At 71.5% G+C, this 46261-nt stretch carries 47 protein-coding genes; 29 read left to right on the top strand and 18 right to left on the bottom strand.

The features are described from left to right. On the top strand, nt 1-754 hold a 754-nt coding region (locus VH969_RS09855; protein ID WP_331973361.1), incomplete at its 5' end, for a M4 family metallopeptidase. Nucleotides 755-937: 183 nt separating this feature from the next. After that, nucleotides 938-1195 (top strand): hypothetical protein, encoded by a 258-nt coding sequence (locus VH969_RS09850; protein WP_331973360.1) that lies wholly within the window; start codon nt 938-940, stop codon nt 1193-1195. Nucleotides 1196-1272: 77 nt separating this feature from the next. On the opposite strand, the gene VH969_RS09845 is transcribed toward VH969_RS09850, so the two are convergent. Both VH969_RS09845 and VH969_RS09840 read right to left on the bottom strand, forming a co-directional pair. After that, a complete protein-coding gene (locus VH969_RS09845) occupies nt 1273-2049 on the bottom strand; it encodes a GH25 family lysozyme (protein WP_331973359.1) in 777 nt (258 codons plus the stop codon). Nucleotides 2050-2311: 262 nt separating this feature from the next. After that, nucleotides 2312-2752 (bottom strand): MerR family transcriptional regulator, encoded by a 441-nt coding sequence (locus VH969_RS09840; protein ID WP_331973358.1) that lies wholly within the window; start codon nt 2750-2752, stop codon nt 2312-2314. 37 nt (nt 2753-2789) lie between these two features. Between VH969_RS09840 and VH969_RS09835 the strand changes: the two genes are divergently transcribed. Continuing rightward, nucleotides 2790-3452, top strand: a complete 663-nt coding sequence (locus tag VH969_RS09835) for a class I SAM-dependent methyltransferase (protein ID WP_331973357.1) — start codon at nt 2790-2792, stop codon at nt 3450-3452. A 77-nt stretch (nt 3453-3529) separates the two neighbouring features. On the opposite strand, the gene VH969_RS09830 is transcribed toward VH969_RS09835, so the two are convergent. Beyond that, nucleotides 3530-5794: a M4 family metallopeptidase gene (locus VH969_RS09830; protein ID WP_331973356.1), complete on the bottom strand. Its 2265-nt coding sequence runs from the start codon at nt 5792-5794 to the stop codon at nt 3530-3532. 347 nt (nt 5795-6141) lie between these two features. On the opposite strand from VH969_RS09830, the gene VH969_RS09825 reads away from it, so the two are divergent. Further along, nucleotides 6142-7341 carry an AI-2E family transporter gene (locus VH969_RS09825; RefSeq protein ID WP_331973355.1) on the top strand — a complete coding sequence of 400 codons (1200 nt, stop codon included), beginning with the start codon at nt 6142-6144 and terminating at the stop codon, nt 7339-7341. A gap of 44 nt (nt 7342-7385) precedes the next feature. Here VH969_RS09825 and VH969_RS09820 read toward each other — a convergent pair whose 3' ends face one another. Next, on the bottom strand, nt 7386-8477 hold the full coding sequence (locus VH969_RS09820; protein WP_331973354.1) for a S1C family serine protease: 1092 nt from the start codon (nt 8475-8477) through the stop codon (nt 7386-7388). Between the two features lie 192 nt (nt 8478-8669). Between VH969_RS09820 and VH969_RS09815 the strand changes: the two genes are divergently transcribed. Next, nucleotides 8670-9782, top strand: a complete 1113-nt coding sequence (locus tag VH969_RS09815) for an ANTAR domain-containing protein (RefSeq protein ID WP_331973353.1) — start codon at nt 8670-8672, stop codon at nt 9780-9782. Nucleotides 9783-9809: 27 nt separating this feature from the next. On the opposite strand, the gene VH969_RS09810 is transcribed toward VH969_RS09815, so the two are convergent. Further along, the gene (locus VH969_RS09810) at nt 9810-10550 is read right to left on the bottom strand and encodes an ATP-binding protein (RefSeq protein WP_331973352.1); all 741 of its coding nucleotides are present in this window, start codon (nt 10548-10550) and stop codon (nt 9810-9812) included. Nucleotides 10551-10775: 225 nt separating this feature from the next. On the opposite strand from VH969_RS09810, the gene VH969_RS09805 reads away from it, so the two are divergent. Both VH969_RS09805 and VH969_RS09800 read left to right on the top strand, forming a co-directional pair. Then, entirely contained in the window at nt 10776-11786 is a 1011-nt protein-coding gene (locus tag VH969_RS09805; protein WP_331973351.1) for a chemotaxis protein CheB, read from the top strand. 59 nt (nt 11787-11845) lie between these two features. Then, nucleotides 11846-13750 carry a CheR family methyltransferase gene (locus VH969_RS09800; RefSeq protein ID WP_331973350.1) on the top strand — a complete coding sequence of 635 codons (1905 nt, stop codon included), beginning with the start codon at nt 11846-11848 and terminating at the stop codon, nt 13748-13750. 48 nt (nt 13751-13798) lie between these two features. On the opposite strand, the gene VH969_RS09795 is transcribed toward VH969_RS09800, so the two are convergent. Both VH969_RS09795 and VH969_RS09790 read right to left on the bottom strand, forming a co-directional pair. Then, entirely contained in the window at nt 13799-14083 is a 285-nt protein-coding gene (locus VH969_RS09795; RefSeq protein ID WP_331973349.1) for a DUF3040 domain-containing protein, read from the bottom strand. 67 nt (nt 14084-14150) lie between these two features. Continuing rightward, complete coding sequence (locus VH969_RS09790) at nt 14151-15398, bottom strand: ANTAR domain-containing protein (RefSeq protein ID WP_331973348.1); 1248 nt, start codon at nt 15396-15398, stop codon at nt 14151-14153. A 223-nt stretch (nt 15399-15621) separates the two neighbouring features. Here VH969_RS09790 and VH969_RS09785 point away from each other — a divergent pair, with 223 nt between their 5' ends. Then, nucleotides 15622-16056, top strand: a complete 435-nt coding sequence (locus tag VH969_RS09785) for an STAS domain-containing protein (RefSeq protein WP_331973347.1) — start codon at nt 15622-15624, stop codon at nt 16054-16056. A gap of 48 nt (nt 16057-16104) precedes the next feature. Next, the gene (locus tag VH969_RS09780) at nt 16105-16905 is read left to right on the top strand and encodes an alpha/beta hydrolase (protein ID WP_414638457.1); all 801 of its coding nucleotides are present in this window, start codon (nt 16105-16107) and stop codon (nt 16903-16905) included. Nucleotides 16906-16925: 20 nt separating this feature from the next. Here the strand turns inward: VH969_RS09780 and VH969_RS09775 are convergent, their stop codons facing one another. After that, nucleotides 16926-17660, bottom strand: coding sequence for an ATP-binding protein (locus VH969_RS09775; protein ID WP_331973346.1), 735 nt, complete (start codon nt 17658-17660; stop codon nt 16926-16928). Between the two features lie 200 nt (nt 17661-17860). Between VH969_RS09775 and VH969_RS09770 the strand changes: the two genes are divergently transcribed. Continuing rightward, nucleotides 17861-19033 (top strand): ANTAR domain-containing protein, encoded by a 1173-nt coding sequence (locus VH969_RS09770; RefSeq protein ID WP_331973345.1) that lies wholly within the window; start codon nt 17861-17863, stop codon nt 19031-19033. 14 nt (nt 19034-19047) lie between these two features. Here the strand turns inward: VH969_RS09770 and VH969_RS09765 are convergent, their stop codons facing one another. The 3 genes from VH969_RS09765 to VH969_RS09755 all read right to left on the bottom strand — a co-directional run bounded on the left by VH969_RS09765 (nt 19048) and on the right by VH969_RS09755 (nt 21485). Next, nucleotides 19048-20277, bottom strand: a complete 1230-nt coding sequence (locus tag VH969_RS09765; RefSeq protein ID WP_331973344.1) for a cytochrome P450 — start codon at nt 20275-20277, stop codon at nt 19048-19050. Between the two features lie 65 nt (nt 20278-20342). Beyond that, a complete protein-coding gene (locus VH969_RS09760) occupies nt 20343-20798 on the bottom strand; it encodes a DUF4383 domain-containing protein (RefSeq protein WP_331973343.1) in 456 nt (151 codons plus the stop codon). A 72-nt stretch (nt 20799-20870) separates the two neighbouring features. Next, on the bottom strand, nt 20871-21485 hold the full coding sequence (locus VH969_RS09755) for a TetR/AcrR family transcriptional regulator (RefSeq protein ID WP_331973342.1): 615 nt from the start codon (nt 21483-21485) through the stop codon (nt 20871-20873). A gap of 94 nt (nt 21486-21579) precedes the next feature. On the opposite strand from VH969_RS09755, the gene VH969_RS09750 reads away from it, so the two are divergent. Together VH969_RS09750 and VH969_RS09745 are read left to right on the top strand one after the other, a co-directional pair. Beyond that, nucleotides 21580-22587, top strand: a complete 1008-nt coding sequence (locus VH969_RS09750; RefSeq protein ID WP_331973341.1) for an aldo/keto reductase — start codon at nt 21580-21582, stop codon at nt 22585-22587. Continuing rightward, on the top strand, nt 22584-23465 hold the full coding sequence (locus VH969_RS09745; protein WP_331973340.1) for an NAD-dependent epimerase/dehydratase family protein: 882 nt from the start codon (nt 22584-22586) through the stop codon (nt 23463-23465). Before VH969_RS09750 ends, VH969_RS09745 begins: the two co-directional genes overlap by 4 nt. A gap of 19 nt (nt 23466-23484) precedes the next feature. Here the strand turns inward: VH969_RS09745 and VH969_RS09740 are convergent, their stop codons facing one another. After that, a complete protein-coding gene (locus VH969_RS09740) occupies nt 23485-24189 on the bottom strand; it encodes a hemerythrin domain-containing protein (protein WP_331973339.1) in 705 nt (234 codons plus the stop codon). Nucleotides 24190-24471: 282 nt separating this feature from the next. Here VH969_RS09740 and VH969_RS09735 point away from each other — a divergent pair, with 282 nt between their 5' ends. The 4 genes from VH969_RS09735 (at nt 24472) to VH969_RS09720 (ending at nt 27731) form a co-directional block, all read left to right on the top strand. Beyond that, a complete protein-coding gene (locus tag VH969_RS09735) occupies nt 24472-24993 on the top strand; it encodes a hypothetical protein (protein ID WP_331973338.1) in 522 nt (173 codons plus the stop codon). Nucleotides 24994-25086: 93 nt separating this feature from the next. Then, nucleotides 25087-25932 (top strand): DUF4097 family beta strand repeat-containing protein, encoded by an 846-nt coding sequence (locus VH969_RS09730; protein WP_331973337.1) that lies wholly within the window; start codon nt 25087-25089, stop codon nt 25930-25932. Nucleotides 25933-25959: 27 nt separating this feature from the next. Then, the gene (locus VH969_RS09725; protein ID WP_331973336.1) at nt 25960-26934 is read left to right on the top strand and encodes an efflux ABC transporter ATPase subunit, DrrA-related; all 975 of its coding nucleotides are present in this window, start codon (nt 25960-25962) and stop codon (nt 26932-26934) included. Continuing rightward, nucleotides 26931-27731, top strand: coding sequence for an ABC transporter permease (locus VH969_RS09720; RefSeq protein ID WP_331973335.1), 801 nt, complete (start codon nt 26931-26933; stop codon nt 27729-27731). Before VH969_RS09725 ends, VH969_RS09720 begins: the two co-directional genes overlap by 4 nt. Nucleotides 27732-27762: 31 nt before the next feature. On the opposite strand, the gene VH969_RS09715 is transcribed toward VH969_RS09720, so the two are convergent. Beyond that, nucleotides 27763-28134, bottom strand: coding sequence for a hypothetical protein (locus VH969_RS09715; protein ID WP_331973334.1), 372 nt, complete (start codon nt 28132-28134; stop codon nt 27763-27765). Between the two features lie 207 nt (nt 28135-28341). On the opposite strand from VH969_RS09715, the gene VH969_RS09710 reads away from it, so the two are divergent. Together VH969_RS09710 and VH969_RS09705 are read left to right on the top strand one after the other, a co-directional pair. Then, nucleotides 28342-29856 (top strand): FAD-dependent oxidoreductase, encoded by a 1515-nt coding sequence (locus tag VH969_RS09710; protein ID WP_331973333.1) that lies wholly within the window; start codon nt 28342-28344, stop codon nt 29854-29856. 83 nt (nt 29857-29939) lie between these two features. Beyond that, the gene (locus tag VH969_RS09705) at nt 29940-30392 is read left to right on the top strand and encodes a hypothetical protein (protein WP_331973332.1); all 453 of its coding nucleotides are present in this window, start codon (nt 29940-29942) and stop codon (nt 30390-30392) included. A 65-nt stretch (nt 30393-30457) separates the two neighbouring features. Here the strand turns inward: VH969_RS09705 and VH969_RS09700 are convergent, their stop codons facing one another. Further along, on the bottom strand, nt 30458-32260 hold the full coding sequence (locus VH969_RS09700) for a sensor histidine kinase (RefSeq protein WP_331973331.1): 1803 nt from the start codon (nt 32258-32260) through the stop codon (nt 30458-30460). A gap of 163 nt (nt 32261-32423) precedes the next feature. On the opposite strand from VH969_RS09700, the gene VH969_RS09695 reads away from it, so the two are divergent. Further along, nucleotides 32424-32783: a response regulator gene (locus VH969_RS09695; protein WP_331973330.1), complete on the top strand. Its 360-nt coding sequence runs from the start codon at nt 32424-32426 to the stop codon at nt 32781-32783. Between the two features lie 83 nt (nt 32784-32866). After that, nucleotides 32867-33511, top strand: a complete 645-nt coding sequence (locus VH969_RS09690; RefSeq protein ID WP_331973362.1) for a response regulator transcription factor — start codon at nt 32867-32869, stop codon at nt 33509-33511. A gap of 53 nt (nt 33512-33564) precedes the next feature. Here the strand turns inward: VH969_RS09690 and VH969_RS09685 are convergent, their stop codons facing one another. Both VH969_RS09685 and VH969_RS09680 read right to left on the bottom strand, forming a co-directional pair. Next, nucleotides 33565-34299 carry a hypothetical protein gene (locus VH969_RS09685; RefSeq protein ID WP_331973329.1) on the bottom strand — a complete coding sequence of 245 codons (735 nt, stop codon included), beginning with the start codon at nt 34297-34299 and terminating at the stop codon, nt 33565-33567. A 5-nt stretch (nt 34300-34304) separates the two neighbouring features. Next, nucleotides 34305-35282 (bottom strand): ATP-binding cassette domain-containing protein, encoded by a 978-nt coding sequence (locus VH969_RS09680; RefSeq protein ID WP_331973328.1) that lies wholly within the window; start codon nt 35280-35282, stop codon nt 34305-34307. Nucleotides 35283-35476: 194 nt separating this feature from the next. Here VH969_RS09680 and VH969_RS09675 point away from each other — a divergent pair, with 194 nt between their 5' ends. Continuing rightward, entirely contained in the window at nt 35477-36292 is an 816-nt protein-coding gene (locus tag VH969_RS09675; protein WP_331973327.1) for a CPBP family intramembrane glutamic endopeptidase, read from the top strand. Nucleotides 36293-36314: 22 nt separating this feature from the next. On the opposite strand, the gene VH969_RS09670 is transcribed toward VH969_RS09675, so the two are convergent. Further along, nucleotides 36315-37151, bottom strand: a complete 837-nt coding sequence (locus VH969_RS09670; protein WP_331973326.1) for a phytanoyl-CoA dioxygenase family protein — start codon at nt 37149-37151, stop codon at nt 36315-36317. Nucleotides 37152-37233: 82 nt separating this feature from the next. Then, the gene (locus VH969_RS09665; RefSeq protein WP_331973325.1) at nt 37234-38034 is read right to left on the bottom strand and encodes a DinB family protein; all 801 of its coding nucleotides are present in this window, start codon (nt 38032-38034) and stop codon (nt 37234-37236) included. A 66-nt stretch (nt 38035-38100) separates the two neighbouring features. On the opposite strand from VH969_RS09665, the gene VH969_RS09660 reads away from it, so the two are divergent. The 8 genes from VH969_RS09660 to VH969_RS09625 all read left to right on the top strand — a co-directional run. After that, the gene (locus tag VH969_RS09660) at nt 38101-38970 is read left to right on the top strand and encodes a GNAT family N-acetyltransferase (protein ID WP_331973324.1); all 870 of its coding nucleotides are present in this window, start codon (nt 38101-38103) and stop codon (nt 38968-38970) included. Nucleotides 38971-39171: 201 nt separating this feature from the next. Beyond that, a complete protein-coding gene (locus VH969_RS09655; RefSeq protein WP_331973323.1) occupies nt 39172-40074 on the top strand; it encodes a beta-keto acid cleavage family enzyme in 903 nt (300 codons plus the stop codon). A 28-nt stretch (nt 40075-40102) separates the two neighbouring features. Further along, nucleotides 40103-41356 carry a nucleotide sugar dehydrogenase gene (locus VH969_RS09650; RefSeq protein WP_331973322.1) on the top strand — a complete coding sequence of 418 codons (1254 nt, stop codon included), beginning with the start codon at nt 40103-40105 and terminating at the stop codon, nt 41354-41356. Between the two features lie 20 nt (nt 41357-41376). Next, a complete protein-coding gene (locus VH969_RS09645; protein ID WP_331973321.1) occupies nt 41377-42096 on the top strand; it encodes a hypothetical protein in 720 nt (239 codons plus the stop codon). Continuing rightward, nucleotides 42093-43334, top strand: coding sequence for a M20 family metallopeptidase (locus VH969_RS09640; protein ID WP_331973320.1), 1242 nt, complete (start codon nt 42093-42095; stop codon nt 43332-43334). Before VH969_RS09645 ends, VH969_RS09640 begins: the two co-directional genes overlap by 4 nt. Further along, nucleotides 43331-44053 (top strand): SDR family oxidoreductase, encoded by a 723-nt coding sequence (locus tag VH969_RS09635; protein WP_331973319.1) that lies wholly within the window; start codon nt 43331-43333, stop codon nt 44051-44053. The genes VH969_RS09640 and VH969_RS09635 overlap by 4 nt, the downstream gene beginning before the upstream one ends. Then, nucleotides 44050-45102, top strand: a complete 1053-nt coding sequence (locus tag VH969_RS09630) for a Gfo/Idh/MocA family protein (protein ID WP_331973318.1) — start codon at nt 44050-44052, stop codon at nt 45100-45102. Before VH969_RS09635 ends, VH969_RS09630 begins: the two co-directional genes overlap by 4 nt. Beyond that, nucleotides 45099-46261, top strand: a 1163-nt coding sequence (locus VH969_RS09625) for an AMP-binding protein (protein ID WP_331973317.1), incomplete at its 3' end; no start/stop codon positions are given. The genes VH969_RS09630 and VH969_RS09625, both read left to right, overlap by 4 nt.

Below are 46261 nucleotides of genomic sequence, written 5' to 3'. Positions count from 1 at the left end.
GAGCACGTGGGACTACTACAAGAACGTCCACGGCCGCAACGGAATCCGTAACGACGGCGTCGGTGCGGAGAGCTTCGTGCACTACGGCGACGCCTACGTCAACGCCTTCTGGGACGACTCGTGCTTCTGCATGACCTACGGCGACGGCATCGGTGACGCGCACCCGCTGACCTCGCTCGACGTGGCCGGCCACGAGATGTCGCACGGCGTCACGTCGAACACCGCGGGCCTGGTCTACGAGGGCGAGTCCGGCGGCCTGAACGAGGCCACGAGCGACATCTTCGGCACCGCGGTGGAGTTCTCCACCAACAACGCCGCCGACCCGGGCGACTACCTGATCGGCGAGAAGATCGACATCAACGGTGACGGCTCGCCGCTGCGCTACATGGACGACCCGACGAAGGACGGCGCCTCGCTCGGCTGCTGGACCCCCGACGCGGGCAACGTGGACGTGCACTACTCGTCCGGCATCGCGAACCACTTCTTCTACATGCTGTCCGAGGGCAGCGGCGCGAAGAACGTCAACGGCGTGGACTACAACAGCCCCACCTGTGACGGCTCGACCGTGACCGGCATCGGCCGGGACAAGGCCGAGGCCATCTGGTACAACGCGCTGTCGACGAAGTTCACGTCGACGACCGACTACCACGCGGCACGCACGCAGACCATCGCCGCGGCCGACGAGCTGTACGGCGCCGGGAGTGCGGAGTCGACCGCGGTCGCCGCGACCTGGGCGGCCGTCGGCGTCAGCTGACCCAACCGGCACACGGCCCCTGGCGTCCCGGACGCCAGGGGCCGTTGTCACGTCCGGAACATGCGCGATCGCCGAGCGCCGCCGGCCGCGCCGGATGGACACGGCGGATGGACACGGCAGATGGACACGGCGAACGGCCGGCGATGGCCGGCACGGATCCGGGCTCGATGGACAATGGCGGCCATGACGGAGAACGCCGGCTACGAGCACATGCGCGAGGCCATCGGCGTGATGACCGCGTGGGCCGGCTCGGGCGACGCGGAGTTCATGAGCACGTACTACAACAGGCTGCTCGACGACTACGGGACGGAGAAGGCCCGCGAGGTCGTCTCCGGACTCATCAACCTGTGCGGCGAGCTGCTCGCCATGCGCGCCGAGGAGCTGGGCGTCAGCGAGGAGGACACGCTCCAGCAGATCGCGCGGCAGATCGCCGACCGATAGGCGACCGGTCACCGCCCGCAAGACCAGCGGCCGGTCCCGCGACGGAGCCGGCCACTGGTCTTTCGTGGTGGCGCGGGTCAGCCGAGCGCCAGCGCCTGCACGCGGCTGTAGTCGCCGTTGAACCGGTCCTGGTCACCCGGGAAGGTGCCGGAGTCGGCGTACTGCCAGATCGTCTGGTAGCTCCAGTTGTACGGCAGCGCGCCGACCGTGGACGAGTAGCGGGCCACCCACAGCGGGTTGGTGCTGGAGAAGTCGCCGCGGTTGCCGGTGCACTCGGTCCACCAGCTCGTCGCCGTGTAGATCACCGGCCAGCGCGTCGTCCTCGCGTGGTACTCGTTGCTGAACGCGAGGATCCACGACACCATCGCCGACTGGCTCAGGCCGTAGCAGTCCCCGCCCTGGCTGGCGGTGCCCCACTCGATGTCCAGCGTGCCCGGCAAGGTGAGACCGTCGGCCGACCACGCGCCGCCGTGCGTGGCGAAGTAGTCGGCCTGGGCAGCGCCGCCGGAGGAGTCCGGCCGCGCGTAGTGGTACGCGCCGCGGATGATGCCCTGGTTGTATGCCTGCAGGTAGTTGTAACTGAAGTTCGGGTCGCGATAGCTGGTGCCCTCGGTCGCCTTGATGTAGGCGAACTTCGCGCCCTGCGACTTGACCGTCGCCCAGTTGATCGTGCCCTGCCAGTGGCTCACGTCGAGCCCGGGCGTCTGGGTGGCCGCGGCCACGACACCGGAGACGTGCTCGACTCCTTCATGGGCGCGAATACTCGCGCCCATCTCGTGGTCGACCGTGCCGACCCGGTCGCCGGCCATCGGCTCGGCCGCCGCCGTCACCGACCCGGCCAGCACGGCCGACATCGCGATGCCGATTCCGACGACCGATCTCCAGCTACGAATCGAATTCTTCATAATTCGCCCCTTTTGCCCTCGCGCAATTCACGGGCGCAGGATGCCCGCACGGACCAGTTTAGGGAAGAATCACCTGAAGTCACGATGCTGAGTTAATTGCCAACTAACCAGTTTTCCCACCGTTGCCCGCGTGACGACGACAAGGGCGGGCAGGCCCGTTTGTGCGACGGCGACTTGTGCGGGGACTTGTGCGGGGACTTGTGCGGCGACGTCAGTGACCGTGTGCCTGTTCGAGCGTGGCCCCGGCGAGGAGCGCGGCGATCCCGCGGGCGAACGTGGGGCAGTCGTGGATGTCGTCGTGTGGGCACGCCAGGCCGTGCGCGATGGCCGTGCGTGCCGCCCGCATGTGGGCGATCCGCTCGTCCAGCTCGGCGAGCTTGCGCTCGTGCAGCTCCCGCCACCCCACGGCGGCCGAGGTGCGGAGCGTTCGCAGCTCGGTGATCTCGCGCAGGGTGAAGCCGACGTCGCGCAGGAGCACGATCTCGCCGACGAGCACGACGGCCGACGACGGGTAGCGCCGCTGGCCGGAGACCCGGTCCGGCGCCGGCAGCAGGCCCAGCTGCTCCCAGTAGCGCAGGGCGGAGGTGGCGACGCCGGTGCGGCTCGCCAGCTCACCGATCGTCAACCGCGTGCCGGCCGTTTCTTCTGCCATTGACTTCAAGTGTACTTGAAGTCGTTGACTGGCGATCATGACGAGTGTTCTCCCCCGCGTGCTCCCCGCCCGCGCGATCCGCAGCATGGTGCGCCAGTTCGGTCATCCTCGCGGACTTCCCGGACGGCTGGTCGGCTGGATCATGGCCCACCGGCGGTCGAACGTGGCACGCAACCGCTGGGTGGTCGCCGTGCTGGACGTGCGACCCACCGAGCGGGTGCTCGAGATCGGCTTCGGTCCCGGGATCGCCCTCGCCGAGCTCGCCCGCCGGGTCACCCGCGGGCAGGTCTACGGCGTCGACCACTCCGCGGTCATGGTCGCGCAGGCATCCCGGCGCAACGCCGCGGCCATCGCCGCACACCGCGTGCGGCTCACCCAGGCGCCGGTCGACCGGCTACCGAGCTTCACCGAACCGCTCGACACCGTCTTCGCCGTCAACAACATGGCGTTCTGGCCGGATCCGCAGGCGCGGTTGCGCGAGCTGCGCGGCCTGCTGCGCCCGGGCGGGCGGATCGCGCTCGTCAGCCAGCCCCGCAGTCCGGGCGCGAACCGGGAGACCACGAAGCGGGTGGCCCAGGAGCTGCAGGACGCGCTCACCCGCGCCGGCTTCACCTGGCAGCGGACCGAAACGCTGGCCCTCGACCCGCCGGTCGCCTGCGTCATAGCCACCAACACAGCCACCAACCCCGCACCGCAGTAAGTGACCGGCAACCGGTGTCCGAACAGGCCGGTGGCCGGGCGCGAAGCACCCGGCCACCGGACCCTTTCACCCTCCGATCAGCTGGTCGACACGTCGTCGATCAAGAAGTTGGTCGCCAGGAACGCGTCTTCCGTGCCGGTCCACTTCAGCGTGACCGACTGGCCCGCGAAAGCGGCCAGGCTGGACGACCGCTGGACGTACCCGGACCCGGCGTTCAGGTTCGAGAAGGTCGCCAGCGTCTGGCCGTTGGCGGTCAGCGTCAGCTTGTCGTAGGCCGCCGACGGCTCGTCCTCGGTGTCGATCCACAGGTAGTAGCTCAGCGTCGCGTTGCAGCCGGCCGGAACCGAGATGGTCTGCTGCAGCGTGTCGGTGTGGGTTCGGCCGTAGCCGTCGAGCCACGCGAAGCCGTTGCCCGCGTGGGCGTTGGCGCCGGTGTTGATCACACCGGTGGTCGCGGTCCACCCGGTACCGCCGCTCTCGAACCCGCCGTTGCTGATCAGGTTCTGGCCGCAGCCACCGCCACCGCCGCTGATCGTGAACGTGAACTGCGTCGACCCGCTCTTCACCGGGTTCGAGCTGTCGGTCACGTTCACCGTCACGTTGAACGTGCCACCCGCGGACGGGGTGCCCGACACCTGGCCGCTCGTCGAGTTGATCGAGATGCCCGGGGGCAGCCCGGTCGCCGAGAAGTGGTACGGCGAGGTGCCGCCGCTCGCGGTGATCGTGAACGGCGTGATCGCGGTGCCCACCGTGCCGGTCTTGTTGCCCGGGTTGCCGACGGTGACGCCACCGCTCGCCGAACAGGTCGGGTCAGCGGACTGGGCGGGCACGCTCACCGCGTCCCACGCCTTCTTCGTGGCGTTGAACAGGCCGCAGGTCGCGTCGAGGTTCTTCGCCGAGGTCAGCGTCCAGGTGCGGTACTTCAGGTACGAGCTGCTGGAGGTCTTCATCAGCATGGCGCCGTACATGATCTTCATGGCGTTCTGGACACCGACGCCCGTGAAGGTGGTGCTGTTGCAGGTCGGGCTCGTGGGCTGGCCGTTGGTCGGGTTGGTGCCCTCGGCCAGCAGGTAGAACCAGTGGTTGCCGGGGCCCGCTGCCGCGTGCACCTCGGTGTTGGGGATCGAGCTCGAGTAGCAGTTCGGGTCGCCGATCTGCGACGGGTTGTACATGATGCGGATCGGGCCCTGGCCGACCAGGTTCACCTGCTCGCCTACGGTGAAGTCGGGAACGTCCCTTGTGGACTCGTTGGCGAACCACTCGCTGCCCGCGCCGAAGGTGTCGGCGACGAACTCCTGGGTGCCACCGTTTGAGATACCGCCCGGGGTGTGGTCGTCGATGCCGTGACCCTGCTCGTGCGCGATCACGTCGATGGCGCCGATCCAGCCGCCGGCCTGGTTGTGGCCGATCTGGATCTGCGATCCGTCGTAGAAGGCGTTGAGGTCGTTCAGGCCCACGCGGATCGGCCACGCGCCGCCCGCACCGTCCGGGCCGTTGCGGCCGAGCCAGGAGGCGAGCATCGCGTTCTCGGTCTGCGAACCGAAGAACGCGTCGACGCAGCCGGTCTCCCGGTTGCTCGCGGTGCCGTTGCCCCAGTTGTCGTCCGGACCGGAGAAGACCTGGTTGTTGGCCGCGTCCTGGCAGCTGAGGTTGCTGATGCTCGGGTCGCGCATGGAGAAGGTGGACCCGGAGTGCGTGGTGTTGATGGTGACCGGGTTGGCGTTCCACGCGCTGGTGCCGGTGCCGTGCATAACGTGCTCGCGGCTCTCGAGCACCTTGCCGGACTGCGCGTCGACGACGACGGAGAGCTTGCTGTAGCCCTCGCTGCCGGTGCCGGTGACCATGGTCTGGTACGCGAGCCGGGGCGAGCCGTGCGCGAAGACGACGAGCTGGGGGGCGCTCGCCGAGGTGACGGACTTCAGCTCCGTGCGGGCGGTCGCCGCGGCCTGCGCGGCGGTGAGCTTCGGTGTGGTCGAGGCGAGGTTGATCGCCTGGTTCTGGGCGACCGAGGTGTCCATGACCTGACCCGCGGAGTTGGTGATGACGACGAAGTCGCCACCCACCACGGGAAGACCCTTGTAGGTGCGGTCGAAGGGCACGTACTGCGTGCCCTTGAAGCTGATCGCGGAGTGCTGCGTGAACTTGTCGCTCGCGCTCGCGTGCAGCGCGGCGGGCTTGGCCGCCACGAAGGCGGACGCGGCGTTCGTGGCGAGCGCCTGCGCGCTCGGCGCGGCGCTCGGGGCGGGTTGTGCTTGTGCCGCGGACGTCGTGACGGCCGCGAATGCCGCGACCAGCGCGCCGGCCGAGGCCAGGACGACGACACGTCTCAATCTCGATGACATGAACCGAACTCCTCTGAGCAGGGCGCAGCGCCCCCGAGCCCTCTACCGGGGGTCACGTGCGTGAAAGAGGTGAGCCGGTTCGCGCGAACCGGCTCAAGAATCGAGCGCGGCGAAGTCCCGCACAAGAGCCGCTGACCATCAACGTATAAACAGTTAACAATATGTCCACATTGTCCCGAACCCGTCACGCGGCCACTACGCCAACTGGGGCGGGCACTACCCCGATGGCCGATAGCGTGCTGGTCTCGTCGGCAGCGCCGGCGAGCCGGGTGCGGGGACCGCCCGGGGGAGCTTCTCGCTCGTCGTGGGTGACGCAGCGACGGGGTGCGTGCGCCTAGAGTCCGCGAATGACAACTGTCGCTGAGGAAAATGCCTTCCGGTCCGGCGGTGGACCTGCCTTCGGTCTGCCGCGAGCGCTCGTCGTCCTGTTGTGTGCCGCCGCCGCTGTCGTCGTGTTCGCCGGCGTGCGGGCCGCTTCCTGGATCATCGCGCCGACCTTCCTGGCGCTCGTGATCGTGATCGCGGTGTCGCCGGTCGCCTCGTGGCTGCGGCGGCGTGGCTGGCCGGGCTGGCTGACCATCGTGGTGCTGGTCCTGTGCGTGTTCAGCGTGCTGGGCTTCGTCGCCGTGGGCATCATCGTGTCGGTGGCCGCGCTGGCGACGAAGCTGCCGGAGTACGCGCGCGACGCCGGCGACCTGGCCCGCTCCGTGACGTCCTGGCTCGCCGATTTCGGGGTCGGCCAGGAGCAGCTTCGGCAGGCCGCGAACTCACTCGACCTGAACCATGTCGGCCGCGTGCTCTCCGTGCTGCTGAGCGGCGTCGCCGGGCTGGCCACGAGTCTCGTGTTCCTGCTGGCGCTGCTGCTGTTCCTCAGCATCGAGTCCTCCGGGATCGGCGACCGGCTCCACACGATCACCGCGGAGCGGCCGGGCATCGGTGTGGCGCTGGCGCGCTTCGCCAGCGGCACGCGGCGGTACCTGATGGTGACCACGGTGTTCGGGCTCATCGTCGCGATCTTCGACACGATCGCCCTGTGGATCATGAACGTGCCGTTGGCGCTCACCTGGGGGCTGCTGGCGTTCGTGACCAACTACATCCCGAACATCGGGTTCATCATGGGCCTGGTACCGCCCGCGCTGCTCGCGTTGCTCGCCGGCGGGCCGGGCCTGATGATCGCCGTGATCATCGTGTACGGCGCGCTGAACTTCGTGATCCAGTCGTTGATACAGCCCCGGTTCGTCGGGGACTCGGTCGGCCTGTCGACCACCGTCACCTTCCTGTCGCTGGCGTTCTGGGCATGGCTGCTCGGCCCGCTGGGTGCGATTCTCGCGATCCCGTTGACGGTGTTGGTCAAGGTGCTGCTGGTGGACGTCGATCCACGTGCGCGGTGGGCGGACGCGTTGCTTCGCTCCTCGGCGAAGGAGCTGGACGAGGCGGCAGTCGCCGCGCTCGCCGAACGGCGCAAGCACCGGCGCAGGTGGCATCTGCGCCAGCGCAAACCCGCGTCGCCCGAACCCGTGCCGGACCCGGAGGAGTCCGAAACGTGAACGACCTGTCCGTCGCCCCTCCCGGACGAGAGCCGGCCGGCCGCCTAACTTCCGCTCACCGCGACGCTGGCGCTGGTCGGATTGCCGTTGCGGACGTACGCGACCTCGACGGTGTCGCCCGGCTCGTGCTCGCGCAGGGCGACGAGCATCTGGTCGACGCTGTTCACCGGTGTGCCCCCGAGCTTGGTGATCACGTCGCCGGGGCGGATCCCGGCGCGGGCGGCGCCGAGCGACGGCACGACCTGCTCCACCAGCGCGCCCCGGACCAGCCCGGTGGCGTCGGCGATCTCGGCGGTGACGGTGACGGCGAGTACGCCGATGCTCGGGTGGGTGGCCCGGCCGGTGCGGATCAGCTCGTCGGCCACGGAGCGGGCGAAGTCCATGGGAATGGCGAAGTTCAGCCCGATGCTGCCGCCCTCGCTGCCGGGCACCTGGGCGCCGGCCGAGTTGACCCCGACCTGGCGGCCGGCGCAGTCGGTCAGCGGGCCACCGCTGTTGCCGGGGTTGATGGCCGCGTCGGTCTGGATGGAGTTGACGAGCGTCGCCGGCGCGTCGCCCTGCCCCACATTGATGTAGCGGTTGAGGGCGCTCACCGTGCCCGACGTGATCGTGCCGGTCAGGCCGAGCGGGGAGCCCGCGGCGACCACCGGCTGCCCCACCACCAGGGCGGCGGACTCGCCGGCCGCGATGGGGGTGAGCCGGACCGAGTCCGGCGGCACCCGGATCACCGCGAGGTCGGTCGCCGGGTCGCGCCCCACGATGCGCGCCGGCACCTGGGCCTGCCCCCGGGCGAAGTCCACGGTGATGGTGCCCGTGACCGCGGCCGCCTCGATGACGTGGTCGTTGGTCAGCACGTCGCCCTCGCGGTCCAGCACCGAGCCGGACCCGGACCCGGCTCCCCCACCGCCCCGCACGTTGACCGTGACCAGGGACGGGAACACCCGCGCGGCCACCTCGGTGACGTCACACGGCGTCCCGGCCGGCGCCGCCCCACCCGAGCCGCCGGAACCGCGGGACCCGCCGGACCCGTTCGACGCATCCGAGCCGGACCGCAGCCAGGCCCCGACCACCCCGCCGAGCACGGCCGACACCACGATCAGGACCACCGCCGCGACGACGAGGCGCCCGCGGGTCACGTGTGGTCACCAGGGGTCCACGGCACAGGTGACAGCCTGGCCAGACTGCCCGTCCGGGTCCTCACCTCTCCGGGGTGAGGTGAACACACACGGGTCAAGTTGACCACCTCGGGGTACCCGTAATACCAGTAACGGAACGGGCGATCGCGACACGACGGTCGCCGGCGCGCATGCCGACGGGAGGCCGCAGTCATGTCCGTGCCCGACGACGCCCGGGCGCGTACGCCCGAGATGACCTCGAGGCCGTCTCTCGCGGCCGAGCGGCCGGACGAGGAGAACGAGCGGGCCGTCGTGCTCGTGCGGTTGGACGGGCTCGTCGACCTCGCGTCCAGCGGGCATCTGGGGTCGCGGCTGCTCTCCCGGCTGGACACGCCGGACGTGAGCGGCATGGACGTGGTACTCGACGTGCACGAGGCCACCGTGGTGTCCGCCGCCGGGACGCGGGCGCTCACCGAGCTCGCCGAGCGGCTCAGCGCTTCGGGCCGGCGCCTGCTCGTGGTCGCCGGTGCGCACCGGCGGACGATCGAGCTCTCCCAGGCCGGCGCGGCGCTGACGACGTTCACCACCGTCGACGCCGCCATGAGCTCGCCGCGCGCCGGGGCGCAAATACGTCCGGCGCCGGACAGCGGCGGCACCTCGTCGCTCGCCGGCGTGCTGAGCTCCGTGGCGCGGTCGCTGGAGGCCGAACCGGATCTCGAAGCGACGCTGCGCGCGATCATCGACACGGCATTGACACACATCCCAGGGGTCGAACACGCCGGCATCTCGCTCGTGGAGGGCGGCCGGCCGCGGACGAAGACGCCGAGCGCCGACGTGGTGGCCGAAATAGACGAGGTGCAGTACCGCCTCAAGGAAGGGCCGTGCGTCGACGCCATCACCGACCACTGCACGTACCGCACCGGGGACCTCGCGAAGGAGTCGCGCTGGCCCGCGTTCGGCCCGGCGGCCGTGGCGCACGGGGTCCGGTCGATGCTGAGCTACCGCCTGTTCACCAGCGAGACCACCATGGGGGCGCTGAACCTCTACTCGAGTCAGGCCGACGCGTTCAGCGAGCGCACCGAACAGGAGGGCCGGCTTTTCGCCACCCACGCGGCGATCGCGCTCGTCGGCGCCCAGAAGGAAGCGCAGCTCATCGCGGCGATCGAGCACCGGGACATCATCGCCACCGCGAAGGGGATCCTGATGGAGCGCAACGGCGTCGACTCCGCGACCGCGTTCCGCATGCTCGCCGAGGCCTCCCAGCACACCAACATGAAGCTCTACACCGTCGCGGAATGGCTGGTGGAGAACCGCCACGAGGGATAGCCGCCGACGCCGGCTGGTCAATGCCGGTCAGTTTCGGTCGCGGATCCGCATCACGGCCCACACGACCTTCCCACCGAACGTGGTGGACGCGCAGCCCCAGGTACGGGCCAGCGTGGCGACGAGTGCCAGGCCACCTCGGGTACCCCGGGCCCCGGCCGGTTCGACGAGCTCGGCCGGGGCCGGGTCGTCGTCGTACACGGCGACGGTGAGCAACCCGCGGCGCAGCTCCATCCGCAGCGACGGTGCGCAGTAGGTGTGCAGCAGGGTGTTCTCCACCAGCTCGCAGGCGATCATCATCGCGTCCGACGTGGCTGCCACCACGTCCCAGTCGGCACAGACGTCCCGGACGAACTGCTGGGCCTGCCTGGTGCCGGCGAAGCTGTTCGGCAGTACCAGCCGGGCGATCCGCCGCGGCGGTGGGTCATCGATGCGGGCCACCGCCTCGGCCACGGACGGGCACACCGGAAGGAACCGGCGCACGTGAGGCGGCGGTTTCGCATCTCCCCCGCCCGGCCCGGTGGCCAGCAGCAGCGGGAGCCCCGGCCACTCGGCCAGCTGTGAGGACACCGAGGCGAACAACGCGTACGCCGAGGCATCGGACACGGCCAGCTCGGTGAGATCGGCGACCACCGCACGTGGCTCGTCGGTGGCCGCCTTGACAAGCGCGGTGCGCAGCCTCCCGTGCGTGGCGCGGTCGAGCACGCCGCGAGGCGACACGATCGCAGCGCCGGCCATCTCCTGGAGGTCGATACGCAACTGCGACGACATGGTCCACGAAGTCCTCGTGTTCGATCGGCGCGACGGTCCGCGGGCTGCGTCGGACCGGGTACCAGTTCGCCTACCCGCCCTCACACGAACCAAACCCACCATAGGCGGAACGAATCGTGGCGGGTTTGCCGCCGTGATCACCGGGTATTCGACCCCTCTTGCCGGAATGCAGGTCAGGCGTACCGTTGGCTGGTCGGGGTTCACGCCGACGTGAGGAACCATGTGATGACGCGGTACACGCGCGACCTCGTCGTTGTCGGGGCGTCCGCCGGCGGTGTCGAGGCGTTGCGCGAGTTCGCCGCGGGGCTGCCCGGGGACCTCGCCGCCAGCGTGCTGGTCGTGCTGCACCTGCCGGCCGGCGGAACCAGTGCCCTGCCGGCTATCCTGTCCCGGTCCGGGCCGCTGCCGGCGCGCAGCGCGCGGACCGGCATGCCGATGGAGCACGGGGTCATCTACGTCGCACCGCCCAACCACCATCTGATCGTCCTCGACGGGCAGGTGGCGCTATCCCACGGGCCGACCGAGAACGGCCGCCGGCCGGCGATCAACGCGCTGTTCCGCTCCGCGGCGGTCACGGCCGGACCGCGCGTCACCGGAGTGCTGCTGTCGGGGGTGCTCGACGACGGCGTCGCGGGACTGGTCTCGATCGCGAGCCGGGGCGGCCGGACGATCGCGCAGGATCCCGCCGAAGCCCTCTACCCGGGCATGCCGCGGCACGCCATGCAGTCCCTCGCGGTCGACCACGTGCTGCCGGCCGGGGCGGTCGGCGCGGCCCTCGACAAGCTCAGCAGGGAGGAAGTGGAAGTGCACGACGCTCCGGCACCGTCCAGGCTGATGCGCTTGGAGAACGAGATCGCCACCTCGGACACGTCCGCACAGATCGGTCACGACCCGGAGGCGTTGGGGCACATGTCCGGCTTCACCTGTCCAGACTGTGACGGCGCCCTGATCGAGATGGCGCCGGGCAACAGGTATCGCTGCCGCATCGGCCACGCGTGGACCGCCGAGGCACTGCTGGACGCCCAGGGCCTCGCCTGGGAGCGGGCGTTGTGGATGGCGGTCCGCACCCTCGACGAGAAGGCGGCGCTCAGCCGCCGGATGGCCGAGCACGCGCGGGAGCGTGGCAGCACCGGCGTCGCGACCCGGTACGACCAGCTCGCGGAGGAGGCGATGGAGGCGGCGAAGCTGCTGCGGGAACCGCTGCGGGCGGCCGGCCGGCACGACCCGGAGGCGTAGCCGAACACGCGGACGCCGACACCCCGACGTGCGGGAACGAGACCGAGTAGCGTGTGTGGGTGCCTTCCAGCATCGAACCCAGCGGCGACTTCGAAGCCGTGCTGACCTACCTGAAGGAGGCTCGCGGGTTCGACTTCACCGGCTACAAACGAACGAGCCTCTCCCGGCGCGTTCACCGCCGGATGGATCAGGTCGACATTTACGACTACGCCGAGTACATCGACCACCTCCAGGTCAACGCCGAAGAGTTCAACGCACTGTTCAACACCATCCTGATCAACGTCACGAGCTTCTTCCGCGACCCGGACGCGTGGGACTACCTGCGCACCGAGATCGTGCCTACGCTGCTCGCCGAGCGCTCGCCGGAGGACTCGATCCGGATCTGGAGCGCGGGCTGCGCCTCCGGCGAGGAGGCCTACTCGCTGGCCATGGTGTTCGCCGAGATCCTTGGCGTGGACCGGTTCCGGCAACGCGTGAAGATCTATGCCACGGACGTCGACGAGGAAGCCCTCGCCCACGCCCGGCACGCGGCGTACGCCGAGGCGGCCGTGGACAACGTGCCCGCCGACCTGCTGACCAAGTACTTCGACCGGCAGGGCGGCCAGTACGTCTTCCGCAAGGACCTGCGCCGGTCGGTCATCTTCGGACGCAACGACCTGGTGCAGGACGCGCCGATCTCCCGCATCGACCTGCTGGTGTGCCGCAACACCCTGATGTACTTCAACGCCGAGACACAGACGCGGATCCTCTCCCGCCTGCACTTCGCGCTCGCCATGCGTGGGCTGCTGTTCCTCGGCAAGGCCGAGATGCTCCTGTCGCACAGCAGGATCTTCGACCCGGTCGACCTCAAGCGCCGGGTGTTCCGCAAGACCACGTCGGGCCCGGTGAGCCTGGGCACCTTCCCGACCCAGCAGGTCATGTACGACCGGCACGGTGAGATCAGCAAGTTCGACCAGCTGCGCGAGTCCGCGTTCTCGGCGAGCCCCGTCGCGCAGGTCGTGGTCACCGCGGAGGACATCGTCGCGCTGATCAACCAGCAGGCGGAGATCGTCTTCGGGCTGTCGACGCGCGACGTCGGCCGGCCGCTGCGTGATCTCGAGGTGTCCTACCGGCCGGTGGAGCTGCGCGGCTACATCGAACAGGCCAAGGTCGAACGCCGCGCGATCCGTATCAAGGACGTCGAGTGGCAGCGCGGTGCCGGTGAGGTCGTCTGGCTCGAGATCCACCTGAACCCGTTGGTGGACGGCGAAAGCGGGCTGCTCGGTGTGTCGATCGTGTTCCACGACGTCACCTCGGCGCGGGCGCTGCTCGACGAGCTGGCGCACGCCCACCGGCAGCTCGAATCGGCCTACGAGGAGCTGCAGTCGACCAACGAGGAGCTCGAGACCACCAACGAGGAACTCCAGTCCACAGTGGAAGAGCTGGAGACCACGAACGAGGAGCTCCAGTCCACCAACGAGGAGCTCGAGACGATGAACGAGGAGCTCCAGTCCACCAACGACGAGCTCCAGGCGATCAACGACACGCTCCGGGAGCGCAGCCTCGAGCTCGACGAGGTGAACGACTTCCTCGAATCGATCCTGACGTCCTTCCGGGCCGGGCTCGTGGTCGTGGACACCGAGATGCGGATCCTGGCGTGGAACCGCGGCGCGGAGGACCTGTGGGGCCTGCGCCACGACGAGGCCGCCGGGCAGCACCTGCTCAACCTCGACATCGGCCTGCCGGTGGCCGAGATCCAGCCGGCCGTGCGCAGCGCGCTGCAGGACGACAAGTTCGACACGACCGTACAGCTGGCGGCGGTGAACCGGCGGGGCAGGCGGATCGCACTGCGGGTGCGGTGCGGCGCGTTGCGCAGCCCGTCGGGCGCGGTGCAGGGCTGCATCCTGATCATGGAGTCGGAAGAGCAGGACGACCACGCCGGCCTGGCCGCCGACTCCGCCGTCGGGCGGCAGTCGGCGGAGTAGCCGACACCACCGCAGGCCCCAAGGTGCCCGCTGCGGTCGCGGCGTCGGTCAACTCGTCGGCGGGCGCCGCCGTTCCGTCCGGCGCCGCCAGTGGCCCACGCCGAGCAGGGCGCCTGCCGCGAGCGCGCCCAGCCAGAACATGACGACGGAGGCCAGCACGAGGCCGCCGAGCATCAGCGCGACCGCGAGCCAGGTCGCGGCGACGGGCGGCCAGCGGCGGGTTCCCGGTGGTTTCACCCGCCACGCGTCGAAGGACGCCGCCAGTTCCGGTGCCTCGGCACTGAGTGCGCTCTCCATCCCTCTCAGCACAGCCCGGTCGTGCCTGCTCGGCATCGTGGCCTCCCTTCCCCGGCAAGGCCGCCAGTCGATATATCCCGTTCGTGTCCACTCAGGACGCCGGTCATCGGCCGTCCGGGCGCTCCTGGCGCGATTCCCGCGCGTGCCGGTGCAGGTACTCGAGCGCATCCAATGTAGACAGTCGGGTGTGCCAGGCGAGCCAGGCGCCGCCCTCGTGGCCGATGCGATCCAGGCAGACCAGGCCCTCGTCGGTGGGGGTGCGACCCGGCTCGGCATGGCGGGTCGTCACCACTCCGGTGCAGTCGCCGGACGGCGCGAGCATGGGCGTGCTCTGCACCGAACGCAGCCTCGCCCTCGTCAGCACCTCGCGCGCCGCCGCTGAGCACAGCTTGTCGGTCGCCACGTCGCGCACCACGACCCGCCGGCGCGCCCGCAACGCCGCGCCCGGTGACTGGCCGTCGGTGCCGACGTGGGTGAAGAACGCCACGACCTCGTCGCTCAGCCCGCGGTGGCGCTGCAAGGTCAGCCCGCCCCGTACCGGATCCACGACGTACACCTCGCCGACCGTCGACAGCGTGGCCGACAGGGCGGCATCGAGAACGACGTCGAGGAACGCCGTGCGGTCGCGGGGCTGGCGCGCCACGAACGTCACCTCCGGCGCGGGCTGGCGCACCCGGCCCGGGAACCAGAACAGCGCGTCGGGCGTGTCGGGCGGGTGCGCCGCGATGACCGCCGCCGCCAGCTCGCGCATCTTGATGTTGTGCTGCTGGGACGCCTCGCGGATCAGCGTGTTCGCCGCGTCCGCGTCCGGCAGGCCGTACCGCTCCTGCAGCATGCCGATCGCGTGCGCCAGCAGCGGCCGGGTCCGCAGCTTCTCGCGCAGGTCGTGCACCCGCGCACGCAGCCGCACCAGCTCGTCGTCGCCCGCGACGCCGGGCGGCGCCGGGGTGGAGTGCGTGCCGAGCAGGCCGGACAGCGCCGAGTCCATCGTCGGGAACACTTCGAGCACGTCGCCCGCGTGCAACACGTCCAGCAGCCGGTGCACCGGGCCGTCCCCGGCCACGAGCAGCAACCGGTGCCCCGACGCGGACAACCGGTCGGCCAGCCGCGTGAACACACCCGCGGCGGCCGCGGACAGCAGCGTGACGTCCGTGAGGTCGAGGACCACATGCCCGGCATGCCGATCGTCCTTGGCCACTTCGGCCACCAGCCGCGACTCCAGCGCGCTGTGCACCGAGACGTCGATCGCCCCACCGATCCGCAGCACCAGGAGGCCGGCGAGCTCGAAGACGCGCTCCAGCCGCCACCCGGCCTCGCCCCTGCGGCTGAGCTCATCCGCGGCATCAGGCATGGGCACAGCCCTCCCCGATTTCACAAGACATGCCGCACGGCCGCACCTTGCTCCGTTCACCACCGAAGTTACTCCGTTCGCGGCAGGTTGCAATGGCGCCAGCGCGCCGGGTTTCCGGCGTTTTGCCTGCTCCGGCCCGTATTCGACGCGGCCGAGGAGGCACCTGGAGGTGGCCCCGCGCAGAGCACGTTTCGACCGTGCAGCGGGGGCGCACTCTTGCGACGTGAAGGCCGTGGGGAGCGGTCGTGCGGAACCGTTGCGCGTGCGGCGGGTCGAGTACCGGTCCGACCTCGTCGTGCTGGTCGTGGACGGCTGCGTCGAGATCAGCTCCGCCGCCGTTCTCGGCGACGCCTTCGCCCGTGCCATGGCCGACCGCGCCTGCCGGGTGATCGTCGGCGACCTCACCGCCGTGCGTTTCCTGTCCGCGGCGGGCTTGCGGGTGCTCGTCGAAGCCGCGGCGGACGCGCGAGCGCGCGGCATCCGCCTGGGGCTCGTCGCCTCGGAGTCGATCACCATGCGGGTGCTGCGGATGAGCGGCGTGGCCGCGACGATCCCGGTCTTCACCGCGCTCTCCGACGGGATCCGCGAGCTCGCGGCCGGCGCCGGCGGTCCCGACCCGGCCGGACCGGGGCGGGCCCGACGCGGCGGCACGGCATAAACGGTCTCTATCGGGGTATGCCTCATCCGAATTGGACGGAGGCTGGACGTGCCGGTTTTCGACTTCGGACGCATGATTCAGGGCCTGCGCGGGGCCGCCCGGGAGCAGATGCTCGTCGCCATGCTCGCCACGATCCCGCGGCTGCTGCGGCACGACGTGTGGCGCACCGCGAAGAAGGAGCAGGGGCGCGGCCTCGGCGTGCTGCTGGTGCCGGGCTTCGGCTGCGGCGACCGGACGCTCACGCTCACCCGCCAATGGCTGCGCACCCGCGGCTACCGGCCGGCGGGGGCGCGCATAGGCCTGAACATCGGCTGCACGACCGAGCTGGTGCACCGCATCGAGAAGCGGCTCGAAGGACACGCCGAGCACACGGGCGGCCCTGTCGTCATGCTGGGCCAGAGCCGCGGCGGATGGCTCGCCCGCATCGTGGCCGTGCGCCGGCCGGAGCTCGTGCGTGGCCTGGTCCTGCTCGGCAGCCCGGTGCTGGACCCGCTGGGCGTGCGGGCGTCCGTCGTCCGGACGGCGCGCATGCTCACCCGGCTCTCCTCGTTCGGGCTGCGCGGCTTTCTGAACGACGACTGTTTCGACGGGGACTGCTACCAGGACAGCACCGCCGCGCTCAACGCGCCGCTGCCCGCCGGCATCCCCGCCGTCGCGGTGTACTCCCGCGTCGACGGGGTCGTGCCGTGGCGGCTGTGCCAGGACCCGTGCGCCGAGTGCGTCGAGATACACAGCAGCCACACGGCGATGGCCCTCCATCCCGACTTCTACCGCATTCTCGAACCGAGGCTCGCGAGCTGGGCGGCCGACCGGGGAGCGACCGCACGGCTGTCGCGGCGAAGCGCCTGAGCGTTCTGCCGCGCGGCCCGTCAGCGAGCGTCGACCCGCAGGACGGCCCACACGACCTTGCCGCCCTGCATCGTGGGTTCGCAGCCCCAGATCCGGGCCAGCGCGGCGACGAGCGCGAGGCCGCCGTGGCCGTCCTGCCGCGCCCGCGGCTCGGCCGGCGTGGGATCGTCGTCGGACACGGCGACGGTGAGCAGGCCGCGGCGAAGCTCGAGGCGCAGCTCGGGGGCGCAGTACGTGTGCACCAGGGTGTTCTCGACGAGCTCGCCGGCGATCACCGCGGCGTCCTCGGTGTCCTCGGCGGCCACGTGCCACCGCGCGCACGTCTCCTGGACGAACCGCCGGCACAGCGCGGTGGCGGCGAAGCCGTTGGGCAGGGCTCGCCGGACGGCCCGGCGCACCGGCCGCTCCCCGATGTGCGTGATCGCCTCGGGGACCGACGAACACACCCGGACGAACCGGCGCACGTGGCTCGGCAGCCGCGCCGCTGCGTGTCCGGACCCGGTGACCAGCAGCAACGGCAGGCCAGGCCAGTCCGACAGCTGCGCGGACAGCTGCGCGAAGAGGGCGAACGACGCGCTGTCCAGGACCTCGACGCCGGACAGGTCGGCGATGACCGCGCGCGGCTCGTCCACCGCGCACTTGACCAGCGCCGACCGCAGCTTCTCGTACGTGCTCCGGTCGAGCACCCCGCGCGCGGTCACGACGGCCGCCCCGGCGAGCTCTCGAAGCTCGATTTCCAAAGTCGTCGAAGACATCAGGTGTTCCAGTGATTCCGACGTGACCCGGTGGGCCACACAGAAAACTCCGCTATTCGCCTACCCCGACGGTATGCCGGCAAACGCCCATCACCGCGTGACCTGCCCTTTACCGGGGACGAACGGTGTTCGGGAGGTTTGGGTTCGCGCCCAGGTGGCAACGCTTCGAGCAGTGAACTGGGGACCCGGGGAGACACGACATGACCGGCACTCTCGATCTCACCGCCGAACCGGTTGGTTCGGCCCTCGTGCTGAGCCTGTCCGGGGTGCTGGACCACGCGACGGCCGCGGCTTCTCGAGCGGACTTCCGCGACGAGGCGCTCGCCATGCCCGCGCCGGGCCTGCTGGTCTTCGACCTGCGGGACCTGGACCTGGCTACCGCCGCCGGCGCTCGCGCGCTCGACGACCTCGCCTCGTTGCTGCGCTCGCGGGGGATCGCGTGCCGCTCGGTGGTCGAACCTGACAGCCCGCCGGCGAAGACCCTGCGCAGCGTCGGCCTGGACGCGTACCTGCCCATGTTCGACACGGTCGAGGACGCGCTCGCCGCGGCGGCACCCGGTACCGGGCAGGCTCTCCCGTCGCTGCGCCCATCGACGCGCCCATCGACGCGCCCACCGACGCGCCCACCGCTGCGCCCACCGAGCCAGGCCGAGCGGATCGCCTCCCGGCTCGCCGAGATGACCCGGGAGGTGCTCGACGAGCGAACGGTGGCGGCGGCGATGGGGCACGTCGTCGACGCCGCGCTGGCCGTCGTCCCGCACGCCAAGGCGGTCAGCGTGACACTCCAGCGGCCGGACGGGACCTTCTACACCCCGGCCACCACCGCCGAGATCGCGGTGGAGCTCGACAAGGCGCAGTACGGAAGCGGCCACGGGCCGTGCGTCGACGCCGCCGATCCGCGCGGCCCGGCCTACACCGTCAGCGTCGACCTGACGCGGGACGAGCGATGGCCCCGGTTCACGTCACGGGCACTCGCATACGGTCTCGGGGCCGTCCTGTCGACCGCATTGCTGCCGCACGGGGCGGCCGGGGTGGCCGCGGGCGCGCTGAACATCTACACCGAACGCAACCTGCTCACCGAGGCGGACCGGGTTCGCGCCCTGCTCCTCGCCACCCACGCCTCGCTGGCGCTGGCGCACATCGCCCAGCTGGAAGCCCGCGAGTCGGAGCGCACGCAGTTCCGGCAGGCGCTCGAGTCGCGGGACGTGATCGGGCAGGCGAAGGGCATCCTCATGCACCGGCAGGGCTACACCGCCGAGCACGCGTTCGAGGTGCTGCGCAAGGCCTCGCAGGATCTCAACATCAAGGTCGTCGACCTCGCCCGCACCCTCACCACCCGCCACCACGAGATCGACCGCGAGATCGACGGCTGACACACCAGCGCCGGCTACCTCGGGACGAGCACGAACCCGCTGCCGACGCGGGCCGGCACGCGCCGCAGCGAGATCGACAGGTCCTGGTCCGGGACGTCATGGTCGAACCGGGCGAGCCACATCACCAGCGTCTCCAGGACCGCCAGGGTGAGCGGTTCGCCGGGACAGCGGTGGTTGGTGGCCGGGTCACCGGCGCCCTGGGGCACCAGCTCGAACGCGCCGATGTCGCGGCCCAGGAACCGTTCCGGGCGGAAGGCGTACGGGTCGCCCCACAGGGCTGGGTCGTGGTTGTGCCCCCACAGGTCGAGCAGCACGAGGGCGTGGTTCGGGATCCGCTGCCCGCGAAATGTCAGGTCACGCACGGCTCGCCCGCCGATGAACGGGGCGAACGGGTAGAACCGCCGCAGCTCGTGCGCGTAGGCCGTGGTGAGCTCGGAGTTGTCCAGCCCGAGCGCGTGGCGGTGTTCCGGCCAGCGGTGCAGTGCGTGGCCGGCGTAGGCGACGAACCAGCAGACCGCCACCGTCGGCCGGATGACGTTGAGGAGCTCCACCGCGGCGAGCCGGGGCGCCAGCAGCTCGCCGTCCGGCTCGCGGTGCGCCGCCACGAGGTCCAGCGCCGTCCCGGGCTGTGTCTCGAGCCGCCCCTCCCGCACGGCGGTGATCAGCTCGACCAGCCATGCCTCCCGGCGGCCCCGGGCCCGGCGCGCGCGCCAGTGCCTGGGGCCCGGCGTCGCGAAGCCGTCGACCATGGCGACGAGGTCACGCGCGACCGCCGGCACGTCGGCGGCCGCGAGCGGTACGCCGGCCCAGGCGCACACCGCGCTGGTGAGCATCCGGCTCGCCTCGTCGAACAGCACGACCGGGCGACCCGGGCGCCACGAGGCCACGACGTCGACCCACGCGGCCGAGACGCGGTCGGCGAGTGCCTTGGCCGACACCGGGGTCACCGCGGTGAGGAAGTAGTCCTTGCGGGCCCGGTGCCGAGTACCGTCGAGCGTGTGGACGGCGTGCCTGCCGAACAGCGTGTTCTGCACCGGCCAGGGCACCGCGGTGTGCCGGCGCACGTGGTCCTCGTCGTAGAAGAACCGCGCGGCGTCGGTTCCGCACAGGCCGACGGCACGCTGGCCGAGCACCCGCGTGTGCGCGACGCCGTCGACGCCGCGCGCACGCCGGACGGGCAGCCAGTCGTACCCCTCGAGCAAGGCCGCGGCCGAACTGTCGAGCACCCCGCGTGGACGTCGCATGCGGCGGGGAATGCCCGGTCGCGACCGTCGCAAACAACGCGGAGAGCTCGAGCCGGCACCCCGGATCAGACCGCGGCGCGCCGCGCGGGCGAACGGCGCAGTGCGAGGCCGAGCCCGATCATGACGACCGCCAGCGCGAGATGCAGCCAGTTGTCCGCGTCGTTGACCGGCACGAAGTTGGCCGCGCTGTCGTGGTCGATCAGCAGACCGTAGAGCCACAGCACCGCGTAGACGACGCCACCGCCGATCAGGAAGGCCGTGGCACCCGGGACCGTGCGGGCCAGAGCGATGCCGACGATTCCGAACAGCAGGTGCACGACGTTGTGCAGGATCGACACGCAGAACACGCCGAACAGCATTGCCGTGGAGTCGGGTCCGGCGAACTTCATGCCGTCGTAGTCCGTCGTCACGCCGGGGATGAAGCCGAGAATGCCGACGAGCAGGAACACGATGGCCAGCACCAGGGCGGCCGTGCGAACTGGGTGGGTGCCGCGGATGGTCTCCGCTCTTGCCGAAGTCATCGAAGTCTCCCTTGCCTGGTTGTTCTACTCCTTGACTTCGCGACGGCTACCCCCGGTCTCGAGGTCCATTCCCTAGCGCCCGGACGGGCCGTAGAGCATCGCCAGCCAGGCGTGGGTGAGCGCGTCGACCAGCTTGTCCTGGTCGTCAAAGGGCGGCTCGCCGAGCGCGGCGAGGTAGTAGAGGCGCTCGCCGAGCCAGGTGAGCGTGGCGGCGAGGGTCGTCGAGTCGAGCTCCGTGGTGATCGCGCCGGCGGCGCGGTCGGCCTCGATGCGCTCGACGGTCGTCGCGGTGAACTGGGCCATCAGGCCGCGCCAGAGCCGGGCGAGCTCCGGGTCGGTGTGTGAGTTCTCGACCACGGCGCGCAGGACCGGGGCTTGCTCAGCCCAGAGCTTGGCGCCGTCGGCGATGGACCGGCGGACGGCAGCCCGGCGGTCCCCGGCGCCCTCGTGGTCCAGCCAGGTTCGGCCGGCCACCTGCCCGCCCGCGATCGCTGCGCGCACCAGCTCGGCCAGCACGTCCTGCTTGCGCGAGAAGTAGAAGTAGAAGCTGCCGCGCGCGACCCCGGCCTCGCCGAGGATGTCGGCCACGCTGATCTCGTCGAAGTTCCGGCTGGCGAGCAGCCGCCTGGTGGCATCCAGAATCGCGGTCCGGACTGCCCGATCCGAGTCCACCGACTTGCGTCGCATGCCGGCCAGCATACTGAACGCCATGTCTATACATACAGTCTAGACAGGATGTCTAGACATCGCGTACATTCGGCCGTGGAGGGATGTGATCACGATGAGGTACCGCACGTTCGGCAACACCGGCCTCCGGGTCTCCGACTACTTCCTGGGCACGATGACGTTCGGCGAGGACTGGGGATGGGGTGCGCCGATCGAGGACTGCCGCGAGATGCTCGCCGCCTACGCCGACGTCGGCGGCAACGTCATCGACACCGCGAACCGGTACACCGAGGGCTCCAGCGAGCGGATCGTCGGCGAGCTCCTCGGCAAGGACCGCCACCGGTTCGTGCTGTCCACGAAGTACACGGTGACGATGGACGGCCGGGACCCGAACGCCTCCGGCAGCCACCGCAAGAACCTGCGCCGCTCACTCGAGGAGAGCCTGACGAGGCTGCGGACCGACTGGATCGACCTGTACTGGGTGCACATCTGGGACCCGGCGACACCGATCGAGGAGACGATGCGCGCGCTGGACGACGCCGTCCGGGCCGGCAAGATCCTTTACGTGGGCGTCTCCGACGCGCCGGCCTGGGTCGTCGCCCGCGCGAACACCTTCGCGGAGCTGCGTGGCTGGACTCCGTTCGCCGGCCTCCAGCTGCGGTACAACCTCGTTTCGCGGGAGGTCGAGCGGGAGCATCTCCCGCTCGCCGACCACTTAGGGCTGTCCACGGCCGCGTGGTCTCCGCTGGCCAACGGGCTGCTCACCGGGAAGGTCACCCGGGGCCACGACGGTCCGGCCCGGGTGGACGGGCTCGACGTTCCCGGGCGGCATCGCGAGATCGCCCGGGCCGTCGACGTGGTCGCCGACGAGCTGGGCGTCAGCTCGGCGCAGGTCGCGCTGGCCTGGACCCACGCCCGCCGGCAGTCGATCCACCCGATAATCGGCGCCCGCCGGGTGGACCAGCTGCGGGACAACATGGCCGCCGCCGAGCTGCGCCTGCCCGGCGAGGCGGTGCGCGACCTCGACGAGGCGAGCGCGATCGATCAGGGCTTCCCGTACGAGTTCATCGCGTCGAACCGCGACTTCGTCTACGGCGAAGCCGGCGCGCTGCTGCGGTCATGACCACGGTCCTCGTCACCGGGGCGACCGGGTACCTGGGCAGTGCCGCGGCTCGCTCGCTGCGGGCCAGCGGGCACCGGGTGGTGGGCACCGCCCGCACGCCCGCCGCGGCCGAGAAGCTCGCGGCGGCGGGAGTTCACCCGGTCGCGGCCACGCTCGAGCAACCCACGTCGCTCGTCGCCGCCTTGTCCACAGTGGACGCTGTGGTGCATGCGGCCTTCGGCTCCGGGGATGGCGCCGCGGCCGCGGAAACGGCCGGCGTGCGGGCGATGCTCACCGCGATCGGCGACCGGCCGTTCCTCTACACGAGCGGCATCGGCGTCGTCGGCGAGACCGGCGAGTGCCAGGTCGGCGAGGACGCGCCGGTCCGGCCGCCGGCCTGGATGGGCTGGCGGCGCGAGCTGGAGCTGGCCACGCTGGCGGCGGGACACGGCCTGGTGCTCCGGCCGGCACTGGTATACGGCCGCGCCGGCGGCCTCGTGCTGACGGGTCTCATCCGCGCCGCGCTCCAGAGCGGCGCGGCACGGTACGTCGCACCGGGTACGAACGAGTGGCCGAACGTCCACGTCGACGACGTCGGGGACCTGGCCGCGCGCGCGCTCGACGCCGCCCCGGGGACGGTCCTGCACGCGGTCGCCGGCGAGTCGACACCACGGCGGGTCGCCGAGGCCATCGGACGGCTCATCGGCCGGCCCGAGGCGACCACCGGGGTGCCACCCGACCGGGCACCCGGCATGGTGCCCTTCGCCGACTGGCTGGGCACGCGCCAGCGCGTCGCCGCCCCCCACGCCCACCGGCTCGGCTGGACGCCGGCCGGCAGGCCGCTGGAGTGGGAGGTCGAGCGTGGCTCCTACCGGTACCTGCTGGCGGAGCCGCGGTAGCCAGGACCGGTGCCGGCCCTCAGCGGCCCAGCACTGCCCGGATCGCGTCGCGGGCGCGGTCCATGATCGCCAGCGGCGGGCCGAGCAGAAGGTTCGCCGCCGGGCTCTCCACGCCCGGATGCGGCCGGGTCGGCGCGATCCGTTCCGCCGCGCGGACGGCGCCCGCCAGCGACACGAGCCGCTCGCGCGCCGTGCCCTGGCGGAGTATCGGGAACTCCGCCTGCTCTTCGTGCTCGGCGTGGGCCAGCACGTCCTCACGCAGCTGAGCCAGCAGCGTGTCGAACCCTTCGGCCTCGGTACCCATGTCGGTCAGCGTGCTCAGCAGCTCGGTGGCCCGGTGCTCCTCGCCGACGCGGGCGTCGACCACGTCGGCGCCACCCAGGTCCCGGATCGCCGGGTGCACGAGCTCCTGCTCGGCCGTCTCGTGCACCGACAAAAGGCGCACCAGCTCGTGGAAGAGCGAGCTCCGCTCGTCCGCACCGGCTTGCTCGACGTCGGCGAACAACCGCCGGATCTCCTCGTGCTGCCGGTACAGCAGATCGAGGACGTCCTCGGTGTGTTCCGGCGCGGTGTCTTCCTCCTCGCGGTCCTCCTCGTCGCGGTCTTCCTCCTCGCGCTGCTCCTCCGCGCGCCGGGCGACCGCGGCCTCGGCCGCCTCGCCCTGTTCGCGGCTGCCCTCGGCCGGATCGTCCGGGTGCACACCGCGCGATACGTCGCTCGTCATCGCCAACTCCTCCGGGTCTGTCGGTGGCTGCGACGCGCGGCTACCCGCGACCCGGGCCGGTAATCGGACTGGACGCGTGACCGAGGTGTCTGACCGCGCGCCGATTCGCCCGATGGCGCCGCGCAACGGCGGTTGCGGAGCAAGTGGCGCCAAGGTGGCTCACACCTGGCGCCAACAACGCCAGCCGCGCTTCTGCCGTACAGCTGAATCACCGGCATGGACACGCCAAGCAGTTCGTAGAACGGTGTTGCGATGCTGCCATTTTGGTGCCATAGTGGTGTCATGGACCTGACGCGGTATGTGGACAACGTTCGCCGAGAGCTGGCGGTCGCCGCCGAGGCGGGTGGCGACGAGGCCCGCGCCCTCGCCGAGCGGCTGAGCGCACCACTCGCGTCGGCGATCCGCCTCACCCTGCTCGACGCCCTGTCGGCCGCGGCCGACGAGATCACCCGGGACCTGGCGCCCGGCTCCGTCGAGGTGCGCCTTCGCGGGGGCGATCCGCACTTCGCGGTGTCGGCACCGGCCGTCGAGCCGCCCGTGCCGGCGGACCAGGAGCACGGCACACCCGGTCCGGCCGAAGAGCCGGACCAGCCGTCCGACGAGGACGGCACCATGACTCGCATCAACTTCCGCCTGCCGGACCACCTCAAGGCTCGCATCGAGGAGGCCGCGGGCCGGCAGGGCCGCTCGGTCAACGCCTGGCTCGTGCGCGCCGCGACCGCCGCCCTGCGACCCGAGCGGCCAACGCCCGCGACCGGACGCGGCAGCCGGTCGGCCCGGCACTACACCGGCTGGGTCCGCTGACCCGTCCCAGCAGCACGACATCGACCACCACGGACATCGACCACCACGGACATCGACCACAGCATCAACCACAGCACCCACAGGGGGACAGCCATGCCTACTTTCGACACCCCGCAACCGATCTCCGCCTCGGTCGAACCTGTCGTCGGCAACCTCCGCGTCATCGCGAGCGATCGCGCTGACACGGTCGTCGACGTGCGCCCGACCGACCCGGCCAACCCCTCCGACGTCAAGGCCGCCGAACAGACCCGCGTCGAGTACGCCGCCGGCACGCTCACGGTCAAGGCGCCGCGGTTGCGCCCGTTCGACTTCTCCAACAAGTCCAGGTCGATCGACGTCACCATCGAGCTGCCGACCGGTTCGCAGGTGCACGGCAGCACCGGGCTCGGCGACCTGCACGCCACCGGCCGGCTCGGCCGGTGCCGCTACAAGTCGGGCCTCGGCCACTTCCACCTCGAGCACACCGGCGCGGTGCGCCTGCACACCGGCGCCGGCAACGTCGACGTCGAACGGGTCGCCGGCAGCGCCGAGATCAGCACGGGCTCCGGCCGGGTCAGCGTCGCCGAGGTCGACGGCAGCGCGGAGGTCAAGAACTCCAACGGCGACACCACGATCGGCACGGTGAGCGGCACGGTCCGGGTCCGCGGGGCCAACGGCGACATCACCGTCGACCGGGCGGCCGACGCCGTGGACGCCAAGACCGCCAACGGCTCGGTGCGGGCGCTCGAGGTCGTCCGCGGCACGGTGGTCCTCGAGACCGCCATGGGCGACATCGAGATCGGCGTCCGCGACGGCACCGCCGCCTGGCTGGACGTGAAGACCCAGTTCGGCCACGTGGACAACACGATGGCGGCCGCCGACGCGCCGGACGCCGCGGTCGACACCGTCGAGGTGCACGCCCAGACCGCGATCGGGCAGATCGCCGTCCACCGCTGCTGATCTCGTGACCCGAAAGGACACCCGGCCATGAGCCCCCCGGCGATCTCCGCGACCGGCCTGCGCAAGTCCTACGGCGACAAGGTGGTGCTCGACGGCATCGACCTCGACGTGGCGCCCGGCACCATCTTCTCGCTGCTCGGACCCAACGGTGCGGGCAAGACCACGACCGTCAACATTCTGTCCACATTGGCCAGTGCGGACGCCGGCACGGCGAGCGTCGGCGGCCACGACGTGGCGGCCGATCCGGACGCGGTCCGCGCCGTCATCGGCGTCACCGGGCAGTTCGCCGCCGTGGACAACCTCCTCACCGGCGAGGAGAACCTGTTCCTGATGGCGGACCTGCACCACCTGCCGCGGCGCGAGGGGCGACGGCGGGCCGCCGCGCTGCTCGAGCGGTTCGATCTCACCGAGGTCGCGAAGAAGATGCCGATCACCTACTCCGGCGGCATGCGGCGCAAGCTGGACCTCGCGATGACGCTGGTCGGCGACCCGAAGGTGATCTTCCTCGACGAGCCGACCACGGGCCTGGACCCGCGCAGCCGCCGCATCATGTGGGACATCATCCGCGACCTGGTCGCGAACGGCGTGACGATCTTCCTCACCACCCAGTACCTCGACGAGGCCGACCAGCTCGCCGACCGGATAGCCGTCCTCGATCGCGGCCGGCTGGTCGCGCAGGGCACCCCGGACGAGCTCAAGCGCCTGCTGCCGGGCGGCCATCTGCGGCTGCGGTTCGCCGACGCCGCCCTGCTCGCCGAGGCGGCACGCCTGCTTGACATGTCCACACAGGACGAGGAGGCGCTCGTGCTGCAGGTGCCGACCGACGGCAGCGTGCCGGCCCTGCGCGCGGTGCTCGCCCGGCTCGACGCCGCCGCCGTCGAGGTGGACGCCCTGACCGTGCACACGCCCGATCTCGACGACGTGTTCCTCACCCTCACCGGCCACGCGGCCGACGACACGAACGGCCAGGCGGCCGACCGGAGCGAGGAGATGGCCGGATGAGCACCCTGTCCTTCGCGGCGAGCGACTCGATGACGATGTTGCGCCGCAACCTGCGCCACATGCAGCGCTACCCGTCCCTGACGTTCATGCTGCTCGGCCAGCCCATCGTGTTCCTGCTGCTGTTCGTCTACGTCTTCGGCGCCACCCTCGGCGACGGGCTCGGCGCGGCGGCGCGCGGCCTGGGTGGCCGGGCGGAGTACGTCGGGTTCGTCACGCCGGCCATCCTGCTGATCACCGTGTCCAGCGCGGCGCTCGGCACGGCCGTGTCGGTCGCGATCGACATGAAGGAAGGCATCATCAACCGGTTCCGCACCATGGCGATCAACCGGGCGTCGGTGCTGACCGGGCATGTCATCGGCACCGTCATCCAGGCGATGCTGGGACTGGCCGTCGTCACGGGAGTGGCGCTGCTCGTGGGGTTCGAACCGGCCGCCGGGCCCGTCGAGTGGCTGGCGGTCGCCGGCGTGCTGCTGTTGCTGACCATCGCCCTGACCTGGCTGTCGGTGGCGCTCGGGCTGGTGGCGAAGAGCGTCGAGACCGCGAGCAACACGCCGATGGTGTTCACGCTGCTTCCCTTCCTCGGCAGCGGTTTCGTGCCGGCCGCGTCGATGCCGGCGGGGCTGCGCTGGTTCGCCGAGTACCAGCCGTTCACCCCGGTGATCGAGACGATCCGCGGCCTGCTGCTCGGCACGCCGATCGGCAAGAGCGGGCCCATCGCCGTCGGCTGGTGCGTGGCCATCGCCGCGGTCGGCTACGGGTGGTCGAAGCACCTGTACGCGAAGGCCCAGCACCAGTGACGGCGTTCGCTCGGCGGGCGCGAACCGCCGGTCACGTGGGTTCGAGGGAGGACGCGGCGCGGTCGCCCGCCGCGTCCCGGCGGTGCTGTGCGGCGCGCTGCTGGTGATACTCGCCGAGATCGTCGGCCGCGTGCCAGTCCGCAAGTCGCTCGTGGGCCTCCGCCGCCCGCTCGTGTGCCTCCGCCGCCCGCCCGTAGGCGTCCAACAAGTTGCGTGCCGCTTCGGCCGCACGTGCCCGGGCGTCGGCCACGGAACCGCCGACCCGCTCGCGGGTGCTGGCGCCCGGAACACGTGTGCCCGGTGATCGGTACTCCTGTGCCAGCCAGACGCGCAGCTCGTGCACGCGGCGCCCCGCCTCGTCCGCCCGCCGGCGAGCTTCGATGGCACGATCGGCGAAGCTCAAGGGTTCCTCATCGCGTCGGCCGCTCATCGACGTGCCCTTCCTCGCGGCGGCACATGCAGAGGAGCAGGCTCGGCCCGCAGGCCGTCGTCGTGCCTAGCGTACGTCCGATGTCCGCGCCGCGCTCCGGCCACGGCGACGCGGTGTGTGTCGTTCACTTCGGGGTATTCATCCGCTCAGCCCCCCGCACCCGTACCGGAAAGCCGCGCCATGCAGACAACGACCGCGCAGCATTCGCTGTGGCTGGCGGATACGCCGGACGCCGGTTATCCGAGCCTGTCCGGCACCACCCGGTGCGACGTGGCCGTGGTCGGCGGCGGCTGGACCGGGCTCACCACGGCGCTGCTGCTCAAGCGCGCGGGCGTGCGGGTGGCGGTGGTCGAGGCGGCGCGCGTGGGCGCCGGTGTCAGCGGGAACAACACCGCCAAGGTCAGCGCCTTGCAGGCCACGATGTACTCCCGGATCGCCCGCGAGCACGGCGCCGCCGCGGCCGCCGACTACGCACGGGCGAGCACCGCCGGCGTGGAGCTGGTCGCCGAGCTCGCCGCGCGGGAAGGCATCGACTGCGACCCGCGCCGGCGCACGGCCGTCACCTATGCGAGCACCGAGCAGGAACGCGACGCCGTGGAGGCCGAGGCCGAGGCGGCGCGCGAGGCCGGGCTGGAGGTCACCCTCGACGTCGGGCCCGACCTGCCGTTTCCCACATACGGCGCGGTCGGCCTGGACGAGCAGCTCCTGCTCCATCCGCGGCGCTACGCGGCCGGCTTGGCCGCCGCGGTCGAGGGCGACGGTTGCCGCGTGTTCGAGCGCTCCCGGGTACGGCAGGTGCGTGAGGGCAAGCCGTGCCGGGTGGTGACGGCGGAGGGAACCGTCACGGCGGACCGGGTGGTGATCGCCACCCACTACCCGATCCTCGACCGCGGCGTGTTCTTCGCACGCCTGGAGGCCACCCGCGCGTACTGCGTCGCCGCCCGGCTGCGCGAGGGCACGCCGCCGGCTGTGATGGCCATCAGCGCCGGCAGCCCGGCCTGGTCGACCAGCGCCAGCGCAGACCTGCTGATCCTGGCCGGGCAGAGTCACCCCGCCGGCCGGCGCGAGGCCGGCACCCGACCGTACGACGAGCTCACCGCCTTCGCCCGCCGGCACTGGGAGGTCGAGGAGATCACCCACCGGTGGTCGGCGCAGGACCCGATCCCCTACGACCACCTCCCCATGATCGGCACCTACCGGCCCGGCCTGGACCGGGTCTACGTCGCCACCGGGTACCAGAAGTGGGGCCTGTCGACCAGCGCGTTCGCCGCGATCATCCTCGCCGACCTGCTCACCGGGAAGCCCAACCCGTGGGCCGACCGGTTCAGCCCGCACCGCCTCAGCGTGCGCGCCGCCCCCACGCTCGCCCGCCTCAACACCACCGTCGCCGCGAACCTCGTCGGCGACCGGCTCCGCGCGCCGGACACCACCACCCCCGCGGACGTTCCCCCCGGCGAGGCCCGGGTGGTCCGGGATCGCCAGGGCAAGACCGGTGTCTACCGCGACGAGGACGGCAAGCTGCACGCCGTCTCCCTGCGCTGCACCCACCTCGGCTGCCTGCTGCGCTTCAACGACGCCGAACGCAGCTGGGACTGCCCGTGCCACGGCTCCCGTTTCGACGTCGACGGCGCCGTGCTCGAAGGCCCGGCCACCAGGCCACTCCCCCGCCGCGAGCCACCCGGAAACTCCCGGTGACACGGGTGCCGTTGAACCTGTCCGGGCATCCAGGCGTAATCCCGGCAGGGGACAACGGCACCAAGCGACCAAGGGAGTTTCCGATGGGAACCATCAGCGCCGGCGAAGGCAACTCGAGCTACGTCCAGGCGGGACCGGGCGGGGTGCTCTCGCCGATCATCTGGCGAATCCTCAGCGCGGTGGCCCTCCTGGCGATGGGCGGGATCCATCTCTTCCTCGTCCTCGACGGGGTGGACGGCCTGCTGGGCGTCCTGTTCACGCTCAACGCCATCGGCGGGCTGCTCCTGGCCATCGCGATGCTCGTCGCGCCACGACGGCTCCTGGCGATCGCGAGCGTGCTCAGCTTGCTGTTCATCGTGGGCACGCTGCTCGCGCTGATACTCGCGCTGACCGTCGGGCTCTTCGGGATCACCGAGCAGATCGACGGCCAGCTGGTCCCGACGACGCTCATCGTCGAGTCGATCGGCATCGTCGTGCTCGCCGTGACGACGGCGCTCGCCTTCCGCATGCAGCGCATGCGCGCCGCGCACAGCTGAGACACCCGCGAGAGCACGCGGACGGTGTAGTGGCCGTCGTGCTCCGGCCGGGGCGCCGCGCGCGTTCAGCGCGTGCCGGTGCTCCGGATCTGCTCGTCCCGCGCGGGTAGCTCCGCCGTGACGACGGTGCCGCCGCCGGCCGGGCTGACCACACGCAGGCGGCCGTGCAGTGCTTCGACCCGGTCGGTCAGGCCGCGCAGGCCAGTGCCCGCGGCGGGGTCGGCGCCGCCGACGCCGTCGTCGGTGATCTCGATGATCGCGTTCGGGCCGGCGCGCCGCAGGCGGACCGTCACCGTGCTCGCGTGGGCGTACTTGGCGATGTTGGCCAGGGCCTCGGACGCGACGAAGTACGCGGCGAACTCGACCGACTGCGGCAGCCGTGGTCCGGGGTCGCACGCCACCGCCGTGGGCACGGCCGACCGCGCTGCCAGCGCCTCCAGGGCGACCTCGAGACCGTGCTCGAGGGCGGCCGGGTGGATGCCGCGGGCGAGCTCGCGCAGCTCGGCCAGGGACTGCGCGAGCTCGTCGCTGGCGGAGGTGACGAGCTGCTCGGCGTCGCCCGGGTTGCGGCGGATCTCCCGTTGTATCAAGGAGAGCTGCATCGCGAGGGTGACCAGCCGCTGCTGCGCGCCGTCGTGCAGGTTGCGTTCGATCCGCCTGCGCTCGGCGTCGCCCGCGGCGATGATCCGCTCCCGCGAGCTCTCGACCTCCGCGAGCCGCTGCCGTGCCTCCGTCTGCAGCTGCTGGTTCTCCAGCGCGATCGCCGCCGCGGCGGTGACCGCGTCGACCAGCTCGGGATCGTCGTCCAGCGAGCGGTCGTAGACGAGCACGGCCACCTGCCGGCCCTCGCGGTTGACGCCGGCCACCGAGCGTGGCTCGCCGGCGCCGGGCAGGTTGAGCGGATCTCCCGCGAGCGAGGTGTAGCCGCCACCCGGTGCCGGGTACGCGACGGTCAGGTCCGGATCGCCGATCGCCTTGGCCAGCGCGTCCCGCAGGTCCTCGGCTCGCATGGTGCGCAGCCCGCGGAACAGGTCGGCGAGCCCGCCCCGCGCGAGCCGGGAGCGCAGCAGGCCCACCAGGAACGCGACCGGCACGGCGAGCAGCGAGCACGCCGCCACCCAGAGCAGCACCGGGGACTTCTCGCCGGTCAGGAACTGGGCGGTCAGCAGCCAGCCGAACAGCAGCAGGCAGGCGGCGCCCGCGACGGCCGGTATCAGCGCCCGCCGGCCGGGCGCGGACGCCGACCACCACCGCGCGGCCACGACGGCCGCGGTGCCGACGGCGGCACCCAGCAGGGTGGCGCGCTGCGCGATGTCGACGATCTCCGCGGCGAGCTCGTGGGGCCACGCCGCGATCGGGTTGCCGTCGAAGTCGGCGAGCAGCAACCACAGCGGGGCGAGCACGACCAGCTCCACCGCCACCGTGGCGACCAGGATCCGGTCGGCCCGGGTCCGCATCCGGCCACCGGTCAGGTACGTCAGCACGAGCAGCACGAAGAACAGGACCCACAGGTCCGGCAGCCACAGCGCGACGACCTGCGCGGCCGGCCAGTCGAGCAGGCCGGCCAGCGGGCTGACGAAGAACGCGAAGCCGGTGGCGGTCATCCACAGGCCGCTGCGGCTGTCGGGCCTGCGGTGCCAGGCGACCAGCCCGCACGCCGCGAAGGAGCCGCCGATCAGCCGGAACGCGACGTCGATCGCCTCGACCGGAGCGCCGTGCGGGAACAGCACCGGCACGAGGGTGCCGAACTCGGCCGCGACCACGGCGAGGGCGAGTGCGACCCAGAACGCGGCGCCGTGCTCGGCGTCGGAGAAGCGGCGTGAGGTACTGGTGTGGGTCCCGGCGACCGCCGCATCGGCTGCACCCATGACACGTCCTGCTGGGTGTCGACTCGTCCCCGACCTGACCTCGCACGGTAGCTCACCGGCACATCGTCCGGTACCGCCTTGATCGGGTGAGATGCCCGTTCCCGGTCCGGCTCGCAGGGTTGTCCCCGTAGTCCCGGTGCCGGGGCGTTGCGATCCTCACCTGATGGTGCACCGGGTGCTGATCGTCGACGACCATGCCGCCTTCCGGTCGTTCGCGCGCCGCGTCCTCGTCGCCGACGGTCTGGTCGTGGTCGGCGAGTCGGCGGACGGCGCGGCGGCGATCGCGGCCGTGCCCGAGCTGCGGCCGGACGTGGTGCTGCTCGACGTGCAGCTGCCCGACATGGACGGCTTCGCGGTCGCCGAGGTGCTCGCCGCGCAGGACGAGGCGCCGGCGGTCGTGCTGGTGTCGAGCCGTGCCCGGGCCGACTACGGCTCGCTCGTGGACGACAGCCGGGCCGCCGGGTTCATCGCCAAGTCCGCGCTGAGCGGCGAGCTGGTGCGCAAGCTGGCCGGCGAAACCTGATCGTGGCCGTACACTCGTTCGCTACCCGGACCGAGGTCGCGGTACGCGAACGAGGAGGTCAGGTGAACGAGAGCCGGCCTGCCCTGCGCGTGATGATCGCCGACGACGCGGTGCTGTTCCGGGAAGGCCTCGCGCGGGTGCTCACCGAGGCCGGGTTCGAGGTCGCGGCCCAGGCGGGGGACGCCGGGTCGTTGCTGGCGCACGTGCTCCGCGACCCGCCCGACGCGGTGATCGTCGACATCCGGATGCCGCCGACGCACACGGCCGAAGGTCTCGACGCGGCGCGGACGCTGCGCGAGCGGCACCCGTCGGTCGGCGTGCTCGTTCTGTCGGCGCACGTCGAGCCGCACTTCGCGTTGCAGCTGATCGAGTCCGGCGCGCACGGCGCCGGGTACCTGCTCAAGGAGCGCGTCGCCGACCTCGGCGAGCTGACCGACGCCGTGCGCAGGGTCGCCGCCGGCGGGCTGGTGGTCGATCCGTCCGTGGTCGCCCAGCTGGTCGGCCGCAAGCGCACCCGCAGCCCCCTGGACGAGCTGACCGAACGCGAACGCGACGTCCTGGAGGTCATGGCGGAGGGGCGCTCCAACCAGGCGATCAGCCAGCGGCTCTACCTCAGCCCGAAGACGGTCGAGGCGTACGTGCGCTCGGTGTTCACCAAGCTCGGCCTGCAGCCGGGTGCCGACGACAACCGCCGGGTGCTGGCCGTGCTGACGTACCTGCGCGGCTGACCCGGACGCGGCGGTGGCCGGACCCGTTGCGGATCCGGCCACCGGTCGAGACGTCAGGCGTCGCGCCGCTTCGCCACCCCGATGGCGACCGCCAGCAGTGCCGTGCTGACGGCGGCGAAGTAGCCCATCGCGGCCCACGGCTGCTCGGTCAGGCCGAGCCCTTCCGGCGTCTGGCCGGCGAGCAGGAACTGCTTGGCGGCCTGGAATGGCAGCCACGTGACCACCGGCTCGAACCCCGGAATCAGCGCGAGCAGCTGCTCGATCATCAGTGCCCAGGTCAGCACGATCGCCACGGCACCGGCGGTGTGGCGGACGAGGACACCGACCGCGACCGCGAAGACGGCCGCGACGAGGAAGACCAGAGCCACGCCGGCGACCTGCCGCCACTCGGTCGCTCCGTGCAGCGCGAGGTCGGCGTCGGGCATCAGGACGAGGCCAATGGCCCAGCTGCCGAACGCGGTGACCAGCCCGATGAGCCCCGCGGCGACCGCGACGACGACCGTCTTCGCCAGCAGGGACACGGTCCGGTTCGGCACCGCGAGGAACGTCGTGCGGATCATGCCGACGGAGTACTCCGTGGTGACGGCGAGCGTCGCCATCACCATGACCACGGCCATGCCCAGGCCGTAGCCGAGCTGGGTCGACGTGACACCGGTGAACCCGGTCGGGTCCTCCGCGGTCATCGAGATCGACGCCACGCCGATCGTGGCCACCACACCGAATGCGGCGCACCACCACGGCGACCGCGTCGAGGTCAGCTTGATTCGCTCAGCTGCGATGACGGACATGACGGTCACCTTCCCGCGGCCGCGGTCGCCGCAGAGTCGATTCGTTCGGTTCGGTCGGTTCGGTCGCGGGCCGGGTCACCGGCGGTGTACTCGACGTCATGGCCGGTGATGTGCATGAACGCCTCCTCCAGCGAACCCCGGTGCGGCGCCAGCTCGTGCAGCGCGATCCCGGCGCCGGCGGCGAGCTCACCGATCCGGTCGGTGTCCGAGCCGGACACCACGAGCGTCCGTTCGCCGCCCGGGGCCGCCTGGACGTCCATTCCGTTGCGCATCAACACTTCCGCGAGCTCCAGGAGCCGTGGGCTGCGCACCCGCACCGACGAGCACGTGGCGCTCTCGACGAACTCGGCGGTCGTGCTCTGGGTGATCAGCCGGCCCCGGCCGATCACCACGAGCTCGGTCGCCGACAGCGCCATCTCCGGCAGCAGGTGGCTCGACACCAGCACGCTGCGCCCCTCCCCCGCCAGGCGCCGCATGAACTCGCGGATCCACACGATGCCCTCCGGGTCGAGCCCGTTGACCGGCTCGTCGAACAGCAGGATCTCCGGGTCGCCCAGCAGCGCCCCGGCGATGCCGAGCCGCTGTGACATGCCGAGCGAGTAGGCCCCGGCCCGGCGTTCGGCGACGTCGGTCAGGCCGACCTGGTCGAGCACCTCGTCCACGCGGCTCGCCGGCAGCCGGTTCGAGCGGGCCAGCCAGCGCAGGTGTGCGCGCGCGGATCTGTTGGGATGCACCCATTTCGCGTCCAGCAGCGCACCAACTGTCCGCAGTGGATGGTCGAGCTCCTCGTAGGGCCTGCCGTTGACCAGCGCGTGACCGGACGTGGGCCGGTCGAGCCCGAGGATCATGCGCATGGTCGTCGACTTCCCGGCGCCGTTCGGCCCGAGGAAACCGGTGACCCGGCCGGGGTGCACGGTGAAGGACAGGTCGTCGACGGCGAGCGTCGCGCCGTAGCGCTTGGTGAGTCCGCGGGTTTCGATCATGAGGTCCTCCTCGTGGGTCGGATCGCCGGTGGACTCCACTGTGGGCGCCGGACCTGCTGCGGGGCACCGGGGCCAGCCCTGCGGTGCCCAGGGAAAACCCTGCTCGTGGTGCCGGGGTCACCCGCTACCCGCCGTCCGCCCGCCCGGCGCACCGTTGGCGGGTCCCACGCCCGGATCTGGAAGAGGAGGACCTCATGTCAACGATCGCCACATGGACCCGCCGGCACCGCCTCACCGCGTTCTTCGGCCTCGCGTTCGTGCTGTCCTGGTGGGCCTGGCCGCTCTACGCGGCCGGCGTCGACGTGGTGCCGTTCTGGCCGTGGGGGCCGTTGCTCGCCGCCCTCGTCGTCATCGGCGTCACCGACGGCCGCAGTGGTTACCGGGAGCTCCTCGCCCGGATGACCCGCTGGCGGGTCGGCTGGCGGTGGTGGGTCGTCGCGCTCGGCACCCCGCTGGCCGTGCTGGCCGTCGCGACGATCGCGAACGTGACGATCTGGCACGCGCCGGCGCCGGACATCGCGAACATGGCGTGGGCCGACATCGGCCTGATGTTCGCGTTCCGGTTCGTCGACCCGCTCAACGGACCGCTCGGTGAGGAACCGGGCTGGCGCGCCTACGCCGTGCCGCGGCTGCAGCGGCTGTGGTCACCGCTGCGATCCGCCTGCACGCTCGGCGTGCTCGTCGCCCTGTGGCACGTTCCGCTGGTCGCGACGGACCGGCTCGCGGCGGTCGGCATCCCGGTGACGTTCGCCATCACGTTCGTCTACGTGTGGCTGTTCAACCGCACCGGTGGCAGCGGCCTGATGACCATGGTCTTCCACGTCGCCCAGGGCACGATCAGCTACGCGGCGCTGGGCTTCGCCTACGCCGACGCGACCCGCATGGACTGGCTGACCGGCGCCCTGTGGTGCCTGATCGCCGTGGGCCTGGTCACCCTGGACCGGAAGGCATGGCGGTCCGCGCCCGCGGCGGCGGTCGCCCCCGCGCCGGTCGCGCACGCGCACGTCTGAAGGTGCGCGCATGCCCGCGTGTCTAGGACTCGCCCATCACGAGGCCCTCGATCGTGTGTTTCTGCTCGATCGGCTCCAAGCGGTCGACCAGCCGGGCGGGCAGGTGTGCCCGGACCTCCCGCGGCAGCTCGGCGTGGTAGTCCCGGGTGACCATGAGGTCGTGGTGCCCGGCGTTGCCCGCGCCGGGCGCGTCGACTCCGAGCACGAGGGTGGGCCGTGCCCTGGCCGAGCGGTTGGCCGTGCCGCGGTGGATCGTGAGCGCGCTGCGCGCGGAGATGTCGCCGCGCTTCGTGAGCTTGCGCCGGCTCAGCGACTCGTAGCGCGGCCACTCGCGCCGCGGCGGGAACATGCCGTGCTCGAAGTCGTGGCCGTGCTCCCACTGGGTGCCGGGCGCGATCTCGAACGGGCCCATGTCCGGTTCGACGTCGACCGTGGTCATGTTGAACGCCAGCGAGGTCAGCCGGCCGTGTTCGGTCGTCTCCGCCGGCGCCGGGAAGTCCCGATGCCACGGCTGGTTCATCGCGCCGGGAAACGGGATGTCGAAACCCACCTCGACGATCTCGTACTCCGGACCGAGGACCGCCTCGCACACGCCGGTCACCCACGGGTGCGTCACCAGGTCGACGAACCCGCGCAGCCGCTCCGGGTGGATCTCCACGTAGTACCGCTCCGGGCCGCGGCCGATCGCGCTGCCCTGGGTCCGCGCCTCCTCGAACAACGCCATGATGTCCTCGCCGAGCCGGTCCACCCACTCGGCGGTGAACGCCCCCTGCCGGGCGACGATGCCATCGGCATGGAGCGTCTCGGCCAGCCGGCCGGCGTCCTCGGTGGACAGGGGGCTCGTGTCGGCCAGCGTCATGCCGCCTACCTCCGTCGCTTCGATGCACCTGCAGAGCTCCCGGCAGGGTATCCAGCGTGGGCGTCGGCCATGCGCCCGCTGATCAGAGCTCCTTCTCCAGTGCCGTCAGGTCTCGTTCGGCGTAGAGCCGGTGCTCCCACTCCTCGTTGAGAACGATGCGCAGGCACTCCTTGACGGGGAAGTGCTCGAGCCGGGGCCAGCCGGGCTCGCTACGGGTCACCTCGGCGGCGAGCTGCTCGTCGGTGAGCGAGTCCAGGACGTCGCGGACCATCGCCCGGCGTTCGGCTCGGACGGCGAGCACCTCCTCGAGCGAGGGCCGTGCCTCGCGGTCCCACGGGATGCCGTCCCAACCGGGTGCCTCGTCCCACGGGAGGTCCAGCGGGTGCCACGGCGCGGCGTCGCCGAGGATCATCCGGCCGACCCACGCGGCGGTGGCGAAGTTGAGGTGGCGCAGGGTCTGGATGAACGACCACTCCTCGTCGACGCCGCGGTGCAGCGCCGCTTCGGGGAACGTCCTGGCCCGCGCGAGCGTGCCGGCCCACAACCGCTCCAGGATCGCCCAGGCCGCCCGGAACCCGTCGGGGTCGTCGGGGCGCATCCGCGCCCGCTCGGGCATGCGCCGGTTCAGCTCGGCGTCGACGAGCGGTGCGATGTCGACCCCGTTCACGACGACGTTCCGCAGCTCGCCGTCGATGGTGACATTCAGCAGCTCGACTCCGCGCAGCCGGCTTCCGTTGAACAGGCTGCCGCGGATCCGCACACCGGTGAAGTCGGCGTCGCGGATGTCGGCGTCGTTGAAGCGGACCTCGGTGAACGTGGCGTCGCGGAGGCTCACGCGCGCGAAGCGTGCCCCGGTGAGGTCCTGCTCGCGGAACTCGGTCATGGCTGTCACGGTAGAACCGGTGCCGGACGATCTACTTCCGGTTCAGGCGGAAAGCATACTCGGTTCATGAACGTGGCACTGCGGCCGCTGGCCGAGGGGGACATCGAAGCCGCCGAGCGGGTCTCGGACATCACCTTCGTCGAGGCTGAGCGGCTCACCCGGCGGGTCAGCGACGCCGAGCCCGCGCCACGCCCGGCGAGCGTGCGCGGACAATGGATCGACCGCACCCGCTACTTCCTCGACGAGGACCCGGCCGGCTGCTGGGTCGCGACGGACGGCGACGAGCTCGTCGGGTTCGCGTTCGCCCAGAACCGCGGCCGGTTCTGGTTCCTGTGGACCTACGGAGTGCTGCCCTCCCACCAGGGCCGGGGAGTCGGCCGCCGGCTGATGGACGCCGTGCTGGCGCACGCGGACGGCCGGGCCGGCATGTTCTCCTCCACCGTCCACCCGGGAGCGACGCGCCGCTACCGGCTCGCGGGTTTCCTGCTGTACCCGCAGATGCGCATGGTCGGCACCGTCGACCGCGCGACGCTGCCGGCGATCACCGGGCTGCGCGACGGCACGGCGGAGGACTTCGAGTGGATGGACGCGCTGGACACCCGGCTGCGCGGCGACGGCCACGGCCCAGACCACGCGTACATGCTGAACACCCTGCGCCTGGTGGTGACCCGGGCGCGGGACGGCTACGTGTACCTCAACGAGCACGGTCGCGCGATGCTGCTCGCCGCCGGCGACGACGAGCCGGCGAGCACGCTGCTGTGGGAGGCGTTGGCCCGCTCATCCGGCGACACACTCGTCAACTGCATCACCACGGCCAACCACTGGGCCATCGACGTCGGCCTGGCCGCACGGCTCGACATCGGGCAGGAGGGCTACCTCGCGCTGCGCGGCATGCCCGAGCCGGCGCCCTACCTCGCCAGCGGGCACTACCTGTGACGCACTGACACCGACGCTTTTCGGCCGTCCGGAAGTCAAGGGCCCCAAGATCGCGGGCTTCGGCGATCTCGCCGCCCGTCCTCAAGAACGGCTTGAGCATGGTCGGGCACGTCTTACATCTGGCTATCGTCTTTCCTAGCATCAAATGCGGGCTCTGGGTAATTCGCTCACCGAGAAAAGTCTCGACACCAGAGGACGGGAATGTCAGAAGGCAACGAGATCATCGTCAATCTGTGCCCGACGGGCATGGTCCCGAGAAGGGCGAAGGTACCGGCCGTTCCGATCACGCCCGAGGAGATCGCCGCCGACGTGCGGCGTTGCTTCGAGGCGGGGGCGTCCATGGTTCACCTGCACGCACGTGACGATGACGAGGAGCCGACCTGGCGCGGCGACCGGTTCGCCGACATTTGTTCCGCGGTGGCCGATGCGGCGCCGGAAATTGTTCTCGTCGTCACGACCAGCGGGCGCAACTGGAGCGAGGTCGAAAAGCGCGCCGCGTCTTTGGATGTCGCCGGCCGCGCCAAGCCGGAAATGGCCTCGCTGACACTCGGGTCGATGAACTTCGCGTCGGGACCGTCGATCAACTCCCCGGAGACTATTGCCGCGCTCGCGACAGCCATGCGAGAGCGGGGAATCGTGCCGGAGCTCGAGACATTCGACGTGGGCATGATCGATTATGCGAATTACCTGATCTCCCGGGGCATTCTCCAACCGCCGTACTACTTCAACGTGCTGCTCGGCTCACGCGGTACCGCGGCGGTCAGCGCGGCGAACGCCGCCGCCGCGCTCGCGGCCCTGCCGGACGGCGCGACGTGGGCTTTCGCCGGAATCGGACGCGCGCAGGTCGCGGCCAACACCTTGGCGACGAGCCTCGGCGGGCACGTCCGGGTCGGGCTCGAGGACAACCCGTACTACGACTGGCACGACAGGTCCGCCGAGTCGACGAACGCGCGGCTGGTCGAGCGCGCGGTACGCATCGCCCGTGACGTCGGGCGGGAGCCGGCCACGCCCGGGGAGGCGCGGCGCATCATCGGGCTTCCCGCCGTCAGCCGGGCGTCGTCGGCCGGCCCCGCGCTGGATGGTCCGTCGCGCGCGGCCGCCTGACGGTCGGTCGTCGAAACCGGGGAGAACCATGAGAGTCGCGGTCGTCGGTCAGGGTTACGTCGGATTGCCGCTTGCGATCGAGGCGTGCCGAGCGGGGCACGACGTGCTCGCGGTCGAGTCGGACCCGTACCGGCTGAGCAGCCTGCGAGGCGCCAGCTCGTACATTCCCGACGTGCCCTCGCCGGCACTGCGGGAGTGCGTCGGCAGCGGGCGGTTCACGCCGATGGCCGACTTGGCCGGCGCGCCGCCGGCCGAGGTCTACGTCCTCGCCGTGCCCACGTCGTCGACCGCGTCGAACGAGCCGGCTCTCGAGTTCCTCGACCGCGCCGTCAGGTCGGTCGCGGCGGCCGCCCCGCAGGGCGCGCTGGTGGTCGTCGAGTCGACGGTGCACGTCGGCGCGACCCGGCGGCACGTACTGCCCCTGCTCGAGGCGACCAGCCGGCGGCGGGTGGGCAGCGAGATCCACCTGGCGTACAGCCCGGAACGGATCGATCCGGGCCGGCGCACCGTGTCGTTCAGCGAGGTGCAGAAGCTCGTGTCCGGAGTGGACACCGAGAGCGGCACGCTGGCCCGGAAGTTCTACGAGACGATGTTCGACAACGTCCAGCTCGTGTCCAGCTGCGAGGTGGCCGAGTTCGCGAAGCTGTTCGAGAACACCTTCCGCTACCTGAACATCGCCCTCGTCAACGAGCTCGCCCTGGCGGCCCACAACGCGTCGATCGACTTCCGGGAGGTGGTCGCGGCGGCGTCGTCCAAGCCGTACGGGTTCATGCCGTTCCACCACGGCCCGGGCGTCGGCGGGCACTGCCTGCCGAACAACGTGCGCTACCTGCAGCATTCGATCAGCCAGTTCCGGGAGCCGAGCAAGATCCTCGACGCGGCGATGGAGGTCAACGAGAGCGCACCGGGCAACGTCGTCGACCGGGCTCGCGACGCGCTCGACCGCCACGGGCGGTCGCTGCGCGGCGCGACCGTCCTCGTCGTCGGCATCGCGTACAAGCCCAACGTGCCGGACGTCCGCGCCGCGCCCGCTCTCGAGATCATCCGGCGACTCCAGGCCCACGGTGCCCGCGTCCGCGTCGCGGACCCGCTGGCGGCGGACGAGATCCGCCGGCTCGGCATGGAGCCGGTCGTGCCGACCCGGCAGGAGTGCCGGGCGGCGGACCTGGTGGTGATCGTGACCGATCACGACAACGTCGACTACCGGATGATCGCGCGCGAGGCACGGCTGGTCCTCGACTGCCGAGGTCGCATCAACCAACCCGCTGTCGAGCAGTTCTGACAGATTGGAACACGTTCATCATGGCGAATGACATTCCGGACACCCAGTGGTGGAGTGAGACCGAGAGCCCCAAGGCCTGGATGAGCGTGCGCGACGCCGACCTGTACGAGGCCCTCCTCCACCGGCTCGCCGTGCACCGCGCGGGGCAGACCCTGCGGGTGGTCGAGTGGGGGGCCGGCAAGAGCACGCTGTGGTACACGGCCTATCTCGACCGGCTGGGCGTGCCCTACTCCTGGCTCGCCCTCGAGCACAACAAGAGCTTCTTCGACGAGCGCTGCGCGGCGGAACTGCGGTCGCGGGACAACACCGCGGTGGTCACCGAGTCCGAAGTGGACTTCGCCGAGCTCCGGGCGCGGGCCGGCCGGCCCGGCGTGCTCGCGGTGCTCTACGACGCGGGCAACGTCCGTCCGGACCTGCCCGGCCGGGAGGCGGACCGCGAGGTGGATCTCGACGCGTACGTCTCGCTGCCGGCCCGGTTGGGGATCACCTGCGACCTCGCGGTGGTCGACGGCCGCAAGCGGCGCCGCTGCGTTCTCGAGGCCTCGCGGTTGATCGGCCCGCACGGCTACGCGATCCTGCACGACGCGTGGCGCACGCACTACCAGTGCGCGTTCACCTCGTTCACGACCGGTCGGCGGTTCGGCGACGAGTGGTGGATCGGCACCCAGCGGGCGACCCGGTTCGAGGAAGTCCTGCCCTGGCACGCACTCGAGCGCCACGCGCTGGCCGAGACCGCATGATGAACGGCCGCAACGGGTTCGACCGGTGGCTGGCGCGCCACCGGGAGTCGTTCGTCGAGGACATCGCCGCGCTCGTCGCCGTGGACACCACGACACCGAACGAGCCGGCGGCGTTCTCCTGGCTGCGGGACTACTTCGAGCGGCTCGGCGGGACGGTCAGCCACGAGCCGCGCCACGCGGCCCTGCTCGACCATCCCGCCGCGAACCACAACGAGTACGCGCAGCTGCCGCCCGAGGATCGCGGGACGCTTCGCGTCGACTTCCCCGCACCCACGGCGGGCGGGGCCCACACGCTCTTCAGCGGACACGTCGACGTCGTCCCGCCGGGTCCCGACTTCCCGCTCGCCTTCGAGCCGAAGGAGGCCGACGGCCGGCTCGTGGGCCGCGGCACGGCCGACACCAAGGGGAACATCGTCATGCTGGCGGCGGCGCTGCGGTACCTCGCCGACGCCGGCATCCCGCTGCGCCGCGGGGTGACCCTCGACCTCGTCCCCGAGGAGGAGATCGGCGGCAACGGCGCGCTGTCGACGGTCCTGCACGGGCGCGACGCCGACGAGGTCGTCGTGCTGGAACCCACGGGGCTCGAGGTCTTCCACGGGCACCGCGGGTGCGCCGGGTTCGCGGTCGAGATCGGTGGCCGGTCCAGCCACATGGGCGGCAGCGGGCTCAGCGCGATCGACGGCGCCGTCGAGTTCCTGGCCCTGCTGCGGGAGCTGGAGGCCGAGCTGCTGGACGAGGCCCGGACCGACCCGGCGTTCGCCGGGGTGGACCGGCCGGTGCAGATCAACGTCGGCACGATCGCCGGCGGGGAGTGGCCGGGGTCCATTCCGGAGCGTTGCACCGTCGGCGGCCATTTCGGTTTCCACCCGCGGTACTCGACCGCGGCGGTGCTCGGCATGCTCTCCGACCTCGTGTCCCGTCTGCGCGATCCCTGGCTGCGCACGCATTCGCGGGTCCGGTTGCGCGGCATCCACAACGGCGCATACCTCGGCGACCCCGACGAGCGCGTGGCCCGGGACCTGCGCGCGGCGGTGCGCGCGACGGGTGCGGCGGTGGCGCAGCGCCGGGCGTGGCACGTGAGCTGTGACGCGCGGCTGTATCACGAGGAGCTGGGCCTGCCGACCGTCGTGTTCGGCGCCGGCCGGCTCGCCGACGCGCACTCCAGCCACGAGGCCCTCGACATCGACGAGTGGGGCCGCGGCGTCGCGGCGCTGGCCGGGTTCCTGGGAACGTGGTGAGCACCGTGCTGAAGGGTGGCGTCGTACTCGGCGCGTCGTCGGGCGTGGGGCACCGGCTGGCACGGCGACTCGCCGCGGGCGGCCAGCAAATCACCGCGGTGGCCCGCCGGGCACCGGAGCTCGACGAGGGCGTCGCGGCGGTGTCCGCGGACGTTCGCGACTACGCCGGCCTGGAACGGGTCATCCGATCGGCCAAGGACCGGCAGGCCGTCGACTACATCGTCAACTGCGTCGGCGTCGGGTTCTACGCCCCGGTCGGTGCCGACTACCTGCGCGCGTGGACCGACATCCTGACCACGAACGTCGCGAGCCTGCTGTCGCTGCTGTCGATCATCGACACGCACTGCGCCGACCTTCCCGTGTTCGTCCAGGTCAGCTCCATGGCCGCGCACCGTCCCTCGCGGACTCCGGGAAACCTCTGCTACTCGGCGTCGAAGGCGGCGGCGCGGGTCATCGTCGAGGAGTACCGCAAGCAGGTACGCGCCGCGGGCCGGCGGACGAGGGTCTCGATGGTCTCCCCCGGGTTCGTCGAGGAAACCGACTTCGGACGCAACTTCTACGCGCACGCCCCGGCCGGCGTGGCCCGGGCCGACCTGTACGGCGCGCACGAGAACCTGACCGCGGACGACGTGGCCGCGGCGATCGCGCACCTGCTGCACACACCGGAGCGGGTGGAGATCCTCGACCTGATCGTCTGCGCGCGGGACCAGCCGGCATGAACACGATCGAGCGCGTACTGGTCGTCGGCTACGGATACGCCGGGCGGCGGTTCACGGCCGCGCTCGACCACCTGCGCAAGGTCGGCCTGCCGGTCGAGATCGCCGGGTTCTGTGACCTCGACGCGAGCCGGGTTCCGGCGGACGGTGTCCTCTACACCGACATCCGCGCGGCGCTGGCCGAGCTGTCGCCGACCGTGGTCTGCGTGACCGTGAACGAGGCGGCGCACGCCGCCGTCTTCGCCGAGCTGCGGTCCTACCGCAGGGCGCTGGTCCTGGCCGAGAAGCCGCTCGCCGCGGACGTCGGCGAGGCCGAGCGCGCCGCGGACTCCTTGCGGCACCACGCGTTCTCCATGAACCTGGTCGAGCGGTTCAGCCCGATCGTGCGCGAGTGCGCGGAGTGGCTGCGCGACGCGGGCCCGTTCGACGTCGTCCGGGTCGAGTCGTTCTGGGGCAAGCACCGGATCAGCGACCCCCGCCCGACGATCGGCGTGCTTTCCGAGCTCATCCACCCGCTGGACCTGATGCGACACCTCTTCGGGCCGGGTGAGATCGAGGTCGTGGCGTCCGCCGGCGTCCGCAGCGACTTCAGCGTCGCCGCCGGCGAGCGGCTGGAGGCGGTCGACGTCCTCGCCATGCAGAACGGCCGCACGCCGTTCATCGTGCACTCGTCGTTCGCCTGGCCCGCACGCATGCGACGCGTGACCGCGGTCGTCCGGTCCGCCGCGGCCGGCTTGTTCTGCCTCGAGCTGACCTTCGACACGCCCCATTGGGACTGCGACCGCCTGGTCGTCTCGTCCGTCTCGGAAACCGGCTGGTTGAGCGAGGTCCACACGAAGTCGGTCGACCGGGCGGACCTGCCGGCGGACATCCGCGGCGTGGGCAAGGTGTCGGCGTTCATCGAGGCCTCGCTGCGCGCGTGGTGGGCGCAGGAGCCCGGCCACGACCTCGCCGACCTGGACAGTTCGCTGAACCTGCAACGCATCCTCGGGCAGATCGAGCTGGCGACGACGACGTCGCCGGCCTCGGTCGGATACAGGGGCTCGCCATGACCGTCACGCCCGGGCCGACCCTCACCGGCCTCGTCCTCCGGCACGCCCGGCAGGCCCCGCACGAGGCCGCCGTGGTGGCGGGCCGGCGCAGCGTCAGCTACGAAGAGCTGTTCGCGACCGCGCAGCGCGTGTGCGCGGAGCTGCTGGCGCTGGACCTGCCCGCCGAGTCGCTCGTCGGCGTGTCCGCCGAGCGCAACGAGTCCTATGTGGCCGGTGCGCTCGGCGTCATGCTGGCGGGTTGCTGCTTCGTGCCGCTGGACCCGGCGCTCCCGCCCGCCCGGATCGAGCAGCTGGTGCGGCGCGCGGACATCGGCGTCGCCGTCGCGGGCGGGGACACCGCGTCGTCGTTGCGGCCGCTGGTGTCGACGCTGCTCACCGCGGACCCGGGCGAGATCCTGGGCGGCACTCCGGCGGCCGGGACGGCGGAGTGGCTGGACGAGCTCGTGGACCGCGCCACACCGGCTGCCCTGGCGTACGGGCTGTTCACGTCCGGCTCGACGGGTCAGCCGAAGCTCGTGGGCATCGAGCACCGGTCCATCTGCGCGTTGCTCGACGGGTTCGACGCGGTGGCCCCGTTCCGGCGGCGGGTCGTCTCGAGCACGGTCTGCCCGTTCTCGTTCGACGCGTCGATCTTCGAGGTCTTCATCTCGCTGACCCGCGGCGGAACCGTGCACGTCCTGCCGGACAAGATCGCGGCCGATCCGGGCGCGCTGGCGGTCGAGCTGGCGACCCGGGGCGTCACCACCGCCTACCTGCCGCCGGTGGGGCTGGACTTCCTCGTCGACGAGCTGCGGGCCACCGGCGGCACCGAGCTGCTCGACCGGATCATGGTCGGGGCGGAACCGATCCTGCTGGGCACGCTGGGCCGCCTGCAGGAGGTCGTGCCACCGGCCACGATCGTCAACGCCTACGGGCCGACCGAGGCGGCGGTCTGCTCGACGTTCCACGTCGTCCGGGAGACGACCGACGCACAGCGGCGGACGCCCATCGGCAAGCCGGTCCGGGGCTGGACCGTCCGGGTCGTCGACGACGGTTTCGTGGAGGTGCCCGTCGGCGTGGTCGGCGAGATCGTCGTCGGCGGCGCCGGACTCGCCCGCGGCTACCTCGGCAACCCCGAACTCACCGCCGAACGCTTCATCACCCGACCCGACGGCACCCG

Origin of the sequence: Actinophytocola sp. (genome assembly GCF_036555685.1) — a bacterium.
In the GTDB taxonomy this organism is placed as follows: Bacteria; Actinomycetota; Actinomycetes; order Mycobacteriales; family Pseudonocardiaceae; genus Actinophytocola.
The sequence above is the reverse complement of the archived record's forward strand: the minus strand, read 5'-3'. Positions and strand labels throughout refer to the sequence as shown.

Coding starts and splice junctions, on each gene's coding strand:
- VH969_RS09850 (WP_331973360.1), top strand. CDS start 938: ATGACGGAGAACGCCGGCTACGAGCACATGCGCGAGGCCATCGGCGTG.
- VH969_RS09845 (WP_331973359.1), bottom strand. CDS start 2,049: ATGTCGGCCGTGCTGGCCGGGTCGGTGACGGCGGCGGCCGAGCCGATG.
- VH969_RS09840 (WP_331973358.1), bottom strand. CDS start 2,752: ATGGCAGAAGAAACGGCCGGCACGCGGTTGACGATCGGTGAGCTGGCG.
- VH969_RS09835 (WP_331973357.1), top strand. CDS start 2,790: ATGACGAGTGTTCTCCCCCGCGTGCTCCCCGCCCGCGCGATCCGCAGC.
- VH969_RS09830 (WP_331973356.1), bottom strand. CDS start 5,794: ATGTCATCGAGATTGAGACGTGTCGTCGTCCTGGCCTCGGCCGGCGCG.
- VH969_RS09825 (WP_331973355.1), top strand. CDS start 6,142: ATGACAACTGTCGCTGAGGAAAATGCCTTCCGGTCCGGCGGTGGACCT.
- VH969_RS09815 (WP_331973353.1), top strand. CDS start 8,670: ATGTCCGTGCCCGACGACGCCCGGGCGCGTACGCCCGAGATGACCTCG.
- VH969_RS09810 (WP_331973352.1), bottom strand. CDS start 10,550: ATGTCGTCGCAGTTGCGTATCGACCTCCAGGAGATGGCCGGCGCTGCG.
- VH969_RS09805 (WP_331973351.1), top strand. CDS start 10,776: ATGACGCGGTACACGCGCGACCTCGTCGTTGTCGGGGCGTCCGCCGGC.
- VH969_RS09795 (WP_331973349.1), bottom strand. CDS start 14,083: ATGCCGAGCAGGCACGACCGGGCTGTGCTGAGAGGGATGGAGAGCGCA.
- VH969_RS09790 (WP_331973348.1), bottom strand. CDS start 15,398: ATGCCTGATGCCGCGGATGAGCTCAGCCGCAGGGGCGAGGCCGGGTGG.
- VH969_RS09775 (WP_331973346.1), bottom strand. CDS start 17,660: ATGTCTTCGACGACTTTGGAAATCGAGCTTCGAGAGCTCGCCGGGGCG.
- VH969_RS09770 (WP_331973345.1), top strand. CDS start 17,861: ATGACCGGCACTCTCGATCTCACCGCCGAACCGGTTGGTTCGGCCCTC.
- VH969_RS09765 (WP_331973344.1), bottom strand. CDS start 20,277: ATGCGACGTCCACGCGGGGTGCTCGACAGTTCGGCCGCGGCCTTGCTC.
- VH969_RS09760 (WP_331973343.1), bottom strand. CDS start 20,798: ATGACTTCGGCAAGAGCGGAGACCATCCGCGGCACCCACCCAGTTCGC.
- VH969_RS09755 (WP_331973342.1), bottom strand. CDS start 21,485: ATGCGACGCAAGTCGGTGGACTCGGATCGGGCAGTCCGGACCGCGATT.
- VH969_RS09750 (WP_331973341.1), top strand. CDS start 21,580: ATGAGGTACCGCACGTTCGGCAACACCGGCCTCCGGGTCTCCGACTAC.
- VH969_RS09745 (WP_331973340.1), top strand. CDS start 22,584: ATGACCACGGTCCTCGTCACCGGGGCGACCGGGTACCTGGGCAGTGCC.
- VH969_RS09740 (WP_331973339.1), bottom strand. CDS start 24,189: ATGACGAGCGACGTATCGCGCGGTGTGCACCCGGACGATCCGGCCGAG.
- VH969_RS09735 (WP_331973338.1), top strand. CDS start 24,472: ATGGACCTGACGCGGTATGTGGACAACGTTCGCCGAGAGCTGGCGGTC.
- VH969_RS09730 (WP_331973337.1), top strand. CDS start 25,087: ATGCCTACTTTCGACACCCCGCAACCGATCTCCGCCTCGGTCGAACCT.
- VH969_RS09725 (WP_331973336.1), top strand. CDS start 25,960: ATGAGCCCCCCGGCGATCTCCGCGACCGGCCTGCGCAAGTCCTACGGC.
- VH969_RS09720 (WP_331973335.1), top strand. CDS start 26,931: ATGAGCACCCTGTCCTTCGCGGCGAGCGACTCGATGACGATGTTGCGC.
- VH969_RS09710 (WP_331973333.1), top strand. CDS start 28,342: ATGCAGACAACGACCGCGCAGCATTCGCTGTGGCTGGCGGATACGCCG.
- VH969_RS09705 (WP_331973332.1), top strand. CDS start 29,940: ATGGGAACCATCAGCGCCGGCGAAGGCAACTCGAGCTACGTCCAGGCG.
- VH969_RS09700 (WP_331973331.1), bottom strand. CDS start 32,260: ATGGGTGCAGCCGATGCGGCGGTCGCCGGGACCCACACCAGTACCTCA.
- VH969_RS09695 (WP_331973330.1), top strand. CDS start 32,424: ATGGTGCACCGGGTGCTGATCGTCGACGACCATGCCGCCTTCCGGTCG.
- VH969_RS09685 (WP_331973329.1), bottom strand. CDS start 34,299: ATGTCCGTCATCGCAGCTGAGCGAATCAAGCTGACCTCGACGCGGTCG.
- VH969_RS09680 (WP_331973328.1), bottom strand. CDS start 35,282: ATGATCGAAACCCGCGGACTCACCAAGCGCTACGGCGCGACGCTCGCC.
- VH969_RS09675 (WP_331973327.1), top strand. CDS start 35,477: ATGTCAACGATCGCCACATGGACCCGCCGGCACCGCCTCACCGCGTTC.
- VH969_RS09670 (WP_331973326.1), bottom strand. CDS start 37,151: ATGACGCTGGCCGACACGAGCCCCCTGTCCACCGAGGACGCCGGCCGG.
- VH969_RS09665 (WP_331973325.1), bottom strand. CDS start 38,034: ATGACCGAGTTCCGCGAGCAGGACCTCACCGGGGCACGCTTCGCGCGC.
- VH969_RS09660 (WP_331973324.1), top strand. CDS start 38,101: ATGAACGTGGCACTGCGGCCGCTGGCCGAGGGGGACATCGAAGCCGCC.
- VH969_RS09655 (WP_331973323.1), top strand. CDS start 39,172: ATGTCAGAAGGCAACGAGATCATCGTCAATCTGTGCCCGACGGGCATG.
- VH969_RS09650 (WP_331973322.1), top strand. CDS start 40,103: ATGAGAGTCGCGGTCGTCGGTCAGGGTTACGTCGGATTGCCGCTTGCG.
- VH969_RS09645 (WP_331973321.1), top strand. CDS start 41,377: ATGGCGAATGACATTCCGGACACCCAGTGGTGGAGTGAGACCGAGAGC.
- VH969_RS09640 (WP_331973320.1), top strand. CDS start 42,093: ATGATGAACGGCCGCAACGGGTTCGACCGGTGGCTGGCGCGCCACCGG.
- VH969_RS09630 (WP_331973318.1), top strand. CDS start 44,050: ATGAACACGATCGAGCGCGTACTGGTCGTCGGCTACGGATACGCCGGG.